Below are 56064 nucleotides of genomic sequence, written 5' to 3' on the forward strand. Positions count from 1 at the left end.
ACCAGGCTCACCTGACCCGCGCTTTCGCCCAGCGTTATGGCATCACGCCCGTGCGCTACCAGAAACAGGTTTCCCGCTAGCTAAACCGCAATCTCATACAATACTCGCACCCGCCTCGCCCCTACACTGGCCGCAAAGAACTGACCGGAAGAGTAAAATGTTAACTGGCGTGCTGTATGCCCTGATGGCCGGGCTGATGTGGGGGCTGATTTTTGTCGGCCCGATTATCGTGCCGGACTACCCGGCCGCGCTGCAGTCTACCGGGCGCTACCTTGCGCTGGGGCTGATTGCTATCCCGCTGGCATGGCTCGGGCGGCAGCGCCTGCGCCAGCTTAGCGGCAGGGACTGGTTTACCGCGCTGAAGCTCTCTACCGTCGGGAACCTGATCTATTACGTCTGCCTGGCAAGCGCGATTCAGCGCACCGGTGCGCCCATTTCTACGATGATTATTGGCACCCTGCCGGTAGTGATCCCCGTGTTTGCCAATCTGCTCTACAGCAAGCGCGACGGAAAACTGCCGTGGCGACGGCTCGCCCCGGCTCTGGTAGTCATCGCTATTGGGCTGGTGATGGTCAATACCGCCGAACTGCGCCGTGGGGAGGTTGATTTCAGCTGGTGGCGATACGCCAGCGGTATCGGTCTGGCCTTTATTTCCGTCGTCTGCTGGGCATGGTATGCGCTGCGCAACGCCCGCTGGCTGCGGGAAAATCCAGATAAAAATCCGATGATGTGGGCCACCGCGCAGGGGCTGTCCACGCTACCTTTCTCGCTGCTGGGATACGTTGCCGTCTGCCTGTTTATGGCCCGCAGCAGCGCCGATTTTGCCCTGCCGTTTGGCCCGCGCCCGGAGGTGTTCGTCACGCTGATGCTGGCTATCGCCCTGCTCTGCTCCTGGCTGGGCAACCTGTGCTGGAACATCGCCTGCCAGCGCCTGCCGACGGTGATTGTCGGACCGCTTATCGTTTTTGAAACGCTGGCCGGGCTGGCCTATACCTTTATGCTGCGCCACAGCTGGCCCCCCCTGCTCACGCTGCTGGGCATTCTTTGTCTGGTTATCGGCGTGGTGCTGGCGGTCCTCACTAAGCCACAGAAAGTACAGATAAAAGAGGTAGCAGCCGCAGGGGAATAACGGCGCTACCCAAAAATAGGCATAGCCTCAGCCTAAAGATGCATTTAATATGCATCTTATATTCTACAAGATGAGGTACCGACCATGGCCTTCCGCGACCAACCCCTAGGTGAACTGGCATTAACCATTCCCCGCGCCTCCGCGCTGTTCCGCAAGCTGGACCTGGATTTTTGCTGCGGTGGCAGGCAGACGCTTGAGCGTGCCGCTGCCCGTAAAGAGCTGGATCTGGCAGCCATAGAGGCCGAGCTGGCGACTCTGGCTGAAGAACCCATCGACAAGGAGTGGCGAACCGCGCCGCTGCCGGAAATCATCGACCATATTGTGGTTCGCTACCACGACAGGCACCGCGAACAGCTGCCGGAGCTGATTCTACAGGCGACTAAGGTTGAGCGCGTGCATGCGGATAAACCGAACGTGCCGAAGGGGCTGGCGAAATATCTCACCATGCTGCATCAGGAGCTGAGCAGCCATATGATGAAGGAAGAGCAGATCCTGTTCCCGATGATTAAACAGGGCATGGGCGCTCAGGCTAACGGTCCGATTAGCGTCATGGAAAGCGAGCATGATGAGGCGGGAGAGCTGCTGGAGGTCATCAGGCACACCACCAATAACGTTACCCCGCCGCCGGAAGCGTGCACCACCTGGAAAGCGATGTATAACGGGATTAACGAGCTGATTGACGATCTGATGAATCACATCAGCCTCGAAAACAACGTGCTGTTCCCTCGGGCTCTGGCTGGGGAGTAGGCCTTAAAAATGGGCAATCCACACGGACTGCCCATTTTTTTTAGCATTTTAGCGCCGCAATAAACGATGCGCTGTTGCCAGCAACCGTCCCTTCGAACAGCAACGCCGTCCCTACCAGCACCGCATCAAACCCTGACTCAATTGCCCTGCCTGCATCCTGCGGCTTACGCAGGGCACTGGCGCTGACCAGCAGATCCGGGTGACAGGCCCGTGCGGCGCGATAAAGATCAAGGCTGCGCCCCACCGTTCCGTCATCGGTTTCACGCTGGCGAATATCCCGGTTACAGACTGCCAGAACACAGCCCGGCGGTAACAGCCAGTCGTCCAGCTGTGCCCTGGAATCTGCTTCAATAAAGGGGGTCAGCCCAATCTCCAGTGCGGATAAGGCGAGCTGTGTCAGCTCCTGACGGCGGAGGATCTGGGCGCTCAGCAAAACGGCGCTGGCACCCGCCGCCTGGCTTTCGCCCAGCTGTGCTTTACGGGTAATAAAGTCTTTGCGCAGAACGGGCACGTCCGTCTGGCTCGCTATCCGCTCAAGCAGCGCCAGGTTTCCCTTATGCCACCTGCCGGTTGTAACCGACAGGCAAGCTGCACCTGCTGCCAGGTAATCCCGGGCGATGTTTAAAGCCTCTCTCCCCCGAAGCAAATCGCCATGCTCAGGCGACCACGGCTTGATCTCGGCGATTAACGGCGTGGCCGATGCGCGTAATGCAGGAATAAAAGTGCTCACGCCCGCTCCCGTAGCTGCCGACAAAAATGTTGCGTGCGTTGCAAAACGCCTAACCCTTCACCGGAATGTAAAATTCTGCGGGCCAGTGAGATGCCCTTTGATAACGAGTCCACCCTCCCGGCGACTAACAGTGCCGCTCCGGCGTTGAGCGCCACGGCTTCCAGGGCTTCAGCTTCATCGTCACCTGCCAGCACTCGTTGCAGGCGAGCGGCGTTTTCGGACGGGCTGCCACCTGCCAGCGCCCGCAGAGCCGCGGTGTAAGCCTCTTTTCCAGCCTGACCAAATGTGTCGTTCCACTGCCTGTCCCCTTTGTGCTGCACCCACCAACAAACGTTATGCCCTGTGGGCAGCAGTTCATCGGCGCCAACACCTGCGTGCACAAACAGTACGTTGTCCTGCGTCAGTTCATGAGTCGCGCAGGCCAGAACGTTCATCAGTTCAGGGTTACTGACGCCCGTCACCTGGCCCTTCAGCTCAAACGGACATAACAGGGGCCCAAGTCTGTTAATAAATTGCCCCACCAGCCGGAAAGAAAGCGGCTGGCAGGCGAGCGCCAGCTTACGACACAGTGCCGGGTAGCGTGCGACGGGGGCAAAACCAATCCCCAGGGTTTGGATCATCTCTTCAAGCACAGCATCGTTACCGGGAACCCGAATGCCTAACCGGTCCAGGACATCCTGCGAACCACTCCTGCTGCTGTAAGCCCGTGAGCCGCTTTTCAGCACCGGAACGCCCGCAGCCGCCGTCACAAAAGCGGCGGTCGTGGAGATATTGAAGGTGTTAACTCCGCCTCCTGTCCCGACAATATTTACGGCGGCAAGGGCCGAGGGTAAACGGGTTTTCGGGTAAGCCTGCTGGACGTAGTGCAAAAACGACAGCACCAGATTCATGGATAGCGGCTGCGACGACATCACGCTTAGCACGGCCACAATCATCTGCGGCGAATGTTCGCCGCAATCAACCTGATGCCAGAATGCAATCATCTCCTCCATGTCCAGCGGCTGGTGATGCATCAACGCCGCGAGGAATGCATCATGGTTTGCCATGAGACTCTCCTTTCTCTTAAAGCCCCGGTTTTAATTTACCGTCGACAAACCGGGTGATAACGCCCAGCGTGCTGAACTGCTCGACGTTCAGCTCTTCCGGCTGGATGACGATGTCGAAGTCGCTCTCAAGCCAGGCCACCAGTTTCAGCACGCCCAGACTGTCGATAATGCCGAAATCCACGAGGTTCATGTTTTCGTCAAACTCATCGGCTTTGATATCCGGCGCAAACTCTTCGCTCAGAAAACGCGCAACGATAGCCTTGATGTTCATTGTTTTTCTCCTTGTTTCTCGGGCCATACGGGGTGTCGGCCCTGATTGTCTTCCTGTGCGCCAAACCGTTTAATCACAGCATGGCGACTCAATTTACCGTTGGCATTTTTCGGCAGCGGCTGGCTTTGCAGATGGTAGCGACGCGGCAAAGCGTAGGCCGGCAGCTGCTGCATAAGGTGCTGGCGCAGCGCCAAAGCGCTGTGTTCACCCAGCCCCTGCGCCGCCAGCTCAAGCTGACGTTCGCCATTGCGCTCAGCGACAAATGCCACGCACTCTTCAAGCCAGCCACAGCGCAATGCATTCTGTTCAACGTCCTGTAAATCAACGCGGTAACCGTTCAGTTTGACGATATCGTCACAGCGCCCCAGGAAGTGGAATACGCCCTCCGCATCTTTGCGTACCCGGTCACGGGTGCGGAAAAAACGTTTACCTTCAAAGTGACGAAATGCCTGCTCCGTCAGCGCCGGGTCGCCATACCCTTCCATCAGCGTCGGGCAGTGCACCCATAATTCTCCGCCCTCTTCCGGCACAACAGCCTCAAGCTGTTCGTCCAGCAGCCGCCAGTCGGTATAGGCCAGCGGATAACCCAGCGGCACGGTTTCAGACTCAAGATTTTGCGGGCAGGGATAACAGAAGGTGTCGTTGGTTTCGCTGCTGCCATAGATGTTGTAAAACGCCGCGCTGGGAAATAGCTTTCGCAGACGTTCAAGCTGCGCGCCCGGCATCGGCTCACCGGCAAACAGCACCGCACGCATATCGGGATAAACGGCTTTGTCGTCTGCACCCAGCAGCAGGCGTAAAGATGTCGGCGTGGAATGCCAGAGTGTTGCCCGCTGCTGTCGGCAAATCTGCCCGATGCGCGGGCCGTTTGCGGCATCTTCTTCACGGGTCAGCAGCAACGTGGCGCCGCAGCGGAAGATGCTAAAAAGATCGAGGAAGGTCAGGTCGAACGCCAGCGGGGAGTGATTTAACAGACGGTCGTCACGCCCTGGCGCGAAGGTGTCGCGTACCCAACGGCTAAACGCTTCGATTTGTGCCGCGCCAATACGCACCGACTTTGGCAGCCCCGTCGAACCGGAGGTGTGTAAGATTGCCGCCAGCGGCTGGTTTATGGGTTGATGACTGTTGTTCTGATGCTCAGCTAAGTCATGAATATTGATCAGAGGTATGCCCAGAGCAGCCGCAGGCGGACGCAAGGTGGCTACGTTGTTTTCGTCGGTCACCAGCACCGCAGGCTTCAGCACTGCAAGCACAGCCTGTAAGCGTTCTGGGGGATAAGAAGCATCCAGGGGGGCATAACAACCGCCGCGGCTCAGCACAGCCAGTACGGCCTGCACGGCGGGAATGCTTTTTTTCATCACCAGCGCACACACCGGGTTTTCTACCGTTAGCGGTGGCAGAACCTCTGCCAGTTTCCTGACGCCGTTAGCCAGCTGCCGATAGTTATAAGCCTTGTCGTCACAACGAAGAGCAAGCGCTTCGGGATCCCGCGCATTCAGCACCCAGTCAGCAAGATGCCAGGGGAAGATATCGGCCATCATCATAACCCCAGCATTGCCGCAAGGCGGTTGCGTTGAATGTCCGAAGTGCCGGAATAAATCACCCCTCCTACCGCGTCGCGCAGCTGTTTCTCAATACCCATTTCAGCCATATAGCCGGAGCCGCCAAACAGGGTGACGGCATCTAAGGCCGTTGCGACATTGCTTTCGCTGATAATCAGCTTCGCCGCCGCAAGATCGGCGGCGGCATTTTTCCCGTGATGCAGCGATTCGGCCGCCCGCATCAGCCAGTAATGCGCCGTTTCCACTTGCAGATGCATATTGACCAGACGATGGGATATCGCCTGGTTCTTACCAATTGGTTCGCCAAACTGCATTCTGGTTTTTGCCTGTGCGAGGCACTGCGCCAGACGGCGTTTCATCTCCCCGACCTGGCAGGCGAATACGCAAAGCACCTCCCATTTCATCACGAAGTCCATAATGGCAAACCCCATCCCCGGCTTCCCTAACAGGTATTCATCGGGGATGTAGACGTCAGTGAGATACAGATCGCTCAGGGGTGAGGTTTTCAGCCCCATTTTGTGACCGGCTGGACCCACTAATACCCCCTCGCTTTGGGTATCAACGAGGAAGGTGCTAAAGCCGCCCAGCGTGCCGCGAGTGCGGTCAGTGCAGGCGTAAACCACAACGTAATCCGCAATCGGGCCGTTGGAGACAAAAATCTTGCTGCCATTTAGCCGCCAGCCCTCACCGTCACGCACCGCCGTGGTTTGCATCGCGAAGGCATCAGAACCGCTTTCTGCTTCGGTGATGGCGTGGGCCCCGATACGCTCACCGCTAATGAATTTCGCCAGGTGGCTGGCGCGTAACCTTGCCGAACCAAAGCGTTCAACGGGCAGGCAGGTGCTGCACAGATGCGTACACAGCGCAAAACCCAGGCCGCCATCATGGCAAAGCTCGCCAAAATGCACGAGAAAGCGGGCCGCCTGCACAGCGTCCAGCCCTAATCCTCCGGCGGCAGAACTGTTAAGCAGGCCGGTCAAGCCGCACTCTTTGAGGATTGCCCAGCGATCGTGGCTAAAACTCCCTTTTATATCGTCTGCCTGCCATCCTTTATTGATTGACGACTCCCAGTAATCGATGCCTGCCAACAAAGCGTCAAAGAGATCCTCTGTCATTGATGTATTCATCCGTAAGCTCTTACTCCTGCGGAGGGAGGTGGGGTTCCCTCGGGTACTGAGAAAAGATCAGGCTGCCGTTTAAGCCGCCGAATCCCAAAGAATTGCTCATCACCGTTTGCACGCTGACCGGCAGCGGCTGCTGGCAGCCGGGCAGGCGGAAATTCATTTCCGGCATGGGCGTCTGGCAGGTGCTCATTGGGGGGACGCGCTGTTCGAGCAGTATCTTCACGGAGAGCACGGCCTCCAGCGCTCCTGCGCTTCCCAGCAAATGGCCGGTGCCACTTTTGGTTGAACTGACAACGATGCTATTTGCCTCCTCGCCGAACACCTGCTGCATTGCCAGCAGCTCATTGCGGTCGTTAGCTGGCGTTCCTGTGCCGTGACAATTGATGTAGCCAGGCGTTTCCCCCTGCGCTTCGGCCAGCGCCTGGCGCATGGCGCGTACCAGCCCGTCTGGAATAGGGGCCGTGAGATGGTGGCCATCCGCGGCAAGCCCACAGCCCCGAAACAGTGCCAGGGGCGCTGCTCCACGAGCTAACGCGTGATCCAGGTCTTCGAGCACCATCATGGCCGCCCCGTCCCCCATCACCATGCCTTTGCGCTGGACATCAAAGGGCCGACAGGCATCAGAGGCAATCGCACGCAGCGAATTAAAACCTGCAAAATCTGCCTCCCGGATTTGATCGCACCCGCCTACCAGCATCAGCGGCACATCCCCCTGGCGGACGCGCTCAAAAGCGTGGCTGAACGCTGCCACGCTGCTGATGCAGGCGCAGGAGAATGCGCTCACCGGCCCGCCAATCTGCAGCAAAGATGTGAGCAATTGCGTTGCGCCCGACAGCGCCGCGTACCGGGCATCTTTTTTTTGCCCGCTAAGGGCAAAGCTGTCCATTGTGCCGCCGCTGGTGGTCGCTATGCACAGCCCCATTTGCGCGCTGTCGCCAGGGGTAAGATTTGCCTGTTGTAGTGCTTCTTGCGCAGCCAGCCAGCCATAACCTGCGCAGGGATTCCGGCGATAGGTGTCTTCGTCTATCGGCCAGCGTGCTGCCAGCGTGGTGTGCCAAAGCCGCTGAGGATCAAGGGTATAGACCTGCTGTGTGCGATAAGGCGCGGCGTTGAAATGTTTGGGGCTTGCCGGTAGCGCGCCACCGGCTAACAAATGTTGCCAAAGAGCAGGCAGGCCAGTGGCATCTCTGGTGAGTGCACCAAGCCCGGTTACGGCAACCGTTTTAGCGCTCATGATTTCCCCCTGCCGTCTGCGCAAAGCGCAGATGAATCATCCCGCCGCCCTTTTCCGTGAAGGTATGCAGCAGCCAGTGTTCGATATTGTCCGGGCGAGCCCCTGCCAGGGATGCAAGTTGACAGACGGTTGCCGCGCCCATCAGCTGTGGGAGAGGGCTGGTCGGGTAACGCTCGTGTGGGGATGAATAGCCTTCACAAACCTGCTGCATCAGCTGCTGAGCAACAGGATGTAAAGTACTGCTGGCATGAATTGCACATTCGTTGTGCGGAATATGAAAGCGCTGCAGGGCTTGCTGGCATTGTGAGAGAACCTTCTTCTGGTCGCCAGACAAAGGCACTACGCAGGACAGTTCAGCTAATATCGGCGCACCGCGCCCGTGCGCGCTACGCTGGGTTTCGAGCATCACAATGCTCAGGCTGTCGCTGAAATAAGATCTGGCGTCCAGATGCTGCACATGTGCCTGCAGTAACGGGGAGTATTGTTCATAACCAACGACCAGAACCCGCTCGCAACGCCTCGCCTGCAACCAGTCACAGGCCATGATCAGCGCATCCAGTGAGGCGAGTTCCCCGGAAACCGCCGCCGCCGCGGGTCCATGTAATTTGAAAGCAATACTGACGGCAGAAAGGGGGAAGCTATGGGTTGCTTTAGCAAACTCAATGGCATCAATACCGCGCGGGCCTTTCTCCCGCAGGGTTGCCAGAATTTCCTGAGTCACCCCCATGCATCCGTAATAAGCCCCGGAAACCAGCCCCGTCTCGTTACCGAACGCCTCTGTCGGGGAGAGTAATGCACGCTCGAACATTTCTTCGCATAAGCCGCATAGCAGCGCAGAAAGAGGGGTTTGACGTTTTAGCGTCGTCGCCAGCTGAACGTCAGAAAAAGTCATTACCGGCCTATTTGCATCTCCTTCTTCGCGCAAGAACTTATGTTCCGGCTGCATGGTTGCCGTACCGGTAATCACTAATTTTTCCATCATGACCCCAACCGTTAATTTTAAATCGCGGCAACGTTAATATCGATGACAAGCAGAGCGGCCAGTATAATGATAATAAACATCACCATGTATTCATTTGTATACCCAACTATCACAAAGAGTCAGAATTAAAGACTTAATGCGGCGGAGCGTATTACTTATACCAATAAAACAAAATGCGAATAATATATATCCGCACAAGTCCCCCCCTGGCCATCCTAAATATCCCGTAAATAAATCACGAAAAATAACAAACAATCACAAAGGGTTTACATTTAGCACAGTTAGCGCTGAGGATGTTTATTGGAAACCAACAGGAAATGACAAAAACAACATGCAAAACAATAGAATACCGGCAACCCCATACAAAGGGGTGATATTTTTTACTATATATCATCACTGAGCATTCATTGCTTTAGCTACGGCGGCGCTTTCTAATAACCCTACCTGTTCAGGAATAAGGACGTTTATATGAATGACCTCTCGCAGCCAGCAATAAAATTGCCCATTGCGCCGCAAAAGTATGTTGATGAAAACATTGCCGTGTTTCGCGGCGTGGTTAAGAAATATAATATGGATGGTTATCAGTTCACCGCAATAAAAGATGCAAACTGCGCTATTCCTCGCGGCGAGATAACCTATGTTTATGGCCCTTCGGGCAGCGGAAAAACCACCTTCCTGAATATGCTCAGTATGCTCGATAAACCCGATGCGGGAGAGATAAGCCTGTTAGGCAAAGATGTGCTGACGATGAGCGATAACGAAGCTGCCGATTTTCGCTCACGGCATATAGGGTTTATCTTCCAGTCATTCAATCTTATACCGGTGCTTTCGGTCAGGGAAAATGTTGAATTTCCTCTACTGCGCCATGGGTTATCCCGCAAAGAGCGCCGCGAAAAGGCGGAGCACTACCTGGAAGCCGTGGGACTCAAAGATTATCTTGGCCGCCGCTTAGGGGCTATCAGCGGCGGGCAGCGTCAGCGTGTGGCGATTGCCCGTGCGCTGGTGACAACGCCTTCATTAGTTATTGCTGATGAACCAACAGCAAATCTGGACTCCGCAACGTCGGATGAAATTATGAACCTGATGCTGGAGATGCGTCGCAAATTTGATACCAGCTTCGTTATCTGTACCCACAACGAAAATCTACTCAGGGACACCGGGCGCTTAATCCATATCGTGGACGGCGAACTGCAGGATATTGGAGGTCTGCAATGATCTGGTCAATTGCACTGCGTAATTTACTTAAAAATGGTCGCCGCTCGGTAATCACCATCATGTCTATCGGCATTGGTGGGTTAGCGATGATGCTTTTTGGCGGTTTTGTCACCTCTATTTATTTTGGCGTGCAGACCAGCATGATTCAGGAGCAGGGTCAGCTGCAAATATACCAGCAGGGATATTTAAAATATGGTGCCGCTGATCCTGATAACTACACGATAGGCAACTACCAGGCCGTTACCGATTTGTTGTTAAAAGACCCGGAGTTGAAGCAGCAAATTTCAGTTATTACCCCGCAAATTTATCTTGCCGGTATTGCCGGTGTGGTTGCTACCGATAACAGTAAAACCTTTATTGGCCGCGGTATTCGCCCGGCCGACCTGGACAAAATGCGCAACTGGGATGGCTGGCATGTCAACGTCAGTACTCCCCCTACCGGGCTTGATCAGGACGAACGCGATGGCGCAGTCGTCGGCATTGGCATGGCGCGTTTACTGGGGTTATGTAAGCCCCTCAATATTACGAAATGCGAAGACCCGCCGACATTAACCAAAGTTATTTCCGACGAACAGGTAGATATGAGCGGCCTGCTCTCCGCTGAGGACACCGCGCAGCTTAGCCAGCAGGCAAATAATGATAAAGGCCCGCAGGTTAATCTGCTTGCAGCCACATCTGAAGGCGTGCCGAATATCGTCAGCGTGCATGTCAAAAAAGCACAGTCCCAGGCGCAACGTTCGCTGGATGATGCCTTTGTCATGCTAAATTTCGATTTGGCACGCGAACTGCTGTATGACAACGAACCACGCGCCACTACGCTGTTAATTCAGTTAAACAATCCTGACCTGGTTGAACAGGTCAGGCAGCGTATTCAGCAGAAGCTGAATGCCAGCGGTATGAAACTGGAAGTCTTCCGCTTTAACGAAGTCGACCCCTCCTTCGACCGTATCTTCGCCATGTTTACGTTCATCTTTGGCGTGGTCTCCGTTTTCCTCGGCATCGTTATCATTTTCACCATCGCCAACACCATTAATCTGACGGTGATGGAGCGCGTAGGGGAGATCGGTACGATTCGCGCAATGGGCTTCCGCCGCAGCTTCATTATGCGGATGTTTATCTCTGAAAGTGCGCTGATGGGCCTGTTTGGCACGCTCTTCGCCCTGATTCTGACCCTGGTTATTAGCACGATTATCAACAGTATGCATCTGGGCTGGACTCCGCCGAGCAACGCCACCCCCATCACTATCGATCTGATGATCCTCAAAAATCCAAAACTGGTGCTTGGCATCATGGGATTCCTGTTCGTGCTTTCCGTGCTGGCTGCCATTCTGCCGACCTTCAAAGCATCCCGCATGAACATTATTTCAGCCATACATCATGTCTGACGACCGGAGGCTCCTGATGCAAACAACATGGTTATTGCCGCTGCGTATGCTCTGTCTGCTGGGGGCGTTCTGCGCCCTGCCGGCACAGGCCGATCGGGCTTTCGATATCCTGGCGCGTTCAGATGCGATCCGTAATCCACAAGAGTCATTCGTGGTGAATGTTTCGCTCAAGCAATACGAAGCCAACAAGCTCACTGATGAAAATCAGGTCACGACGCATTCACGGCAGAATAAAAACGGCCAGTTTTTGACGATTGTGCATATCGACAAGCCGACGAATGACCGTGGCAAGCTATTGCTGCGTAACGACAATATTCTCTGGTTTTACGATCCGAAATCCAAAGCATCGGTTCGCATGTCGCCACGCCAGCGCCTGCTGGGCAATGCATCCAATGGCGATGTCATCACCTCCAACTTCACGCTGGATTACCATGCCGTGCTCAAAGGCGAGGAAACAATCACCGATGGTGAACGGCAGCAGCGGCCGGCCTGGAAGCTGGAGCTGAGTTCAATCAGTGAGTTTGCGCCCTACAAGCGCGTCGAACTGTGGGTAGATAAAGAGAACGATCGTCCGCTGAAAGGTAAGTTTTACGGCAACAGCGGCAAGCTCTTAAAAGTTGCCTGGTACCGCAACTGGCAGACGGTTTTTGAGCGCGTACGCCCAACTGAAGTGGTGATTGGCGACGGTTTTAATCCTAATAAAGTCACGCTGATGCAGATGAGCCAGTACCGCCAGAAAGACCTGCCGCTGTCATGGTTTAACAAAGAGTGGCTGTCACACTTTACCTCTCAGGGGGAAAGGTGAAACACGCAAGTCTGCCACTCTATCTCGCGGCCTCTCTTTGCAGCCCGGCGCTACAGGCAGAGGATTTGGTTCCTGATTTACCTGACTCTGCGCAGGACTCCCTCTCCCCGGCGGCGGCACCGCCGCTGGGGCGTTTTAGCCTCGAGTTAAAAGGCCAGGGAATAGCTGACTGGCGCAAGCATGATTCGGGGGTGGCTTCCGGGCGTGTTTCCGCACGCCTGACCGGTGCGCAGGAGCTGACCGAAGCGTTAGGTATTGAGGTGGACACCCGCCTGCGCAGCCAGGTCAACAGCCGGGAAAGTTACCAGATTGAACAGGATTCTCGCCTGGATGTGCAGTCACTGGCTTTTACCTGGAGCGCCATCCCCTCATGGCGCTGGATAGCCGGGCGAACCAATATCCGCAACGGTGTTGCCAGCGGATTTAACCCTACGGACTGGTTCAAAGAAAACAGCCAGGTGATTATCGAAAGTCTGGACACCGCGGACAGGCGGGAAGATCGCCTGGGCGTGGTGGCGATAGAAGGCGTCTGGCTAACTGCGCAGAGCATTCTTAGCTTCGGCTACCGGCCCGATTTACATGCTAAGCCGCAAACCGCTGCGGGCAACGCCGAGGTTGTTGGGCTGGGGCTGGATCGCACCAATAATCAGGATGCGCTGTTCGTGAAATACGCCCCTTCACCGGCGTCATGGGACAATGTGTCCCTCACTCTTAGCTCGCTGTATCTGCGCGATCGGCCCGGCCTTGGTGCGGAGCTGAGCATGGCGATGAGTGACAATGTGGTGTTGTACAGTGAATGGTTTGGTCAACAACGCCAAAGCCTTGCTGATGAAGCCATGACACCCGATCGCGATAATCAGCGCTGGTATAACCAGCTGGCGCTGGGGGGAACCTGGTCTGCCCCGGAAGTCATGGTCAACGATGAAGATCTGGCGCTCAGCCTGGAGTATCACTTCAACGAAGCGGGCCTCAAGCAGCATCAGCTTGATGCCTGGAGCAAAGCCATCCGGTCAGGAAATCCACAGGCAGGCAGCATAGCCGCCCTTGCCAACGTGAAGCAGGAGCCTCTGGCCACCCATCAGGCATTTACGCGGCTGGCATGGAATGACTTCTGGGCCGACAACGATCTCTCTTTGATAACCACCGTGACGCCGATGGATGGCAGCGGCTTTACCCAGCTGGCTCTCAGCATTCCTGCGACCACAGAATTACGTCTCGATCTCAAGGGATATCACTACTTCGGTGCAACCGACACCCTCTATGGTAGCAGCGGTTACAAAGACGGCGTGATGATCTCCTTTATCTACACACTTTGATTACCAGGGGGCACAGTGGAAACATTATTGATTGATGATGATATTGAGTTTTCCGAGCTGCTTCGCCAGCATATGGCGCTCTACAGCATCAACCTGACGCTAAGTCATACCCCTTCTCAGGCGCTGGCATTGCTTGACCAACAGCGTTTCGACGTCATTTTACTGGATATTATGCTGCCGGAAATGAACGGGTTTGAGCTGTGCCAACTGATACGCAATCAGTCACATTTAAATCAGTATTCACCGTTGATTATGCTCACGGCGCGCAATGAGACGGTCAACATGATAGTCGGACTGGAAACCGGGGCCGATGATTATGTCGCCAAACCTTTTGAACCTCGCGAACTCATCGCCCGAATTTATGCCGTTCAGCGCCGTATTCGTATCACCAGTACGTCTCTGGAAGGCAAAGAAAAAAGCGTGGTGCTGGGTCGCCATATCCTGTCGGTCAACTCCTCTCAGGTGCGGGTAACTGTTAACGAACAGATGTTAAATCTGACGTCAAGCGAGGTTGATCTTCTGGCGCGCCTGATAGAAACGCCCGGTGAAATATGCCTGCGCGCCGAACTTGAAAGCCACCTTTCCTCCACTCAGGGGCATAATTACCGCAGCCTGGACGCATTAATTTATCGGATTCGCGGCAAGATTCGTGGAATTACCGGGGACGAAGAGTTCATTATTACCATTCGTGCGCACGGATATATGCTGAACGGCGTGCCCAACCAGGAAATAATCACAAAGGATTGTAGTAATGATTAAATGGCTTTCGTCTCGCACTGTCTTTTCGATGCTGCTATTAAATACCGTTATCTCAACCTGCGTGCTGGTTGTCGTGCTGGTATTTTCATTACAGCGCGTGGCCGACGAGCATCCGCGCCGTTACCTTTCTAAAACGCTTTTCGCCAATTTGGTTGCCGATAAAACCCCAGAGCAGCTGGCTAATATGCAGGTGGATGGCATCCCACTGAAAGTGATCCCCGCAGCCGAAATGTATAGCGATGCGAATAAAGACTATTTGCAGCTTTTAACCATGGCGCAGCGTGATGCCGATGGCATCGCCATGATAGCCAATGGCGATCATTACATTGCTGCGGCTTATAACAGTGATGAATTTATCGTGCTGCCGCAGTTTGGCCGTTCACTGTCCTCGCAGGCGCTGCATCTTATTGGCGGTGTGGTTATCGCGGTTATTCTGGTGCTGCTGATTAACTTCTACACCATTCACCTGCTGACGCGGCCGTTTATCGAATTAAGACGTGGTGTGCGGCACGCGGATAAAGGCGATCTTAATTATCGAATTCCCCTCGACCGTACCTACGGCGAATACCGCACCCTTGCCGATAGCTTTAACAATATGCTCGCGCGTTTATGCCACATTCACGAAGCTCGTCGTCATATGCTTCTGGCTATCCCGCATGAAGTGCGTACGCCGCTGGCTCGTTTGAAAGTTCGCAAAGATCTCATCACCGATGAGGCGCTACGCCTGGGGATCCTCAACGATATTGTCAATGTTGAACGTATTCTGGATGCGATTCTCTATACCGAAAAAAATCAGTCAGGCGAGGGCGATATCCCCTTGCACCGCATCGCGCTGGTGCGCTTTTTCAATGAAATTGCCGAAGAATATCGCCACGGCAAGAGTGAGATTTTAGTCAGCATAAATACCCAGCGCCCATGCTTTTACAGCCACCCGGTCATGATGGCCGTGTTAATGCGCAATCTTATTGGTAATGCGGTGTTCTATGGACAGTCGCGCCCGGTAACGATAAGCGTGAGCGAAGTGGATGAAGCGTTAGTGATTGAAGTCTCAGACCAGGGAATCGGCATTGCCGCTGACCAGCTGCCGTTTATGACAGAACCGTTCTGGCGCGCGGACCCATCGCGTCAACGTGAATCCGGGGGGTATGGGCTTGGCCTGTATATCTGTAAAACCATTGTCGATGGTCTGCATGGTGAGCTGACGATCGACAGCGTTGAGGGGCAAGGCACCACCATTCGAATTTCGTTGCTTAACGCTTTTACTAAGCCTGAATTTCAGGGGGAATAATGCATTCTGATACCCAATGTCTTACTGCTACGCCCTTTTTAGATTTTGATTCGCCCATCGTGCAGGCTTTCGTGGCACAGGCTTTACCGGAAGAGGCCGACGATAAACGCAGCCAGGCTATCGCGTTATATTATGCCGTGCGCGATAGCATTCTTTACGATGTCTATGACGCCCCGATGGACGCCGAGGGTTTGCGCGCCAGCAGCGTTTTGCTTTCTGGTAGCGGCATGTGCATTCACAAATCTGTGGTTTACTGCGCCGCACTGCGGATGATTGGCGTGCCCGCCAGGCTGTGGTTTGCGGATGTACGAAATCACCTCAGCTCTGCCCGCCTGCGGGAATATGTCGGCGGGGACACTTTCCATTTCCACTGCCTGGTCGAAATGAATCTGGACGGGGAAAACTGGATCAAAGCAACGCCGGTTTTTAACCGCCAGCTATGTTTGCTGTATAAAATGGCGCCGCTGGATTTTGACGGCTTCCAGGACAGCATCCACCACCCTTTCGATCGCTCCGGCAATAAATACATGGAGTTCGTCAGGCAGCACGGCAGCTTTGACGATTTGCCTTATGAGTGGCTGATGCACGGACTGCGTGAACAACATCCTAAAATGTTCAACGCTGAACGGCAGAACTTTCGCCAAAATTCGCTTATCCGGGACGCGTGGAGTGAATAAGCGTGCCCCGACCAGCCGGTCGGGGCACTGATTTACTGCGCCAGATACTGCCGTAAACGTCTGGCAGCAAGCTCTGCGGAATGCAGACACCCTTCCATGGTATGCCCCTCCAGATAATCGCCCGCTATCTCCAGCCCGCCGATGGTCTCCACGCCGGCAAGCAGCGTTGATTTAACCCGGGAAAAATAGGGCGCATAGGCGCATATACCGCCCATATGGCGAGTTACGCAGGCTTTGACCCTGTTACCGGTGATGGGTAAATAACGGGAGAACTCCGCCTCTGCCAGTGAGATTAGCTCGTCGTCCGGCAAATGCAGCACTTTGCGCGCCTCGGCCCCTGACAGGGTAAAGCGCACCTGTTCCGGGTGATAAAGACGGTTTGCAGAACAGTGGCCCAGAACGGAACCGGGATCGAACATGATCGAATTGATGCCGTCACGGAACACCGGCTTATCGTAACTGGCGTTGATCATCGCCAGCGGGAAATAGCGAATTTCTTCGCAGGCCTGCTGTGCCGCCGCGGGTAGATCCACCAGCCGTTTAAAAACGTGGGCAGGAACGGCGGAAATAACCGCGTCCGTTGCTATTGTTTGTACGCCTTCCCCGGTGTCAATCTCAAGGCCGGTAACTTTCCCGTCAGCGATCGCAATGCGCTTCACGCTTTCGCCAAAACGAATCTGCTTATTGCGCGCCAGTGCCTGATGAAAACGTTGTATGCCGCCCCGAACGGCAAAATGCCGCCCTTTGCCGAACCCGGAAGTGAACAGCATCAGCAGCGAAGGATAAACTTCGCCGGGTTCGGCCGCGCCCATGATTATCGTAAACATGCGTATTGGCCCGGCCAGTAGCGAAGGAGCAAAGTGCCCGGCCACGGGTTTATGATCCCAACGCTTTTCGACCTCTTCGATTAAGCCATTACTGTGGTTAAGCTCATCCGCATGTTTACGCGAATAGCTCAGAAAGTTTTTCAGCTGTAGAGAGCCGCGAATACCAAGCCGCAAACCAAGGCGTAAGTCACCTTTTAGGGTGCGGCTTTTATCCATTTTTAGCAGCTGGTTGTTCAGCACCAGATGAAAATCAGGATGCTGGGGGTCAAACTCGCCGATCCCAAACGAAGTGAGCAAGGCGTTGAAGCGAGTCCATTGCGATGAGAAGTTTTTGCCACCGACTTCAAACAGAATATCGCCCTCCATCCTGCCAGCCGCCCGCCCCCCGACTCCTTCTGACGCTTCATGGATAACACATTCAATTCCCCGCTCTGCCAGGTAATGCGCGGCCCCCAGCCCGGAGACCCCCGCGCCAATAATATGTACGGTTTTCATACTCCTTTTTCCCTTAGCTCCATTTTATTTCTGGCACGCCGGACCCGGCCGGAATGCATTTCACATCGGGCAAAACGCTGCCCGACGGCCCACAGATCGGCGCCGCGGGTAAAATGGCGGCCCATATCTTTATCCTGCCCGCTGTCGCTGGTCATCAGAAAGCTGCTGCCGGAATGTAACGGCAGCGTTTGCCTGAGGCTGACCCCCAGCAGGATGTCGCGCAGCCGGACTGACCCGGCATGATTCAGGCTGCGCTGCAGCTGCATAAAAGCTTCCAGCAAATAGAGAGGATGCATCTGTCCATAGCTGTCTGCCAGCCAGTTGTTCGGATGAGGAGGTAAAGCGTGACACTTGATTTCGCCCTGCGGTGAAACGCAGGGCGCTTCAATCATCACGTTCTCGTCCCGGACTTTATTAACCTGTGCTTTGGCGACCGGCTGCCCGGTTTGCAGAGGTAAATACGTCAGCGAGGTTGCGGGCAGCGGTGTAAAGACCCAATGCAGCACGGCGTGAACTTCCTGATGCTGGCTAATTGTGATGTCACATGCCCATCCTTCCCCCTGCGGCCGGCAACGCCCGCTGAGCACGACCGCGTCGTCAAACAGACAGTACTTACTGAAACTGGCATCCAGGGCAGCTGCTAACCATTGCCCATCGGGTAGCATTTCGAGAGCGAGCTGATGCCCCCCCTCCAGCAAAAGCAGCCCGGGAATATGGTCATGAGGGTGATCGAAGAAAAAGGGGTGCTGCCGGTCGAGGGTTAATTGCGCACTCGCTGTTCCTTGCGTCATGCGAACATCGTTAATCACGCGGTTTTCAGGTATCTGACGTAACATTGCCGTGTTGCTCATCATTCACTCCTTTTTAAATACCGGATGTAATTCTCCAGCGCCGCTTCCGGACATTCCTGTTGTGCCTGCGCCTGTGCTATCACTTCACATGCCCGACTGCCGATAATGGCAATATCCGCACCCTGTCGATAAGCCTGCGCAACATCTGACGGGCTTTTCAGGCCGAAGCCTAAAGCGACTGGCAGGCTGGTAAGTGTTTTCAGGCGGGCAATTTCGCGGTGTATTTGTGACGAATCGGAAGCGCTGCCTCCGGAGCGGCCAAAACGTGAAACCAGATAAATAAAACCGCCAGATTGCGCCAGAACCCGTAAACGAACCGGCTCAGGGCTGCTGAGATATAAAGTCCCCACCACTGGCAAACCTGACTCCAGCGCCGTGGCGTAAAACGCCTCCCTGGCGCGGGGTGGTAAACCGTGGGGTAGCACCGCCGCGGCACCGGCCTGTTTTAGCGCCCGCAGCACCGGGGCATTCCCTTCCCGGGCAAAAACATGGCTGTAATCCACCAGGGCAACGATATGCAGGGAGGACGAGAACTCCCTGATTAACGGCAGCAGATCCTGCCAGACCGTGCCCCGCGCCAGCGCCTTGCTGTGCGCGTTACGGACAACTTCGCCATCGGTGAACGCATTGGGAAAAGGGGCGCACAACTCAACGATCTCAACGCCGTTACGTACGCAGCAGGCCAATAAACGCCGGGTTTGTTCCAGTCCGCCATATCCCGCCATCAGCAGCAGGCATAGCGCCGGTGAATCTAACGGGGCCAGGGGGCGTAGTGACTCAGACATCAGCTTCTTCTCCTGCCCGCAGCGACTTGACCAGCCCGTACAGCGGGGTGCCAATGTACCCATCCTTGCGGGCGGCGCTGTCGATATCCAGTGCTTCAATACCTGCCATTTGTGCCAGGGAGCCAATAGAGGCTGCATGAATCCCTCCCGCAAGCCACAGCCTGCGTCCGGCAAGCTGCTCAACCATATTTTCTACCACCCTGACGGGTAGCGCCTGGCCAGTGCTGCCGATCTGCCGCTTATCGACAAATCTATCAATCAGATAAATATCCACTCCCGCGTCATCATAGGCGGTTAACCAGCGTAGCTCGGGACATTCCCCAGCATCGTTGACATGTAACGTCTTGATAATGCTTAAACCTTGCTGTCTGAGGCGCGCAACGTCCGTTGGGGAGGTAAATCCGTGTAGCTGCACCCATTTCACCCCACAGCGCTGCATCATTTCCCCAGGCGCAGGCCAGGATGGGCGGACGCAAACGACGACAGGCTTCGGCCCCCGGCAGGCCGCCGCCAGCTGGCACAACCGCGCATCGGGAAGTGAGCGAGGATGGTTTTCGATACCGCTCCACAACCCGACATAGCTGACCTGACAGTGATTGAGAATTTCTATTTCATCTAAGCGGGTCGCACCGCATATTTTTAATTCCATTCACCCTCCTTCCCTTTGCCCGCAGAAATAATAATCACTGGCGGCAAAGGCCATAATAGTCTTAACTTATTACTCAGAAAGCATACGCCTGCGACCTCCGTTGCAGTAACTTATTATCTGTATTTAGCGAATGAAAGATTACATTAAATCACACGAAAACGGCGCAATCTCCTGTCGGTCAAATCTCACACTCCAACAGCAATAATACTTTGTGATAAATAATAATAAATTATCGTTCTCTGGGTAATTATAAAATCATGCTGTTTGCATTTACATATTTAGCCATTTGTTCCGCACTGTAGATGTTGTTATTTTCAAGTTGCGCATCACCATCCAAAGTTTGGGTGGCATCTATTCTTAATTAAAAGGGATGATTGTCATGAATGGAAATAAAAAGCTGTTTGCCTCGATTTTGGCTACGGCAATGCTTATCGCATCACCTGGCTTCGCGGCAGAAAAAGGGGCAACCCCGCTGCCAGAGGCAAAAACATGTCACGACGTGCTGCTAGGCATTCAAAATCGTTACAACGGCTACGACAGCTGGCGAATGATTAAAATGACCATAACCGATGAAAATGAGAATGTTAAAACGCGTACTATCACCGCCACTCATTATAACAAAGGGATTAACCGCGTTTTGCGCAGCCGCGTATTAGAACCACAAGAGCTGAAAGATTCCGAAGCCTACGCGCTGGACTATTTCGTAGAGGGTAAATCCGATAAAGTCTGGCGCTATTTGCCTGACAGCAAAAAAGTACTGGATGTTCAGTCAAAAGATTTAAGCAGCCGCCTGTACGGTTCAGATATGAATATCGGTGAAATGTTAATTCGTCTGGCCCGAGATTACGACTGTAAAACGCTGGGTGAAGGTGTTTATCAGGGCCTGAGCGTTTATAAACTGTATGTGAGCCCCAATAATGAAGAGGAAATCATTCGTCTGGGCCTGCGGGACGGTGAAGTGTGGGTTGAGAAGGCAACCTTCCTGCCGGTTTACAGCGTCTTCAACGCTGATGCCCCTAACGAACAGCGCGTATTTGAAACCTATAACCAGCGCTGGGTAGATGGGGTGTTTGTTCCTGATCTATATAAAATTGCCACCCTGAAAGATGGCCGCACCGTGTCGCATTCTGTATTCCAGGTATACGGTGAACGCTATAACCTCGGCTTACCGGAAAGCTGGTATGACGTTAAAGATTTGGGCAACCTAAAATCAAGCTGGAGAGTGTATCGCTCGCCAGGCTTCCCCCTCAAAACACTGCCATAAAATTATTGCTATGGGCCATCACCCCACCCACGGCACGGACAGGCCGTGGGTTGTCCGCTCATTAATGATTAAGGATTGATAAAGCAATGTGGATAATTAATTTTATCGACCGCTCCATGACCGTGTTTCTCACCTGGGTATTTCAGCATCGACTTAAAAGCGCCCTGTTGCTAATCCTCGTGGCGGGAAGTTTTATTGGCTATGGCGTGCCGCAATTACACACTGATGGCCGTATAGAAGCGTTTATGTATCAGGACGATCCATCGCTTCTGAAATACCACGAATTACGCAAACAATTTGGCCAGGATAACAGAATTGTCGTTACCGTTACCGGCGATGATGTTTTCACCACTCCTTTCATTACAAAACTGTCGGCGCTCCATATAGCATTACAAAATCAGGTGCCTTACATCTCTGAAATATTCAGCCTGCATAATATTCCGTTCATTGAGTATGAAAAGGGAGGCGTCTATCTCGAAGAGTTAATGCGCAACGTGCTCCATGAAGGCAAAGATCCCCATATCCTTAAAGAGCGGGTTCTCTCTACGCCGCTGTATCAAAATTTTGTTATCGATAGGTCAGGTAAAACAGCCGCTATTATTATCGAGCCTTTCCGCTACGCCCCCAATAAACAAGACTGCGTGGCAGACCCGGCTAACGGTAAAACCTGCCCTTTTGCCACGCAGAAAAATATTAAACGTGAATTCCTCAGCTCAGCAGAATATGACGAGATGACGCTGAAGGTCGCTGAGATTACCCGCGACTTTTCTGGCCCAGGTTTTGTGATTCATACGGCGGGTGCGCCGATAGTCAGTTCCGAAATCGTACGTATTATTTCGCAGGATATGCCTCGATTTACGCTCGCCTGTATTCTGATTGCGTTAATTTCTATCGGCGTTATCTTCCGCAGCGTCATTATTGCTGCCGGGGCGCTGCTGGCTTTTATTTGTAGCATTCTGACCATGCTTGCGCTCATGGGGCTCTGCGGGGTCGCGATGACGCCGCCTACGCAGTTTTTAATCCCCATGGGATTGACGATGATGCTTTGTGTCTACGTCCACTTCATGCTTGCCAGCACCAACGCCTGTAAACCCGGGGTGCCGCGCATGTCGCTATTCAGCCACGCCATGAAGCACACCCATCACCCGATTTTATTCAGCATTCTGACCAGTGCCGATGGCCTGTTAGGTTTTTTAAGCTCAGATCTGGCGCCCATCGCCGCCCTCGGTATCTTTGGCATGGTGGTCACGCTCACCAGCTATTTCTTCGCCCTTTTCTGGGGAACTCAGGCCATTGCTGCTCTGCCTGAACGCTACACCAGCCATGAACGAACGCTTACGGCACGAACAAGCCGCGGCGTCATTGCCATCGGCAGCGTCGGGATTAACCATCCTCGCAAAACGGTGCTGGTCTTCGCTTTGGCTCTTGGTGGCGCCATTTGTTTACTCCCCAGCCTGCGTTTTTCCCATAACTCACTCAAATGGCTGGAGCCACATAATGTGGTGCGCCAGGCAACGGAATTTATCGACAGTCGCTTTAACGGCACGGTTAACCTTGAGCTGATCGTCACGCCGGCAAAAGGTTATGACTTCCGCAGCGAGCCTGTACTCAGAGCCGCCCAGCGCGCCGTTGAACGGGTCTACAAAGAAGTCGATATCCCCATCGGTCGGCATACCAGTCTGATTTCATTTATGGACGAGACAAATATGGCCATTCACGATGGGGACCCGGCACAACGCGTCATACCGCGCCAGCAGCAGATTTGGGAACAATTTTTCCTGCTGGAAGGTGAAGGTAACTCGACCATCATGCGTTATGTCAGCATCGACTATAGCCTGGGACGAATTACCTTCCTGGTGCCGTGGCTTGAAGCCATGCGCTACAGCGGTGTTTCAGAACAGGTGGCGATGATTTTCACCGAAGAGCTGGGGCAGCTTGGCAGCGTGAATGTCACCGGCCTGATTAATCTGCTGGCGAATACGTCGAAAGCGGTGCTGGACAACATGGTCAGCAGCTATCTGGTTACGCTCTCAATTATCGCTGTTCTGATGTGTTATTGCCTGCGCAGCTTCCAGTTAGGGTTGATCAGCATGATCGCTAACGTGCTGCCCTATGTGATGGTGCTTGGGATCATGGCGCTATTTGATATCCCGATGGACACATTCACCATACTTATCGGCGGGATACTGACAGGACTTATCGTCGATGAAACCCTGCATATGTTCTACACGTTCCGCTACTACTTATCTCTCTACCCTCAGCCGCAGGATGCGCTGCGCGCCACGCTCAAAGAGGTGGGCAACGCTCTGTTGATGACGTCAGTAGTGGTTACGCTCAGCTTCTCCGTGTTCCTGTTATCTTCGATGAGCAATATTCGCAGCTTTGGCAGCCTGATGATGGCCGGCGTGATCGTCGCCTTGCTGAGCGACATAATAATGATGCCTGCCCTGATGATGCTGTTGCCACAGCGTTTATACCAGGGAATAGTCGGGGGGCGTAATGAGCAACAGCTGGCGTGAGCACCCTAACTCACTGCGATCTTTTCTCGCAGGAATGCCCGTCGAGGCGCAAACAGCTTCACTGCCGCTCTCCACTATTGCCAGTGATTACGCGCGGCGCTTCGCCGGGCCACCAGCGTATGGCCGAACGCTCGCGGAGCCTGCGGTGCGTTACGAAGCAGATGGCTGCCCGTTGCCGGTTGTTATCGGTTGTTATGGTGATGAACCACGAGTCCGCCAAAAGCTTCCGAATCTGCCTGATAAGTTTACCGCTGCGGGCGTGCAGCAGCTGCTGACGCACGTTTTGCCAGCCAGACATATTGCCAATGATGAACTGCCCCCTTCCGGAAGCAACCTTCAGTGCCTGAGCGATCTGCCCATCCTCACCCACACCCCGAGGGATGCTGGCGCGTATATCACTCAAGGATTTCTCTACGCCGAAATGGGCGATATAACGGCATTTTCTGCTCACCGCCTATGGCTACTGGGGGAACGGCAGCTTGCCGTTTCCATTCTTTCCGGCCGCCAGCTGGCCGTAGCGCATCAGCAAAGCCTTGCTCGCGGTAAAGCTTTACCCCTCAGCATCAACATTGGCATTCCTCCGGCAGCGGCTATTGCGGCCTCGCTGAGTGGCAAAACTTTGCCCCCGTCAGTCAGCAAATTATCGCTGGCAGGTGCGCTGGCAGGCAGCCCAGTTCGTCTGGCTGATTGCAACAGCGTTGAAGCACGCTACCTCGCTGACAGCGAGATTGTGCTGGAAGGGACTTTGGGGCCGGACAGGGCAGATGAACGAGCCGTTGCCGATTACAGCATGCCAGAGTTTGTCGGCTATTCGGGTAAGGCGGGAAACAATCTGGTCGTTTTCAACCTTGAGAGTATGCGGGTCCGGCAAAATGCTTTTTACCCGGCGCTGATTGGCCCCGGGCGCGAACAATCTGTTCAGTTAGGTCTCGCAGGCGCGCTCAATGCCTTACTGGCTCTGCCGAAGACGTTAACCCGTGGCGTTGCTGATTTGCGTTACTCCCATGCCGGGGGCGGTATGCTGCTGCTGTACGTTGCACTGTTACCAGGCTGCAATTCAGATGAACACCTGCAGTCGCTGAGTAAAGCGCTGATTGAAGTGAACCCTTTTACAAAAATGGTGATTTTTGTCGACCGCGATATCAATTTACAGGCTGATGAGGATGTTTTGTGGGCGCTGGTGACACGTTGCAGGCTGGAACAAGACACGCATTTCCTGGCCCATTTCAGGGCGTTACAGATGGATCCTTCACAATCCGGCAAGCGCTGGCGTGACGGCCTGGCAGGAGCAGCACAGCGGATATGGATAAACGCCACCATACCCGCTGGTTTGCAGGATAGTTTCCGACGATCCTATAACGAGCTGGTATAGCCTACGACGGCGTAACCTCGGCTGCGCACGGTGCGGATAAAATCGCCCTGTGCTCCAGCCGAACGGATTTTATTGCGTAGCCGGTAAACCAAAGCCACTATTCCGCGCGAATAAATGGCATTACTGCCGTTGCAGCGTTGCAGTAGCTCTTCGCGGCTCAGTACTTCACTTGGGGTTTTGCTTAGGGCGAGCAGGATTTCAAATTCCATTGAGGTGACATCGAGCAGTCTCTCATTGACGAAGGCCTGAGCACGGGGAATATCTATGCGCAGCGTGTCGTTGTCTATTTTGAACAAAATCTCCTGGCTGCCTTTGACAGGGACAGAATGCGCGGTTTTGACTTCATTAAAACGGCGCCGCACGGCATTAATACGGGCTATTAATTCACGGGGTTCAAAAGGCTTACCAACATAATCATCCGCCCCGGTTTCAAGCCCCACAACGAGATCCACGAGTTCAGTGCGTGCGGAAAGCATAATTACCGGGATATCGCATAGCGATGGCCCCTGGTTACGAATCGTTCTGCACAACTCCAGGCCATTAATACGCGGTAACATGACATCCAGTAAAACCAAATCGTATCTTTGTGACTGAAGTCGTTCTAGTCCTTCCTCTGGCGAATGTGCGAAATCCAGATCTATTGCATACATTTGCAAAACTGGTTTCATCGTCTTACACAGTTCGACATCATCATCAATCATCAGAACTAACATACTAAACTCTCCCTGTACCAACGTAGACGGTTTTTCCCTCTACCAATTATCCAGCCAAATTCTTCCTTATTTCACATCATATACTCGCCAACTCTCAAGTTACAGGAGGTAGCGCACGCTTTCGTACCAGGCTGCGTCAAGTAAGATCCTTAAGGATGACCGTTTTTTCCTGACGCTAACGCGAATAATTTAAAGTATATACCCAACACCCTTCAAGCGCGGGGCTAACCGCCCGGAAATTTCTTAATTTTTGACGTTAACGATCCGACTATTTAAGGCAGTATGGTGATGAAAGCATGAATATGATACGCAAAAAAATAAAACCTATCATTTTACTAAATATAATAACTAAGATTATCTTTACTTATATTCTTTCTCAGCCTCTCCTGCATCAGGAATAAAAACCAAACAATATAAACCCCTTATCAATAAATAAAATCCCGACAAATAACCCCTAAACAAGCCAGATCATTGATTAATCCTCAATATAAATTCACTAAAGCTGAGCCAGTAACCTGGGTAATACATCTGCGACATCTGATAAAAGATAATAATCTGCGTAGCGTTTTATAATTGGTGCCTCAGGATCGTGATTAATTGCCACGATCACTTTGCTGTTGGTAATGCCCGCCACATGCTGGATGGCACCAGAAATGCCACAGGCTAAATAAATCTGCGGAGCAATCTGTTTTCCCGTCTGCCCCACCTGCGCCTGTTCGGTAAAATATCCGGCATCAACCAGCGCGCGCGTCACCCCCAGCCCAGCGTCTAGTTTGTCGGCTATTGCCTCCAGAATATTCCATTGCCGGGCACCGACGCCTCTTCCCCCTCCCACAACTATTTTTGCCTGGGTTAGCGGTGGTCGCGTCAGCGTAATGGGCTGGCTGGTGCCTGCAATCGGCTGCGGCAAAATTATTTTCCAGCAGCATTTTTCGACGGCATAGGTTACCTGTGGCACCGGACAAACGGCTTGTTCAAAAGCCTGCCTGCGTAACGTCCATACTTGTTTGCCAGAGGCTTTCACCCTCTGTTCCGCCTGGCCTGAACAAATTGAACGCAGACACTGAAGCGGCGCGGTAATCGCCGTCACATCCGTCACTGGCGTGCAGTGTAAGTGCGCAGCAATTCTGGCCGCCAGCGGCCGAAGCGACCTCTCTTCCAGCAATAATATAAGATCAAACCCAGCCACGTATTGATGCAGTGAGGCCGCCAGATTTGGCATATCTTCTGAGGCCTGGCCGCCTTTTATCCACATTACTCGCTCAAATCCCGGCGACAGATCGATTTCATCAGGCGCGTCTTTATCACCTAAAATGAGCAGGCTGACCCGTGCTGGCCAGGCCAGCAGCGTTTCCTGTACCCCTCTTAAAGGCGTGCGCTGGATTTCCTCTTCCCGAACAATCATGACAGCGTTCATATTTTGCTCCCTTCAAGCTTCAGAATAGCGACCAGCTCTTCCACAGAATTCAACTGCGTTGCTTTACGCTGAACTGCCTGGGTGAATAACTGGACGGTTTCAGACTCCCCGGCCTGCGCTGGGGTATGGACAGCAAGCATGGTCAACGACTGGCGTCGGGCACGCAGAATGGCGGGCAAAGCGGCATAGCGGGGAGTTGCCAGACTCAGCTCGACGGCCAGCACGACCGGCAAACGCAGGGACAACCGGAGCTGATGATTTCTTTCGTAGCACATGACGTGCAGCACACCGTTGTCATGCTGAATCTCGCTGACCGGTTCAGCCTGCTGCCAGCCTAGTTTTTCAGCTACCATCCCCGTGACGATCCCTCCCTGCCAGTCAGAGGTTTGTTTGCCAAGCAGCACAATATCGACTTTTTCTTTGCGGGCGATGTCCTCCAGCTGGCAAGCCACACCCCATGCGGTAACCTCGGGCGTATCCCAGCCGATAACCCGGTCCGCACCTAACGCCAAAGCATGGCGTAATATTTCTTCCGGCGCAGGGCCTGCGCAAAAGACCACTATTTCTACATCCGATTCCTGTTCTTTGATGCGTAACGCCTGTTCCAGCGCCACGGCGCAGAACTCGTCGAGCTTCCCTTTGCGAAGCGTTGCCACAGAGCGCAGTTCATCCCATTCGGCAGCCTCGCAAATGCCAACCAAAATTTTCATTATTAACTCCGTTTACATATCCAGATAGCGTGGCCCGCTCCCCCCTTCAGGAGGAGTCCAGCGCAATTTTTGCAGGGGATCTTTGATGTCACAGGTTTTGCAGTGCAGGCAGTTTTGCCCGCTAATTTGAAAGTGCCGCTCGCCGCTGTTTTCAAGCCAGCTAAAGACCCCGGCCGGGCAGTAGTGCACGCTCATTTCCTGCTGCTGGGTGGTCAGCTTTGTGTGCTGTAAATGACACGGCTGATAGGAGCGGCCACTTAAATGGCTGAGATAGAGAGATGAAGGCTTATCAAAGCTGATGATATTGTCTGGCCTGAACGCCGGTGGTTCGCCACTGCTGGCAGCTAAGGTCTGTAAGTGATCCGCAGGGGCAGGCTGACGAAAATGAATAAGGTGGTTCAGACCAGGGTATTGGCTGCTCCACCAAAGGGCAGCGCCGACAAGGGTGCCATGCTGCTGAATGGCAGGGGTATAATCCCGCGCGGCGAATAATTCCTGCCAGAGCCACGACTCCCGCAATGCTTTTGAGAAGGTTTGCTCGAGCTGAGCGTCCTGTGCCCTGGACTGCAGCCAGGGATAGAGCACCTCTGCTGCCAGCATCGCACTTTTCATCGCCGTGTGGATGCCTTTCATTCGTTGCGGATTAAGCGTACCCGCAGCACAACCAATCAGCATTCCGCCAGGGAACGTCATTTTCGGCAGGGCGAACCAGCCGCCTTTGGCTAACGTCCGGGCGCCGAACTCCAGGCGCGTGCCACCTTCAAGCAGCTTGCGCAGGCGGGGATGGTGCTTGCTGCGTTGAAAACTGTCCGCAGCGCTAAAATAAGGATGCTTGTAGTCAAGATCGGCAATCAGCCCTATGGCGACCCGCTGTTCGGGTAAATGATAAACAAACATGCCGCCGTTAACCTCCTGGGAAGCTAATGGCCACCCGACAAAATGCTCAACGCGCCCGGGGTGATGGCGGACTGAGTCTAGCTGCCATATCTCTTTTAAGCCCAGAGCATAATGTTGTGGCCGGCAATGTTCAGCCAAAGAAAAACGTTCTGTGGCAAGACGCGCTAACGATCCTCTTGCGCCTTCGGCTAAAAGCGTTTGCCGCGCGCGTATTCTTATCCCGGGCATGAAATTCCCCCCGGGGCGCCCTTTTTCATCACGACCATAGTCACCGGTAACCACGCCGCACACCCGGCCTGCTTCGTCGTAATCGAACTGGCGAGCGGGAACCTGGGTCAGAATATCTCCCCCCAACCGGGTAACCTTTTCAGCCAGCCAGCGGCAAAACCCAGCCAGACTTATTAATCGCCCATCGTTATATTTGAATACCTCAGGAATGATGAAATCAGGCAGCGTCAGGGCGCGTTGACTATTTAAAAGCAGATGCAGATGCTGATCGTTTTTTGTCGTTTGTGGGGCATTAAAACTTTGCTCCCAATCGGGAAATAATTCATCCAACGCACGGGTATCCATTACTGCACCGGAAATAATATGCTCAGCTATCTGTTCGGCTTTTTCCAGAATACAAACGGAAAGCGTTTGCTGTTGCTGCTTCGCTAATTGTAATAGCCGTGCTGCGGCAGACAGACCGGCCACACCTGCACCAATTATTAATACATCAACATGCATAATCTGAGGCATAATATATTTTCCGGGCAGTAAAGGTTTACCTGATTATTAGTAACTGGAGCTGCTGCCATCACCTTTTAATTGATGTGATTCCGGGCCAATCAATGCAGGATAAAACACACACATCAGTTTCATGCGCGTGGTGCCCGCCAAAATGTGCTTATCATTTTTATTCAGGGAGTACATAACGCCAGGGTAGATTTCGTGGCGCTCACCCGTCACCAGATCTTTAACCCAACCCTCGCCCTCAATGCAGTAGCAGGTTTCCAGATGGTTGGTGTATTCAAGGATAGATTCGGTGCCAGCTTCAATAATCGTTTCGGTGAGCGAATAGCCTACTCCGTCTTTTTCAAGTAATAAACGGCGGCTTTTCCCTGCCCCCCATGCAATATCGCGGTCGGTATTAATCACATCATCTATTGAACGAACAATCATTTTCCTGCCCTCTTGGTTTATTAACATAAATTTTCAGGTCAATTACTTGAACACCTAACATTTATATCAGAACCAAAAATAAATAAGTCTTTATATTTATAGCGTTAAAATCATAAAGTCACATTTTATTTTTCAAAATAAAAAATTCAGTTTTTTTATCATGTCAGAACAGCTAACCATTACATTTATGAAACATATGATTTACTAGGGGCGTATTGCGAGAATATTAAGAACACACTTAGAGTAGCATAACGGTCATTTATTAGGTTAAATAATCAGGTATTTTGTTAATAACTACGAGTAAAGAATCATTATTCAGTGTATTTCGAGGAGGAATGGCTAATCGTAATTTCACATTGGCAGAAAATGCCAGCGTTCAGCTGGGCACGGCAGAAAAAAGGCGGGTGAATAATCACTCCGCCTCTTCTGTTCTCACTTCTGGAACCGGCATCGCCGAAGCCAGAGGCTGCCGAAAACTTTATTACCGCATTTTGGCCAGGCGTTTCCTGCCGATGAACAACCAGCCCGCTCCCAGCAGGATAAACCACAGCGGCGTCACCATCAGCGCCTGACGGGTATCCGTTTCCAGCGTCAGCAGCACAATCACAAACACGAAGAACGCCATGCAAACCCAGCACATCAGCTTGCCGAGCGGCATTTTGTAGATGGATTTTTTGTGCAGCTCCGGACGCTGCTTACGGTACACGAGGTACGAGCACAGAATAATCGTCCAGACGAACATAAACAGAATCGCCGATACTGTGGTAATCATCGTGAAAGCTGCGATGACGTTCGGATTCACGTACAGCATCACCACACCGCCCAGCAGGCAGATGCAGGAGAAGGTTAACCCTTTAGCCGGAACGGCACGCTTAGACAGCTTAGCGAACGCCTGCGGGGCCATCTTGTCCTGCGCCAGACCGAACAGCATGCGGCTGGTAGAGAACACGCCGCTGTTGGCCGAGGATGCCGCCGACGTCAGCACCACGAAGTTGATGATGCTCGCGGCGGCAGGCAGGCCCACCAGCACAAACAGCTCAACGAACGGGCTTTTATCCGCCACCACGGAACGCCACGGCGTGACCGACATAATGACGATCAGCGCAAACACGTAGAACATGATGATGCGGACTGGAATCGAGTTAATGGCGCGCGGCAGAGATTTCTCCGGGTCTTTGGTTTCCGCAGCTGTTGTGCCCACCAGCTCAATCCCCACGAAGGCGAAGACCGCTATCTGGAAGCCGGCAAAGAAGCCGCTGAGGCCTTTCGGGAACCAGCCGCCGTCATTCCACAGATTGTTGAAGGAGGCCTCAACGCCCGATGGCGAATGGAAGTGCGTCAGGATCATCACCAGGCCGATGACAATCAGCCCCACGATGGCGACGATTTTGATCATCGCAAACCAGAACTCCATCTCCCCGAACATCTTCACCGTGGCCAGGTTCAGGCTCAGCAGCAGGATGACAACGGCCAGCGAGGCCACCCAGTCGGACAGTCCCGGGAACCAGAACTGCGCGTAGGAAGTTATCGCCACCACATCGGCCATGCCCGTCACTACCCAGCAGAACCAGTACGTCCAGCCGGTGAAATACCCGGCCCACGGGCCTAGCAGGTCGGCGGCAAAATCGCTGAAGGATTTATATTCGAGATTGGAGAGCAGCAGCTCCCCCATCGCCCGCATCACGAAGAACAGCATGAAGCCGATGATCATGTAGACGAAGATGATGGACGGCCCCGCGAGGCTGATGGTTTTACCGGAGCCCATAAACAGGCCGGTGCCGATAGCGCCGCCGATGGCGATTAGCTGAATATGGCGGTTCGTTAGATTTCGCCGTAGCGACTGCTCGGCCGGAGCCTGGGCGGCTTCAGCGACTTTTACCTGATCTACCATGTTGTGTTTTTCCTGTACCTGTCTGTTGTGTTCAGGCTCTTCTGGCCTTTACGTCAAAGTGTGTGATGTTGCTTGTAGAAAGCACTTGGATAGTAGGAGAGATTCGGCGGGATGAATACCTGCAAAAAACGATCTTGTTAATTTTTTGTTTTATTTGAGTGCGAAATCACTGTCGCATTGCGAAGTGCCTCACAAAAATACCCGGAACGTGGGCATATGCAAGATTAAATCACGGTTATTTGTTAAGAACCAAACTAAAACCCCGTCGAGCAGTAACGCCGTTCACTTAAGCCAATGAATTAGGGGAAACACCGGGATTTGGTTCCCGGAGGGACGCCAAACCCGGTGGTCGCCCCGGGTATCACGGTCTAAAACTAACGACATTAGCCGGGGCAATTTTTTTTATACAGCTTACAGAATTTCCAGCAGCTCTACTTCGAAGACCAGGGTGCTGAATGGCGGGATGGACGCGCCAGCGCCGCGCTCGCCGTAGGCCAGGTTGTGAGGGATAGTCAGTTCCCACTTCGAGCCAACCGGCATCAGGGTCAGGGCTTCAATCCAGCCTGCGATCACGCCGCTGACCGGGAATTCAGCCGGTTCGCCACGCTGAACGGAGCTGTCGAATACGGTGCCGTCGATGAGCTTACCGGTATAGTGCACGCGAACGTGATCTTTACGCGCAGGAATTGCGCCGGTGCCCTGAGTCAGAACGCGGAATTGCAGGCCGGATTCGGTGCTGCTCACGCCTTCTTTCTTGACGTTTTCTTCCAGGTATTTCTGACCTTCTACCGCCATCTCTTTCTGACGCTCCTGACGCACCGCATCGGCACGTTCGTGCACTTCACGCAGGGCACGGTGAACAACATCAACAGGAACAACCGGCGCGTTGCCTTCCAGCGCATCACGCAGACCCGCCACCAGCGCTTCTGGCAGCAGACCCTGCAGACCAGATTCGCTCAGCTGCTGACCGACCTGTAAACCAATACCGTAACTTGCTTGCGCTTCGACGCTGTCAAAAGAAGGGGTTGTCATGAATTTTCCTTTAAGGTTTTAAAAGCAGGCGTGCAGCATAGCAGCGTCATCTGGTCGGGTAAAATGTAAAAGGCCGGTGAGTGACAAATGCGAACGAAACGGGAACAATGGCCTGATGAGTGCTAAATTACGGTGAAGCGTCACGGAAACCGGGATCGTTCACTGCATCAAACAGTTAGCGTTCTATAATGGAGTTGGGAAATGGTCAGAGCACATTATGTGGACTTGAGGAGTGTTGCCGATGCGATTCGCTATTAAACCAATGCTCGTACGGATTTGGCACGCCCCTGAGCATTTCCGGCTGATGGATCCGCTTCCTCCCCTGCACCGCCGGGGCATTATTATTGCCGCCGCAGTCGTGGTGGTGGGCTTCTTACTCCCCACGGCGGATGAGCCTGACCGCCCGGTCACGCGCGATGCGCAGCTCTCGGTTGAATCCCAGACACCGATGCATGCCGAACTGGTCAACCCTCCGGCTAACGCTACCCCTGTTACCCCAGCAGAACCCGTACCAGCGCCGGTAGAACCGCAGGCCCACAGCCAGGCGCCCGTCCCCCACGCCAACAACGATATCGAGCAGCAGTGGCGCTCCTACCGCGTGGAGTCCGGCCAGACGATGGCGCAGCTGTTTCGCGACCATAACCTGCCGCCAGCAGATGTCTATGCCATGGCGCAGGTAGAAGGCGACGGCAAACCGCTGAGTACGCTACAGACCGGGCAGATGGTGAAGATTCGCCAGAACGCGAATGGCATAGTGACGGGGTTGACGATTGATTCAGGCAGCGGCGGAGAGATTCTGTTCACGCGTCAGCCTGACGGCAGCTTCCTGCGCGCACAATAAATTTATGGCGATGTTAAAATGCAAAACGCCGGCACTTGGCCGGCGTTTTAACGTCTGATTCAGCTTAAATTAAGCTTCAGCAACAACGTTTACAGTCAGTTTAGCGAACACTTCGCTGTGAACCTGGAAGTCCACTTCGTGTGCGCCAGTGGTACGCAGAACGCCGTTCGGTAAACGAACTTCGCTCTTAGCCACTTCAACGCCAGCTGCAGTTACAGCGTCAGCGATGTCGCGAGTACCGATGGAACCGAACAGTTTACCTTCGTCGCCTGATTTAGACGCGATAGTAACGGTTTCCAGTGCGTTGATCTTCGCAGCGCGAGCTTCAGCAGCAGCCAGAACGTCAGCCAGTTTAGCTTCCAGTTCTGCACGGCGTGCTTCGAAGAATTCAACGTTTTTCTTGGTAGCAGGAACAGCTTTACCCTGTGGTACCAGGAAGTTACGAGCATAACCCGCTTTAACGTTAACCTGATCACCCAGGCTACCCAGGTTTGCTACTTTATCAAGCAGAATAACTTGCATTACCTTATCCTCTCAAAGTCGTATTAATGGACCGTGACCGATTACTGATGACGATCAGTGTACGGCAGCAGAGACAGGTAGCGAGCGCGTTTGATAGCGCGAGCCAGCTGACGCTGATATTTTGCACGGGTACCGGTGATACGGCTTGGGACAATCTTACCGCTTTCGGTGATGTAGTTTTTCAGCGTAGCGATGTCTTTATAGTCAATCTCTTGAACGCCTTCCGCGGTGAAACGGCAGAACTTGCGACGACGGAAATAACGTGCCATATGGCTAGTCTCCAGAATCTATCAATTCAATCTGCTCGGCATGCAATACCACTTTGTTCAGCCCATTTTTTGCCTGATGGCAAGTGATGAAGCCCTGAACCGTAAGTACCGTGCCGACCGTTATACTGTGAGTAATGGCCTGGTGTGCGTGTCCGCTAATAATAACGGGCATTCTGCACCATGCCTGCCGGTTGAAACCGGCCTCCTCTTGCACAGAACGATGCTCAAGCACGAACTGGCAGTGAGGAATTCCTGACGGGCTGACCTTGCGCAGGGGCGTCTTGCACACTGTGCCAGACAAAACCAGGCGGTTTGCCGTCATCAGAAATTACTCTTCAGAATCCCCAGCATCTGCATCATCAGCGGTTTCAGACGCGAAATCGTCACGACGCTCACGGCGCTCGTCTTTCGCTTTAACCATTGGAGATGCTTCGGTAACCGCGTGCTTAACGCGCATAACCATGCTGCGGATAACGGCGTCGTTGAAGCGGAAGTTAGTTTCCAGCTCATCGATCGCTTCCTGCGGAGCTTCAACGTTCAGCAGAACGTAGTGAGCTTTGTGCAGTTTGTTGATCGGGTAAGCCAGCTGACGGCGGCCCCAGTCTTCCAGACGGTGGATCGTACCTTCTGCTGCAGTGATTGCACCAGTGTAACGTTCGATCATACCCGGAACCTGTTCGCTCTGGTCAGGATGGACCATAAAAACGATTTCGTAATGACGCATCGAATTGCTCCTTACGGATTATTCAGCCTCCTGTCAGGGTCAGCCGCGGCCCATGGAAGCAAGGAACGTGTTTATAAAGGCGGCTGAAAAATTGACGCGTAATCATACTTGCGGGGCCTGACAAACTCAAGGCCGAACGGAAATTAATTCTTTTGGCTGACGGACAAAAAACCCACGACGGACTAACACCGTGAATTTTATAAAGTTGAGCTGGATCACTAAAAATTTTTGACCAACACCATCAGAAATGGTCGCTTTTTATTCAACCACATCGGTTTACACTTAGTATCACAGGCCGCCACTAATCATTCACAGGAGCGACGACCACTGATAACACACCAGCTGTAGTGGAGCGCAAATATGAAAACCTTCGCTTATTTTCTTGCCGCGGCATTTTTGCTAAGCGCAAATGCGACGGCAGCGATCAAAATAGACAGCCGCATCGCCCGAAATATGGATGATGTGCAGAGCCTCGGCGTGATTTACATCAACCATAATTTTGCCACCGAGCAGGAAGCTGAAGAGGCGATACATCAGGATGCTGACCAGCACGGTGCGGCTTACTACCACACCATTTTAATGAGAGAGCCGGGTAGTAACGGCAATATGCGGGTCAGCGCAGATATTTACAGGTAACAGCAGGTACGAGTAAGCAGCACCGTCAGTCCCAGCGTTAACACCAGGAATACCACAACGACATAGAAAGCCAACGTATGATTTGCCCCCGTGACGGGGGCTTTTTTTATGCACGTTTTACTACGGACTCTGGGGCCGCTGGCTGCACTCCCTGACGCCTGTCGCTTTCATGAAATCGGACAATTATCTCTGACCATAGTAGGCGTTAGCGCCGTGTTTACGCTGGAAGTGCTTGTTCATCAGGTAGCTATCGACAGGTTTCAGCTGCGGATTGATGCCGCGTGCAATCCACGCCATACGCGCCACTTCCTCCATCACCACGGCATTGTGTACCGCCTCGTCAACATCTTTTCCCCAGGCAAAGGGGCCGTGCTGATAGACCACCATGCCCGGCGTGTGCAGCGGGTTAGCCCGGGCAAGCGTTTCGATGATCACTTTGCCGGTATTAAGCTCGTACTCGCCCTGTACCTCCTCTTCGGACAGCGCACGGGTACAGGGAATATCCCCGAAGAAGTAATCCGCATGCGTGGTTCCAAACGCGGGAATGGACAACCCTGCCTGCGCCCAGGCCGTGGCGTGCGTGGAATGGGTATGCACCACGCCGCCCAGCTCGGGGTATTTTTTATAAAGCGCAAGGTGCGTTGCCGTATCCGAGGAGGGACGATACCGCCCTTCAATGACCACGCCGTTCATATCAACCACCACCATGTCATCTGCCGACATTTGCTCATACGCCACGCCGCTTGGCTTAATCACCACGCGCTGGCGCTGGCGGTCGATACCGCTGACGTTTCCCCAGGTAAAGGTCACCAGCCCATGACGCGGCAGCGCCATGTTCGCCTCGAAGACCTGCTGTTTAAGCTGCCGCATAACCTTCCTCCAGCAATCCTGCCCGCGCCATGCGTTCAAGCACCCAGTCCCGGGCTTTAATGACCTCCACTACCGGGTCTTCCGCCGCTTCGCTCCACATTTCAATAAGATACGGGCCGCGATAGCCGCTGAGTTTTAACGTCTCAAAGCAGCGTTCAAACTCCACGACGCCCGAGCCAAAAGGCACATTTTTAAAAACGCCGGGGCGCGTGTCTTTAACGTGAACGGCGACGATATGCCCGCTTCCTGCCTGCAGCTCCATCTGCACGTCGTTATCCCACGCGGAGAGATTGCCGATATCCGGGTAAAGCTGGAACCACGGATTATTAAGATAGTGGGCATAGCCCATTGCCTTGCTGATGGAGTTCATCAGCGGGTAGTCCATGATTTCCATCGCCAGCGTCACCTGCGCGCGGCTCGCCATTTCAACCGCCAGGGTTAATCCTTCCCGGAAACGACGGCGGGTTTCGTCGTTAGCCTGCTGGTAATAGACGTCATAACCCGCCAACTGGATAACGCGAATGCCCACGTCCTGCGCCAGCTCAATGGCTTTGCGCATGATCTCCAGCCCCTGGTTACGCACCGCATCGTCTTCACTCCCCAGCGGATAGCGGCGGTGGGCGCTAAGGCACATCGACGGAACGCGAACCCCAGTTTCGGCCACGGCCTGCACCAGCGCCAGCCGCTGTTCACGGCTCCAGTCCAGGCGCGACAGCCGGTTATCCGTTTCATCCACCGACATTTCCACGAAATCAAACTCAAGCGTTGCCGCAAGAGCCAGCTTTTCCTGCCAGCACTCCCCGACGGGGAGCGCCTTTTCATAGATACCCAGCGGAACCTGTTTGTGCAACATAACCGCTCCTTATCCCCAAAGCTGGGCAATGGAACGTTTGAACTGTCGCGCCGCCGCAACGGGATCTGCGGCGTCACGAATGCTGCGCCCGGCTATAAAGACGTGAATCGGGATGCCCTGAAAGAGCGGCAAATCCTCCAGTGCCAGACCGCCGGTAACCGTGACTTTAAAGCCCATATCCGCCAGGCGTTTTATCGCCGTGATATCCGCTTCGCTCCAGGCTACGCCCGCAGCCTGAGCATCCCGGCTACGATGGTAGACCACCTGCTCAATCCCCGCTTTACGCCACTCCTGCGCCTGGTCCCACGTCCAGAAGCCGGTCAGCTCGATTTGCACATCGCCGTTAAATTCGCGGGCGACTTCCAGCGCGCCTTTTGCGGTGTTGATGTCCGCACAGCAGATGACGGTGACCCAGTCCGCACTGGCTTCAAAACACATACGAGAAAGGATTTTCCCCGCGTCGGCAATCTTGGCATCCGCCAGCACAATCTTGTGCGGGTAAAGCGCCTTTAGGTCACGTACCGCACGCACGCCCTCGCCCACGCAAAGAATGGTGCCGACTTCGATAATATCCACCTCTTCGGCGATCAGTCGCGTGGTGCGGTAGGCATCCGAAAGGGTTTGGTTATCCAGCGCGACCTGCAACATGGGTAATGAATGAGACATAAAAAACTCCTCAGGCAGCCGCAGCCGTGGCGCGGTCGATTAAGTCCAGCACTTCCTGCTCGGTTCGGCAGGCGCGTAAGCGATCAAAATTGGCTTCATCTTCAAACAGGTTGACGATCTGCATGATGCCCACCTCCTGATGGGTATGGGCATCTTCCGCAGCCAGGGTAATCAGGATGTCTACCGGATCGTTATCGTCATGGTTGAAGACCAGCGGTGTTTTCAGCGTCACCAGCGCAAAGCCGGTGCGCTTCACGCCTTCCTCCGGCCTTCCGTGGGGCATGGCAAGACCCGGTGCGATAACGAAGTAAGGGCCGAACTGCGCCACCCCCTCCAGAATGGCCTGGTAGTAACGTGGCTCCACAACCCCGGCATCCACCAGCAAATCGACGCCGATTTTTACCGCTTCCTGCCAGGTTTCAGCCTCCGCCTGCAGGCGGATAGCGTTATTCTGCGCCAGCGAATCACGTAATTTCATCATGGCTCCTTACTGCATATCCTTCGGAAAATGCGCCTGAATCACTTCCATTAGCTTCGGACCAAAGTCCGCGGCGCTCAGCATGTTGCGAACCCCGACCACGTACTTGTTGCCCGACACCGTGATTTCGCTGGCGACATGGGTGGAAGCGATAATGATGTCTGCGCCGCTCAGCTCGCTTTTATACTCCCCGACGGCGCAGCTGTTGACGCTGTGCTGCACGCCCTGTTCGGTCAGAAACTGATCGACTTTCATTTTCATAATCATGGAACTGCCCTGCCCACAGCCACAAACAGCAAGAATGCGTACGGTCATAATTCAATTCCTTTCGTTGACGGAAGTTTCTGTCAGGTGTTTTTCAGCGTCCTCTTCCTGGCGCAGCGTGCGCCCGGCAAAGAACATGTAAACCAGTGCGATAACCACAATGACGCCCATGAACCACAGGCCAAGGGTCAGCCCCTGCATAATGGGCGGTGCCAGAATCGACCAGTCGGCCATCCCCATCCAGGCGCTTAGCCCCGTAAGCTTCACCGCCCACACGCAGCCGAAAATTTCAATCATGCCCATCACCAGGCAGATTTTTAGCGCCGCGCGCCAGCCGCCGAAGTGGTTAGCAAATACGCCGATAGTGGCGTTAGAGAAGAACATGGGAATAAAGCCGGGGATGATCATGATGGAAGAGCCGATGGCGATCAGAATGCCTACCGCAATTAGCTGACCGATGGTGCCCCAGATAAAGCCCCAGACCACAGCGTTCGGCGCGAAGCTGTAGATTGCCGCACAGTCGATGGCCAGCACGGCCCCGGGAATTAAGCGCTGAGAGATACCGTTGAAGGCTTCCGAAAGCTCAGCCACGAACATCCTTACGCCCTGAACGATAATGAAAATAGCGACGGCAAACTGGAAGCCGGTTTGCAGGATGTAGATAGTCCAGTGGGTTTTGCCGGCCATTGCCTGCAGGGTGTCGAGACCAAACGAGCAGAGAATAGCGCCAAAGAACAGCGTCATCACGATGGCGGTAGAAACAATGTTGTCATGGAAGATATTCAGCCATCCCGGCAGGTTGAGATCCTCAACGCTCTCCTCCTTTTTGCCCAGATACGGCGCGATTTTATAGGCAATCCAGGAAGCAAACTGCTGCTGGTGACCGATAGAAAAACCGCTGTTTTCCGTCACCGCCTGAGTGGGTTTAAACATCATGTTGGACGTGATGCCCCAGTAGAGCGAAACCAGCACCGCGGTACAGATGATGGTGGTCCACATTGGGTAGCCGAGAATAAAGAAGAAGACGGCAATCAGCCCCGCCTGCTGGAACATGATATGCCCGGTGAGCATGATGGTACGAATGCCCGTCACCCGCCGCAGCAGGACGTAGAAGATATTCAGCGCAAGCGCCAGAAGGACGGCATAGCCCACCCAGCTGTAGGCATCCCCCATTCTTTCGACAGTGGCCATCATCGAAGCATAGGTGTCTGAAATAGCACCGTTAATCCCGTACACCTCCGACATCTTCGCGACTACCGGTTTAAAGGTGCCGGTCAGAATGCCTGATCCCGCCTGTAATAGCATAAAGCCGATAATGGTTTTGATGGTGCCTTTGATGATGACGCTGGCGCTTTTACGCAGCAGGAGATAACCCAGACAGGTGACGATCCCCAGCAGCAGCGGCGCGTTCGTCATGACCTGGTTAAAAAAGATGGTAAAGGCGTTGTAGAGGGTTTCCATAAAGCTCTCCGTAGGGTAGTGCTCCCTGTCCATGTACCCGAAAGTGACCGACAGGTGGAAGCGGTGTGCCCACACTTTATGAATCAAAAGCAATCACAACAAGATCAAATTTGATTATTTGTGAGATGTTTCGCAAATTATTTACCTTACGCTTATGAAGGTAATTATCCCTGACCACAAACCCCACTTAACTACCTTAAAATCAATAATATAAATAATATAGCCGTTATTTAACCTTTCAGATCGCCGTCGGCAACAGCCCAATAACCTGATACGCAGCATAGAAATAATGCTTCTCAAGGCTGATTTTTGATGCCAATATAAATCACATCAAATCATAAAATGATTACATTTGATTTTAAAACAGGTCAGGAGAAGGTTCATGAGTAAAGTAGCAACGATCACCCGCGAGTCCTGGATACTGAGCACTTTCCCGGAGTGGGGGAGCTGGCTGAACGAAGAAATTGAGCAGGAAGCGGTCGCGCCGGGAACATTTGCGATGTGGTGGCTGGGCTGCACCGGGATATGGCTGAAGTCCCAGGGACAGGCCAATATCTGCGTCGATTTCTGGTGCGGCACGGGTAAACAGAGCCACGGCAATCCGCTGATGAAAGCCGGACACCAGATGCAGCGTATGGCGGGCGTGAAAAAACTTCAGCCAAACCTGCGCACCACACCGTTCGTACTCGATCCTTTTGCCATTCGCACTGTTGATGCGGTACTGGCGACGCACGATCACAACGATCATATCGACGTGAACGTTGCGGCAGCAGTCATGCAGAACTGTCCTTCAGACGTGCCTTTTATCGGACCGCAAACCTGCGTGGATATCTGGATAAACTGGGGAGTGCCGCGTGAACGCTGCATCGTGGTAAAGCCGGGCGACGTGGTGAAGGTGAAAGATATTGAAATCCATGCGCTGGACGCCTTTGACCGCACGGCGCTGATTACCCTGGCGGCGGAAGAGAAAGCCGCTGGCGTTTTGCCGGATGGAATGGATGAACGCGCGGTGAACTACCTGTTCAAAACACCGGGCGGCAATCTCTATCACAGCGGTGACTCCCATTATTCCAACTACTATGCGAAGCACGGTAACGACCATCAGATTGACGTGGCGCTTGGCTCTTACGGCGAGAACCCGCGCGGCATCACGGATAAAATGACCAGCGCTGACATTCTGCGCATGGCCGAGTCGCTTAACACCAAAGTCGTGATCCCGTTCCACCATGATATCTGGTCGAATTTCCAGGCTGACCCGCAGGAGATTCGCGTGCTGTGGGAGATGAAAAAAGATCGGCTGAAATATGGTTTTAAACCCTTTATCTGGCAGGTGGGGGGCAAATTTACCTGGCCGCTTGATAAAGACCTGTTTGAGTACCACTACCCGCGCGGATTCGACGATTGCTTTACCATCGAACCGGATCTTCCTTTCAGGTCCTTCCTTTAAACTTAAGCCGGGCAGCTGCCCGGCTTTTTCAGCGTAAAACTTAGGTTTTTCACCCTTTTTCAAATATCATCTTTAAAAATCACATCTTATCGGGAATAAGCATGACCGAAGCACAGCGTCATCAGATTCTGCTTGAACTGCTGCAGCAAACTGGGTTCGTCACGGTCGAACAGGTTATGGAACGCCTGGCCATTTCACCCGCCACCGCGCGCCGCGACATCAACAAGCTGGATGAGAGCGGCAGATTGAAAAAGGTGCGTAACGGCGCGGAGGCGGTAAGCCAGCAGCGGCCTCGCTGGACGCCAATGAATATCCATCTGGCACAGAATCACGACGAGAAAAGCCGTATTGCCAGCGCCGCTTCGCAGCTGGTGAGTCCGGGGGAAAGCGTCGTCATCAACTGTGGATCTACCGCGTTTTTACTCGGGCAGGAAATTTGCGGCAAGCCGGTACAAATCATCACTAATTACCTGCCGCTGGCGAATTACCTCATCGACCAGGAGCATGACAGCGTGGTTATCATGGGGGGGCAATATAACAAGAGCCACTCGATTACCCTCGGCCCGCAGGACAGCGAAACCTCGCTGTACGCCGGCCACTGGATGTTTACCAGCGGCAAAGGGCTGACGGCGGAAGGGCTGTATAAAACGGATATGCTTACCGCAATGGCTGAGCAGAAAATGCTGGGGGTGGTGGGCAAACTGGCGGTACTGGTCGACAGCAGCAAAGTGGGGCAGCGGGCAGGTATGCTGTTCAGCCGCGCAGAGCAGATTGACCTGGTCATCACCGGCAGGCAGGCCTCGCCTGAAGTGGTTAAAAAGCTTCAGGATCAAGGCGTACGGGTCATTCTGGTTTAGCTAAAGATTGCTGATGAAAAAGCGGCTGGTCGCTTCCAGCGCGGTGGGGGTAATCCGGTGTTTTACGCCCGCTTCCCACAGGCAGGTCAGCTGCTGGTCCAGCCCCTGATGAATCAGCGCCTGCTGTAAGCGGAAAGTCTCTGCCGCTGGCACTACGTCATCCTCTTCACCATGCCACAGCAGCAGCGGGCGGTTGCCGATGCGCTCCAGCTGGCTGCTGATATCGTAATCCGCAAGCCGGGCGAGAGTGGTTTCCAGCTGGTCTGCTTTCGGCGGGAATAAGGTTTTCGCGAGCTGGGTGAAATAGCCCGATCCCATCAGGCAGGCCACGCTGCGCACTTCCTCATGGCGGGCCATTATGCCCAGTGCGGTCATGCCCCCCATCGATGCCCCGCCAACGGCGAGACGCCCTTCGGCAATCAGGCCCTGCTCCTCAAGCGCATCTCGCAACAGGGGATACTCGTCAATATTCGTTTTCAGAATTGGCCAGAACTGGCTCAGACGCGCTTCAACATCCCCGTTAAAACGAGCGCCGTGGGCCTGCGCATCCGGCATCACCACGCGTATTCCCGCCTGCGCCAGCGCTACGGCAAAATAGCTGTAAACCAGCTTCGAGGAGGTAAAGCCGTGATAAAACAGTACGGTGGGCAACGATTTTTGCCTCTGCCCGCCAGGAACAGCATGTAAAACCTCGATCCCCGCCAGCCGTTCCGTATACATTTCTATCATCATTCTCTCCCCGTCGTTCCGCTGTGAATGTCTGTTGTAAGCCACGGCGTAGCGGGTGGCAAGAAAATCACTCTTATGGATTATTGTAACGATGAGATCTCACCGACGATTTTCATTCGAAAGTAATTCAAAAGCGCGGGAGAGGTAACAGAAAGGGAACATTCCCTCTTCACAGCGCTTACCCGGAACTACACTATGGCTATCAGGAAACGAGAAAATACTATGCGACTGCTCTTCGCTTTGTTACTGGCAACGACGCTTAGCGCCTGTTCTGTCCTGCAGGGAACGCCCCAGCCAGCACCACCGGTTGCGGACCATCCCCAGGAGATACAGCGCTATCAAACCCAGGGGCTGACAAAGATTGGCACGGTCACCGCCATGGAGCGCGGCTCGCCGATGGATTCCGAAGCGGTGATTAAAGCAAAGGCGGCGGCGGCCAAAGCGGATTTTTATGTCATCGTCCTGAACGACGAGACGGTCGTACCGGGACAATGGTACGCGCAGGCGATTTTGTATCGAAAATGAGATCCTGATGCTGCTTGTTTATTGATATTTACACAGATTTTCGGCGATTTATTGTTTCACATGCACAATGGACCCCACGCCATACCGGCTCGCACGGGGTCCAGTTTACGCGAAGGAATGCCCTGCTGATGCCCGGGGTTTGTTAATAAGGAACTGACAATGAAACGATCGTTTGCCTTAACGTCATTACTGTTATCGGTGGGGATGATCACCACCGCAGCCCAGTCGGCAGAAGATGTCGCGGCAGACCGCGTGACCGGTCTGAATGAGATTGGCCTGATCTCCCTGAACAGCATCGCGGGCAGCGCGCAGGATGTGGAAAAGGTGATTGCGCTGAAGGCCGATGAGCAGGGCGCATCCTACTACCGCATTGTGACAATGCAGGAGAATCATCATGCTGACAGCTGGCGCGCACAGGCCATTCTCTATGCCTGAAAATAATGCTGACACATGCTAAAAGCCACCGCATCGGTGGCTTTTTTGTTTTACGCGGTCCGCCCCGTAGCCCGCAGCAGCACGTCCGTCAGCACGGCTTCCGGCAGCACCGACTCCCCACGTTCATCGAGCGCCATACGGCACCAGGCTTCGGCCAGCGGTGGCGAAAGATGGGGCAGCAGCTGGGCGCCGGTTGCCAGGTTCGCAAGCTGTTTCGCGATACTACGCCCCCACTCCTCCTGCGGCTTACGCAGGCGCTGCTGCAGCTGCCGCCAGCTGCGATCGAAATGGCGGTTCTGGCCCTTCACCTCATCAAACTCGGCGTGGAGCATCTCCAGCACGCCAGGCTGGCGCGTAATGACCCGCAGCACGTCCAGCCCCATAATGTTTCCTGAACCTTCCCAGATGCTGTTAACAGGCATCTCGCGGTAGATACGGGGCAGCTCGCTCTCTTCGCAATAGCCGATACCGCCCAGCACTTCCATCGCCTCTGCGACAAACGGGATCCCCGCCTTACAGACGCTGAATTTCGCCGCAGGGGTAAACAGGCGGCTGTAGGCCAGCTCCCGGGGGTCGTTCGGGGATTCCCAGGCCCGAGCCAGCCTGAAGAGAAATGCGGTTTGCCCCTCCAGCTGGAGAGCCATACGGCCCAGAACCTGACGCATGATCGGCTGGTCGATGAGATTCTTGCCAAACGCCTGCCGCTGATGGGCATGATAGAGAGCAACCGAGAGAGCACGCCGCATCAGGCCATGGCTGCCCAGCGCGCAGTCAAAGCGGGTATAGCCCCCCATTTTCAGGATGCAGCGTACGCCCTCCCCCTCTTCCCCGATTAGCCAGCCGACAGCATCGCAGAACTCTACTTCGCTGCTGGCGTTGGAGCGGTTGCCGAGTTTGTCCTTGAGACGCTCAAGCCTGACAAAATTGCGCTGTCCGTCCGGCATAAATCGCGGCACGAAGAAGCAGGATAGCCCGCCTTTGGCCTGGGCCAGCACCAGATGGGCATCGCTTTGCGGCACGGAGAAGAACCACTTGTGGCCTACCAGCCGATACATTTCGCCCGGCCCTGGTTTGTCTACTGCCTCTGCCTTCGTGGTGTTGCTGAGCACGTCCGAACCGCCCTGCTTTTCCGTCATCCCCATGCCAACCAGCAGCCCGCGCTTCTGGCTGCCGGGAAGAAGATGGGCATCGTAGCGGTCGCTTAGCAGGGGTTTTGTCCATGAATGAAACTCCTTCGGAAGATACTTTTGCAGGAGCGGAATGGCGCCAAACGTCATCGTTACCGGGCATAGCGTTCCCGCTTCCACCTGAGCATGCTGGACAAACCGGGCCGCACGCGCCACGAAAGAGCCGTGACGGGCGTCTTCCTGCCACGGAAAATTATGTACCCGGTTCGCGCACAGCCCCTGCATCAGCAGGTGCCAGGCCGGATGGAAACGCACGTCGTCAAGGCGTTCGCCGCTGGGGTCGTAGCGCAGCAGCTCCGGAGGATTGGCGTTTGCCAGCCTGCCGAGCTCTAACGACTCAGCGGAGCCCAGCTGTTGGCCAATGCTGGCAAGCAGCTCGGCGTCCCAGCCAGCCCCTTCACGGGCAACGGCCTCGCATAGCGAGATATCGGAAAGAAAGAGGTTACTGTTGTTGAGAGGGGTGGGTTGGTTAAAAACGGTATGAGTTTGCCAGCGCATCGCGTTCCCTCCTGTAATGGCATTGCCATTAATTATGGACGCATATGATGCTTATGCCCGGAGGGGGATCACAAAGCGGGGTGTTACCACCCCGCCCGTTTTTTAGCTGCGCTGACGCACCGCTTCGAACAGGCAGATGCCCGTTGCGACGGAGACGTTCAGTGAGGAGACGGAACCTGCCATTGGAATGCTGATCAGCTCGTCGCAGTGCTCGCGAGTCAGACGGCGCATACCTTCACCTTCCGCACCCATCACCAGCGCCATCGGGCCGGTCATTTTGCTCTGGTACAGGGTGTGGTCTGCTTCGCCAGCGGTGCCGACAATCCAGACGTTCTCTTCCTGCAGCATACGCATGGTACGAGCCAGGTTGGTCACGCGGATCAGCGGAACGTTCTCTGCTGCGCCACAGGCCACTTTTTTCGCCGTTGCGTTCAGCATGGCGGAACGGTCTTTCGGGACGATTACCGCATGCACGCCAGCGGCATCTGCGCTACGCAGGCAGGCACCGAGGTTATGGGGATCGGTAACGCCATCCAGGATCAGCAGGAAAGGCTTCTCGAGGCTGCCGATAAGCTCCGGCAGATCGTTTTCCTGATACTGACGCCCCGGCTTCACGCGGGCAATGATCCCCTGGTGTACCGCGCCTTCGGATTTCTCGTCGAGCCACTGGCGGTTTGTCACCTGTACCGGTACGCCCTGGGCTTCCAGCGCGTGGATCAGCGGCATCAGACGTTTGTCTTCACGGCCTTTAAGGATAAAAACTTCCTGAAAACGCTGCGGGGCGTTATCCAGAAGCGCCTGAACGGCGTGAATACCGTAAATCATTTCACTCATTGCTGTTACTCGTTTCAGACGCGATAGCGTCTGTGTTGTTCTGTAATCGTAGGGCGGATAAGCCTGTGTCATCCCCAAAACGGTGGATGACGCTTCGCTTATCCGCCCTACGTGGGGCTAGCTCGTCTGACCCGGCTGCTTTTTAGCAGCGCGCTTGGCTTTCGTGGCGGCGGCTATCTTACGGGTTTTGTCGGAAGGCGTTTTGGCTTTCTTCGCCTTCGGCTCGGCCGGCTTGTCAGCCTTCGCTTTCTTCGCTTTGGCTGGCCCTTTCTCTTTACGGAAAGCGCTGTCCGGCTCGAAGTTTACGCGTTTGCCGCCCTGACGCCGTTTTGGCCCGCCGCCGTTACCGCCCTTTTTGGCGCGGTCTTTCGCGGTTTTGCCTTCGCCACGCGGGGCGCGGGTGCTGGAAATCAGCGCGAAGTCTATTTTACGCTCGTCCATATGAACAGCTTCAACTCGCACTTCTACGCGATCGCCCAGACGGTAAGTCTGACCGCCTGATTCGCCAATCAGGCGCTGCCCGATCTGATCGAAGCGGTAGTAGTCGTTGTCCAGCGTCGAAACGTGCACCAGGCCGTCGATAAACAGATCGTCAAGACGGACAAAGAAGCCGAAGCCGGTCACGCTGGCGATGATACCGTTAAACGTCTGCCCAACCTGATCCTGCATGAAGTCACACTTCAGCCAGTCCGCTACGTCACGGGTGGCTTCATCCGCACGGCGTTCGGCCATGGAACAGTGCTGACCAAGCTGCAGCATCTCTTCCATGCTGTAATGCCAGCCGCCGGAGTCCGTGCTGTTGCCTTTGTGCCCCTGCTCTTTCGCCAGCAGATATTTAATGGCGCGGTGGAGCAGCAGGTCCGGGTAACGGCGAATCGGCGAGGTGAAGTGCGCATAGGACTGCAGCGCCAGGCCGAAGTGGCCACGGTTTTCCGGATCGTAAACCGCCTGCTTCATGGAGCGCAGCAGCATAGTTTGCAGCATTTCATGATCCGGGCGATCCGCGATGGACTGAAGCAAATCGGCGTAGTCGCGCGGTTCAGGCTTCTGCCCGCCCGGCAGCTCAAGGCCAAGCTCAGCCAGCACCGAACGGAACGCGGTGATCGCGTCGTTGCTCGGCCTGTCGTGATCGCGGAACAGCGACGGTTCGTTGGCCTTTTCCACAAAGCGGGCCGCGGAGATGTTCGCGAGGATCATGCACTCTTCAATCAGTTTGTGCGCGTCGTTACGCACGGTCTGTTCAACACGTTCGATACGGCGTTCGGCGTTGAAGATAAACTTCGCCTCTTCGCTTTCAAACGAGATGCCGCCGCGCTGGGCACGGGAGACGTCCAGCACTTTGTAGAGGTTATGCAGCTCTTCGATGTGCTTAACCAGCGGCGCGTATTGTTCACGCAGCTCCTGGTCTCCCTGAAGCATATGCCACACTTTGGTGTAGGTCAGACGCGCATGGGAGCTCATCACCGCTTCGTAGAACTTAGACCCGGTAAGGCGGCCCGTAGAAGAGATGGTCATCTCGCAGACCATACACAGACGGTCGACCTGCGGATTGAGCGAGCACAGGCCATTGGAGAGCACTTCCGGCAGCATTGGAACAACCTGCGACGGGAAATAGACGGACGTGCCACGATTGCGCGCTTCGTTGTCCAGCGCGGTTGGCGGACGAACGTAGTAGCTTACATCGGCGATGGCTACCCACAGGCGCCAGCCGCCGCCGCGTTTTTTCTCGCAGAATACGGCGTCATCGAAGTCGCGGGCGTCTTCACCATCAATGGTGACCAGCGGCAGGTCGCGTAAGTCCACGCGGCCAACTTTGGCCTCTTCCGGCACCTGCTCTTTCAGGGAAGCCACCTGGGCTTCAACTTCTGGCGGCCAGACATAAGGAATTTCATGGGTGCGCAGGGCCATATCGACGGCCATGCCGGTGCCCATATTATCGCCCAGGATCTCCACGATTTTGCCGACGGCTTTAGTACGACGGGTAGGACGCTGGGTAAGCTCAACCACCACCACAAAGCCCATACGCGCGCCCATCACACCTTCCGGTGGGATAAGAATGTCGAAGCTCAGGCGGCTGTCGTCCGGCACCACGAAACTGATGCCTGCATCGGTAAAGTAACGACCTACGATTTGCGCGGTTCTTGGCTCCAGCACGCGAACAATACGCGCTTCTCGGCGGCCTTTGCGGTCGGCACCCAGCGGCTGCGCCAGCACGATATCACCGTGCATGCACATTTTCATTTGTTCGGATGAAAGGTAGAGGTCGTCTTTACGGCCCTCTACGCGCAGGAAACCGAAGCCATCACGGTGGCCGATGACCTTGCCCTTCAGCAAATCAAGGCGCTCCGGCAGCGCATAGCACTGGCGGCGGGTGAAGACCAGCTGCCCGTCACGCTCCATGGCGCGCAGGCGGCGGCGTAAGGCTTCAATCTGCTCTTCGCCACTAATGTTCAGTTCTACAGCCAGTTCTTCACGGTTGGCTGGTTTTTCACGGTTGGTCAGGTGAGCGAGAATAAACTCCCGGCTTGGGATCGGGTTTTCGTATTTTTCGGCTTCTCGTTCCTGAAAAGGATCTTTTGACATTGCGGTTCCTCCGTTGTCATCCGCAGACAGAGTAGCGATCACTCCACCAGCAGTAATTTGTAGAGCGGTTGGTTTTGGTCCACCAGTTCGGCCAGCGTGTGTTTATCCAGCTCTGTCAGAAAGCTCTGCACCGCCTCGGCCAGCGCCTGTTTCAGGCGACATGCGGGGGTGATATGACAAAACTCACTGCTACAGTTCACCAAAGAAAGCGGTTCCAGCTCACGCACTACATCGCCCACGCGAATGGTATTCGCAGGCTTGCCGAGGCGAATGCCGCCGTTTTTGCCGCGCACTGCTGTTACATAGCCAGCACGACTGAGTTGATTGATGATTTTCACCATATGATTACGGGAGACGCCATATACGTCAGTCACTTCCGAAATGCTGGTCATCTTGCCTTCGGGCAAAGACGCCATGTAAATCAAAGCACGTAAACCGTAATCAGTAAAACTCGTTAACTGCACATCAACCTCTGGGGTGGGAGGGGAAACGCTCATCGCCCGTGTGGCGATATATTGATGATAAACCAGCCATATCTTTGGCGGCTAATTTATTTGTTCGGGGAAGGTAAAAAAAGCGGCGAGAGAAGTAGCAAAACGGGGTGTGAAGGCCACACCCCGTATCCAGATTACGCGTCGAACGGATCGCGCAGAATCATGGTTTCAGAACGGTCAGGACCGGTAGAGATGATATCTACAGGGACTTCCGTCAGTTCTTCAATACGTTTGATGTAGTTCAGTGCTGCCTGCGGCAGGCCGCTACGCTCTTTCACACCGAAAGTGGTCTCAGACCAGCCCGGCATGGTTTCGTAGATTGGCTCGATACCTTCCCAGTCATCCGCCGCCATTGGGGTGGTGGTGACTTCGCGGCCATCCGGCATGCGGTAACCGACGCAGAGTTTAACCTCTTTCAGGCCGTCCAGCACGTCCAGCTTGGTCAGGCAGAAGCCTGAAAGGGAGTTGATCTGCACGGCACGGCGCACGGCAACAATATCCAGCCAGCCGGTACGACGACGACGGCCAGTGGTTGCGCCGAACTCGTTACCTTGCTTGCACAGGAACTCGCCCACGTCATCAAACAGCTCTGTCGGGAACGGACCTGCACCTACACGAGTAGAGTAAGCTTTGATGATACCCAGCACGTAATCCACATAGCGCGGGCCGAGGCCTGAACCTGTTGCAACGCCACCTGCGGTGGTATTGGAGGAGGTCACGTACGGATAGGTACCGTGGTCGATGTCCAGCAGCGTGCCTTGAGCACCTTCGAACATGATGAAGTCGCCGCGCTTGCGCGCTTCGTCCAGCAGGTTGGACACGTCCACTACCATGCCGGTCAGGATGTCGGCGATAGCCATGACATCGTCCAGCACTTTCTGGTAGTCAACCGCTTCAACTTTGTAGAAGTTAACCAGCTGGAAGTTATGGTATTCCATCACTTCTTTCAGCTTGTCGGCAAAGGTGGCTTTGTCGAACAGGTCGCCAACGCGCAGGCCGCGACGGGCCACTTTGTCTTCATACGCAGGACCGATACCACGACCGGTAGTACCGATAGCCTTGGCACCGCGCGCTTTTTCGCGAGCAACGTCCAGAGCCACATGGTAGTCGAGGATCAGCGGACACGCTTCGGACAGCAGCAGACGCTCACGTACTGGAATACCGCGGTCTTCCAGGCCTTTCATCTCTTTCATCAGCGCAGCTGGAGACAGCACAACGCCGTTACCAATGATGCTGGTGACGTTTTCGCGAAGAATACCTGATGGAATAAGATGGAGGACGGTTTTTTCACCGTTGATTACGAGAGTATGGCCTGCGTTGTGACCGCCCTGGTAGCGTACAACATATTTAGCCCGTTCAGTCAGAAGATCGACGATCTTTCCTTTACCTTCGTCACCCCATTGGGTGCCCAGTACGACGACGTTGTTACCCATTTTTCAAAATCACCGTTTGCTTAAAAAAGGATTCTACCACCGGTTTCGACGATGATCAGCCCTTTTAGTCCACAAAATAGCAATCAGTAAGATTGAGGGGGTTTAGCTGCCCACATGACTCAACATGTAGTAGATAACGACGCCCGCAACCACAAGACCGCCGCCAAAACGACGCAGCGTATTATCAGGAAGCTGAATAAGAGCGGCGATCATTTTGCGCCACGTGCGCGGATAGAGCATGGGGCCCAGCCCTTCGAGAACCAAAACCAGCGCCAGCGCAATCCAGATTGTTGAGTTCATAGTTGTCCCTGAAACGGATAAAAAAAGAGCCGGTCAGACCGGCTCTTCTACTGTAAGGCTGTCGATATTAACGTGTGCTGTTAGCTGGCGTCTTCATGTAGCGGAAGAAATCGCTGTCCGGGCTGAGCACCATCACGTCCTGACCGGACTTGAAGCTCGCCTCGTAAGCGCGCAGGCTACGGATAAAGGCGTAGAAGTCTGGATCCTGGCTGAACGCATCGGCAAACAGCTTAGCGGCTTCGGCATCCCCTTCACCACGGCTGATACGGCCCTGACGTTCGGCTTCTGCCAGCGTACGAGTCACCTCGTAGTCCGCAGTTGCACGCAGCTTCTCAGCTTCTTCCTGACCCTGTGAACGGTGACGACGCGCTACCGCTTCACGCTCGGCGCGCATACGGTTGTAGATTGCGTCAGACACTTCCGCAGGCAGGTTGATCTGCTTGATACGCACGTCAACAACTTCGATACCCAGCGCGGCCATACTGTTCGGGTTAACAACCGGCACTTTACCGTTCGTTTCCTTCGTAATACGCGCAGCCGCAGAAGCGATTGCATCATCCGCTGCTGGGGTAGCAACTTCATCTTCGGTGCCCGCAGAACCGGAGTTCAGCGCATCGCGCACGTCCAGGGTCAGACGACCACGGGAGTCGGTCACGATGTCTTTCACATCCAGACGACCGATTTCAGAACGCAGACGGTCACTGAACTTACGTTTCAACAGCACTTCTGCCTGAGAAGTATCGCCGCCGCCCGTTGCCAGGTAGTAGCGGCTGAAGTCGCTGATGCGCCATTTGATGTAGGAATCAACGATCAGGTCTTTCTTCTCTTTGGTAACGAAGCGGTCTGCCTGGTTATCCATGGTCTGGATACGCGCATCAAGGGTTTTCACCGACTCGATAAACGGCACCTTAAAGTGCAGGCCCGGCTCGTAAACCACCGGCTTGTTCTCGTCATCACGCAGAACTTTGCCGAAGCGTAACGTTATCCCACGCTCGCCTTCGTGAACCACGAAGACCGAGGTGAACAGCACCACCAGCACGATGATGATTAAAGCAATGACTGACTTACGCATCGTTATTCACTCCCTACGCGCTGGTTATCAGTGCGCTGTGCGTCTGCACGGCGCTGATCCATGATATCGCCTCGGCTAGTCGAGGACGGGGTGCCAGTGCTGCTGCTGGAAGAGCTGGATGCCGGTGGCAGACGCAACAGGTTGTTGGCGCCACTGTTATCGCTCTTCTGGGCAGGCTGTGAACCCCCTTTCAGCATCTGGTCGAGTGGCAGAACCATCAGGTTGCCGCCCTTATCGTTAACCAGCACTTTGCGGGTATGGCTCAGCACTTTTTCCATGGTTTCGATATACAGACGCTCACGGGTGATTTCCGGCGCGGCCTTATACTCTGGCAGCATCTTCGCGAAGCGGGCAACTTCACCCTGCGCTTCTAACACGGTCTGTGTTTTGTAGGCGCGAGCTTCTTCGAGGATACGCTGTGCCTGACCGTTGGCACGCGGCTGAACTTCGTTGGTGTAAGCTTCAGCTTCACGGATGTACTGCTGTTCGTTTTCACGTGCGGCAATAGCATCATCGAAGGAGGCCTTCACTTCTTCCGGCGGACGTGCCGTCTGGAAGTTAACGTCCAGCAGGGTGATCCCCATGTTGTACGGACGAATGGTCTCTTCCAGCTCACGCTGGGTATCGGTACGAATAATGGTACGACCCTCGGTAAGGATCTTATCCATGGTGTACTTACCGATAACGCCACGCAGCGCGCTGTCCGTTGCCTGACGCAGGCTATCATCAGCGCTGGTCACGCTGTACAGATAGCGTTCTGGATCGGTCACCCGGTACTGCACGTTCATCTCAACGCGCACGACGTTTTCATCGGAAGTCAGCATGACGCCCGATGCGGCTAATTCACGTACGGACTCGACGTTAACGGCGCGAACGCTGTCAATGAAGGTCGGTTTCCAGTTCAGACCTGGCTCAACCAGATGGCTGAATTTACCAAAACGCGTCACAACGCCGCGCTCGGCTTCTTTAATGGTGTAGAACCCGGTAGCTGCCCAGATGATCACCGCAGCAACGGCCACGATGCCAATCACGCGCCCGCCAATCTGCGGACGTGGGGTCGGTGAAGAACCGCCGCCGGTGCCACCGCTTTTGCCGCCGCCCAGCCCACCCAGTTTTTTACTTAATTTTCGGAAGATATCATCCAGATCGGGTGGCCCCTTATCGCGCCCTCCCTTATTACCCCCAGAGTCGCCGCCAGGTTTGCTGCTTCCCCACGGGTCGCGGTCCTGTCCGTTATTACCGGGCTGATTCCACGCCATGTTTATGCTCCATATGTATTGTGCGGTGATATCCCCCGAGGGGGAAAAAGTCTTCAGGACAAACACACTCCGGTCAAACAATGTAATCCATTAGAGCCGGCTCTTGTTTACAAAGGCGACGCCAGTCAACGATAGGCATACGTACCTGCAAGCCCACGCTACCGTCATCCTCGGTCCACTCTTTTTCTATTGCCTGAAGCTGATAAAACCGGCTCCGAAGTCGCCCAGCCTGGGGGGGTAAGCACAACGTATGCTGTGCAATTTCACCAGATAAACGTTCTGTCAAAGCCTGGAAAAGCAGGGGAACACCGGCACCCGTCTGGGCAGAAAGCCAGACGCGTATCGGGACGTTCTCATCGTTTCTGTCGATACGTGGCTCAAATTCATCCAGCGCATCGATTTTGTTCATTACCAGCAGGGTTGGGATCTCATCGGCCTCGATCTCTTCTAAAACGGTATCTACGGCGGCGATGTTTTCCTGGATCCGAAGATCCGATGCGTCAATCACGTGTAACAGCAGCGTGGCCTGACGCGTCTCCTGCAAAGTAGCTTTAAACGCCGCCACCAGATCGTGCGGCAAATGGCGAATAAAGCCGACCGTATCCGCCAGCACGGTTTCCCCAACGTCTGCGATATCTATTCTGCGCAGGGTCGGATCCAGCGTGGCGAACAGCTGATCTGCGGCATAGACGTCAGCCGCGGTAATCTGGTTAAAAAGGGTGGATTTACCGGCGTTGGTGTAGCCCACCAGCGAGACCGTTGGCACATCGGCTTTTGCCCGCGACCGCCTGCCCTGTTCACGTTGTTTTTCGACTCGTTGTAAGCGTGAGAGGATCTGCATGATGCGGTTACGCAGCAGTCGACGGTCCGTTTCAAGCTGAGTTTCGCCAGGGCCGCGTAAACCAATCCCGCCTTTCTGACGTTCAAGGTGGGTCCAGCCGCGAACCAGTCGGGTTGCCAGATGGCGCAACTGTGCCAGCTCAACCTGCAGCTTACCTTCGTGGGTACGCGCACGTTGGGCAAAGATATCTAAAATCAGACCTGTTCTGTCGATAACCCGACATTCGCACAGGGCTTCAAGGTTACGTTCTTGTGCCGGGGACAACGCATGATCAAATAGCACGACCGAGGCCCCAGATGACTTAACTGCTTCGGCAATTTCTACCGCTTTGCCTTCACCAACAAAATACTTGGGATGCGGCGATTTGCGACTACCGGTAACCACCTGCAGCGCTTCGACTCCGGCTGAAGAGACCAGGGATTCAAACTCCGCCAGGTCTTCCATATCTTTGTCTTGCGAAAAGTAGATGTGTACCAGCACCGCCTGCTCACCAGCGTCATAACGGTCAAACAAGCGTATAACCTCTCAAAAAAATCAGCGGGGAACGCAGATTCTCTGGTCCCCCGACTTGGAAAACAGCAGGAAGCCTTATTCGGCGTCTTCGCTGTCTTGTTGCGGCGCAGCACCCTGCGCGCTGCCACCGTGGTGGTAATTGCTGCCAGAACCGCCAGTACCGGTGTTATTGCTATGATGAGATACCGGACGAGACGGAACAACAGTTGAAATCGCGTGCTTATAGACCATCTGGCTGACCGTGTTTTTCAACAGGATCACGAACTGATCAAAAGACTCAATCTGCCCTTGCAGCTTAATACCATTCACCAAATAAATAGAAACCGGAACACGTTCCCGACGCAAAGCGTTCAGAAACGGATCTTGTAAAGATTGCCCCTTAGCCATTCTATCTTTTCCTTATATGTTTGTTGTTTGTAACTCAAGAACCCTGAGGCTCTGAAAAACTGCGTAAAAATTTGCGCACGATGTCGATTCAATTGTACACATTCATTGATGCTTCGCACTAACAACCTGTAATACTTCATTGCGCGCCTGGTCTGGATTTTCGCTGTCTAACCAGTGAACTCCATCCCAACCTCGCAACCAGGTCATCTGGCGCTTAGCCAATTGTCTCG

The 56064-nt window shown here is 54.3% G+C and carries 59 protein-coding genes (2 of these 59 running past the window's edge); 19 read left to right on the forward strand and 40 right to left on the reverse strand.

What is annotated here, in order from left to right:
• The 3 genes from AAE045_RS02810 to ytfE all read left to right on the forward strand — a co-directional run.
• Positions 1 to 80, forward strand: partial view of an AraC family ligand binding domain-containing protein gene (locus AAE045_RS02810; RefSeq protein ID WP_455546369.1) — the end only. Its footprint begins 745 nt before the window's first position; 80 of the gene's 825 nt are visible here — the last part of the coding sequence; the start codon falls outside the window, past its left edge; the stop codon is at positions 78 to 80.
• 77 nt (positions 81 to 157) lie between these two features.
• Positions 158 to 1129, forward strand: a complete 972-nt coding sequence (locus tag AAE045_RS02815; protein WP_455546370.1) for a DMT family transporter — start codon at positions 158 to 160, stop codon at positions 1127 to 1129.
• Positions 1130 to 1213: 84 nt separating this feature from the next.
• Positions 1214 to 1876, forward strand: a complete 663-nt coding sequence (ytfE, locus tag AAE045_RS02820; RefSeq protein ID WP_455546371.1) for an iron-sulfur cluster repair protein YtfE — start codon at positions 1214 to 1216, stop codon at positions 1874 to 1876.
• Positions 1877 to 1916: 40 nt separating this feature from the next.
• Here the strand turns inward: ytfE and AAE045_RS02825 are convergent, their stop codons facing one another.
• The 7 genes from AAE045_RS02825 to AAE045_RS02855 are packed head-to-tail and all read right to left on the reverse strand — an operon-like array spanning position 1917 to position 8825.
• Positions 1917 to 2606 (reverse strand): hypothetical protein, encoded by a 690-nt coding sequence (locus AAE045_RS02825; RefSeq protein WP_455546372.1) that lies wholly within the window; start codon positions 2604 to 2606, stop codon positions 1917 to 1919.
• Positions 2603 to 3652, reverse strand: a complete 1050-nt coding sequence (gene trpD / locus AAE045_RS02830; protein ID WP_455546373.1) for an anthranilate phosphoribosyltransferase — start codon at positions 3650 to 3652, stop codon at positions 2603 to 2605. Before trpD ends, AAE045_RS02825 begins: the two co-directional genes overlap by 4 nt.
• 16 nt (positions 3653 to 3668) lie before the next feature.
• Positions 3669 to 3923 carry an acyl carrier protein gene (locus tag AAE045_RS02835; RefSeq protein WP_455546374.1) on the reverse strand — a complete coding sequence of 85 codons (255 nt, stop codon included), beginning with the start codon at positions 3921 to 3923 and terminating at the stop codon, positions 3669 to 3671.
• Positions 3920 to 5464 (reverse strand): AMP-binding protein, encoded by a 1545-nt coding sequence (locus AAE045_RS02840; RefSeq protein ID WP_455546375.1) that lies wholly within the window; start codon positions 5462 to 5464, stop codon positions 3920 to 3922. The genes AAE045_RS02835 and AAE045_RS02840 overlap by 4 nt, the downstream gene beginning before the upstream one ends.
• Complete coding sequence (locus tag AAE045_RS02845; RefSeq protein WP_455546376.1) at positions 5464 to 6612, reverse strand: acyl-CoA dehydrogenase family protein; 1149 nt, start codon at positions 6610 to 6612, stop codon at positions 5464 to 5466. The genes AAE045_RS02840 and AAE045_RS02845 overlap by 1 nt, the downstream gene beginning before the upstream one ends.
• Before the next feature lie 10 nt (positions 6613 to 6622).
• Entirely contained in the window at positions 6623 to 7843 is a 1221-nt protein-coding gene (locus AAE045_RS02850; RefSeq protein WP_455546377.1) for a beta-ketoacyl-[acyl-carrier-protein] synthase family protein, read from the reverse strand.
• Positions 7833 to 8825 (reverse strand): beta-ketoacyl synthase N-terminal-like domain-containing protein, encoded by a 993-nt coding sequence (locus AAE045_RS02855; RefSeq protein ID WP_455546378.1) that lies wholly within the window; start codon positions 8823 to 8825, stop codon positions 7833 to 7835. Before AAE045_RS02855 ends, AAE045_RS02850 begins: the two co-directional genes overlap by 11 nt.
• Positions 8826 to 9293: 468 nt before the next feature.
• Between AAE045_RS02855 and AAE045_RS02860 the strand changes: the two genes are divergently transcribed.
• From AAE045_RS02860 to AAE045_RS02890, 7 genes are read left to right on the forward strand one after another with little or no spacing between them, the layout of a single operon-like run.
• Positions 9294 to 10040 carry an ABC transporter ATP-binding protein gene (locus tag AAE045_RS02860; RefSeq protein WP_455546379.1) on the forward strand — a complete coding sequence of 249 codons (747 nt, stop codon included), beginning with the start codon at positions 9294 to 9296 and terminating at the stop codon, positions 10038 to 10040.
• Positions 10037 to 11425, forward strand: a complete 1389-nt coding sequence (locus AAE045_RS02865) for an ABC transporter permease (protein WP_455546380.1) — start codon at positions 10037 to 10039, stop codon at positions 11423 to 11425. The genes AAE045_RS02860 and AAE045_RS02865 overlap by 4 nt, the downstream gene beginning before the upstream one ends.
• A gap of 16 nt (positions 11426 to 11441) precedes the next feature.
• Entirely contained in the window at positions 11442 to 12230 is a 789-nt protein-coding gene (locus tag AAE045_RS02870) for an outer membrane lipoprotein-sorting protein (RefSeq protein WP_455546381.1), read from the forward strand.
• On the forward strand, positions 12227 to 13546 hold the full coding sequence (locus AAE045_RS02875; RefSeq protein WP_455546382.1) for a hypothetical protein: 1320 nt from the start codon (positions 12227 to 12229) through the stop codon (positions 13544 to 13546). Before AAE045_RS02870 ends, AAE045_RS02875 begins: the two co-directional genes overlap by 4 nt.
• A gap of 15 nt (positions 13547 to 13561) precedes the next feature.
• Positions 13562 to 14305: a response regulator transcription factor gene (locus AAE045_RS02880; protein WP_455546383.1), complete on the forward strand. Its 744-nt coding sequence runs from the start codon at positions 13562 to 13564 to the stop codon at positions 14303 to 14305.
• Positions 14298 to 15593, forward strand: coding sequence for a sensor histidine kinase (locus tag AAE045_RS02885; protein WP_455546384.1), 1296 nt, complete (start codon positions 14298 to 14300; stop codon positions 15591 to 15593). Before AAE045_RS02880 ends, AAE045_RS02885 begins: the two co-directional genes overlap by 8 nt.
• On the forward strand, positions 15593 to 16270 hold the full coding sequence (locus tag AAE045_RS02890) for a transglutaminase-like domain-containing protein (protein ID WP_455546385.1): 678 nt from the start codon (positions 15593 to 15595) through the stop codon (positions 16268 to 16270). The genes AAE045_RS02885 and AAE045_RS02890 overlap by 1 nt, the downstream gene beginning before the upstream one ends.
• A gap of 32 nt (positions 16271 to 16302) precedes the next feature.
• Here AAE045_RS02890 and AAE045_RS02895 read toward each other — a convergent pair whose 3' ends face one another.
• Genes AAE045_RS02895 through AAE045_RS02910 form a run of 4 tightly spaced genes read right to left on the reverse strand, consistent with a single transcriptional unit; the run spans position 16303 to position 19877 of the window.
• Complete coding sequence (locus AAE045_RS02895) at positions 16303 to 17592, reverse strand: protoporphyrinogen/coproporphyrinogen oxidase (protein WP_455546386.1); 1290 nt, start codon at positions 17590 to 17592, stop codon at positions 16303 to 16305.
• Positions 17589 to 18443, reverse strand: a complete 855-nt coding sequence (locus AAE045_RS02900; RefSeq protein WP_455546387.1) for an AfsA-related hotdog domain-containing protein — start codon at positions 18441 to 18443, stop codon at positions 17589 to 17591. Before AAE045_RS02900 ends, AAE045_RS02895 begins: the two co-directional genes overlap by 4 nt.
• Positions 18443 to 19228, reverse strand: a complete 786-nt coding sequence (trpA, locus tag AAE045_RS02905) for a tryptophan synthase subunit alpha (RefSeq protein ID WP_455546388.1) — start codon at positions 19226 to 19228, stop codon at positions 18443 to 18445. The genes AAE045_RS02900 and trpA overlap by 1 nt, the downstream gene beginning before the upstream one ends.
• On the reverse strand, positions 19221 to 19877 hold the full coding sequence (locus tag AAE045_RS02910; protein ID WP_455546389.1) for a phosphoribosylanthranilate isomerase: 657 nt from the start codon (positions 19875 to 19877) through the stop codon (positions 19221 to 19223). The genes trpA and AAE045_RS02910 overlap by 8 nt, the downstream gene beginning before the upstream one ends.
• A 379-nt stretch (positions 19878 to 20256) precedes the next feature.
• Here AAE045_RS02910 and AAE045_RS02915 point away from each other — a divergent pair, with 379 nt between their 5' ends.
• The 3 genes from AAE045_RS02915 to AAE045_RS02925 all read left to right on the forward strand — a co-directional run bounded on the left by AAE045_RS02915 (position 20257) and on the right by AAE045_RS02925 (position 25032).
• Positions 20257 to 21141 carry an outer membrane lipoprotein-sorting protein gene (locus AAE045_RS02915; protein WP_455546390.1) on the forward strand — a complete coding sequence of 295 codons (885 nt, stop codon included), beginning with the start codon at positions 20257 to 20259 and terminating at the stop codon, positions 21139 to 21141.
• A gap of 86 nt (positions 21142 to 21227) precedes the next feature.
• Positions 21228 to 23660, forward strand: a complete 2433-nt coding sequence (locus AAE045_RS02920; RefSeq protein ID WP_455546391.1) for an efflux RND transporter permease subunit — start codon at positions 21228 to 21230, stop codon at positions 23658 to 23660.
• Positions 23641 to 25032 carry a UbiD family decarboxylase gene (locus tag AAE045_RS02925; protein WP_455546392.1) on the forward strand — a complete coding sequence of 464 codons (1392 nt, stop codon included), beginning with the start codon at positions 23641 to 23643 and terminating at the stop codon, positions 25030 to 25032. The genes AAE045_RS02920 and AAE045_RS02925 overlap by 20 nt, the downstream gene beginning before the upstream one ends.
• On the opposite strand, the gene AAE045_RS02930 is transcribed toward AAE045_RS02925, so the two are convergent.
• The 7 genes from AAE045_RS02930 to fklB all read right to left on the reverse strand — a co-directional run bounded on the left by AAE045_RS02930 (position 25014) and on the right by fklB (position 32856).
• Positions 25014 to 25745, reverse strand: a complete 732-nt coding sequence (locus AAE045_RS02930) for a response regulator transcription factor (protein ID WP_455546393.1) — start codon at positions 25743 to 25745, stop codon at positions 25014 to 25016. The genes AAE045_RS02925 and AAE045_RS02930 overlap by 19 nt on opposite strands.
• Positions 25746 to 26241: 496 nt before the next feature.
• A complete protein-coding gene (locus tag AAE045_RS02935) occupies positions 26242 to 27162 on the reverse strand; it encodes an electron transfer flavoprotein subunit alpha/FixB family protein (RefSeq protein ID WP_455546394.1) in 921 nt (306 codons plus the stop codon).
• A complete protein-coding gene (locus tag AAE045_RS02940; protein WP_455546395.1) occupies positions 27159 to 27872 on the reverse strand; it encodes an electron transfer flavoprotein subunit beta/FixA family protein in 714 nt (237 codons plus the stop codon). Before AAE045_RS02940 ends, AAE045_RS02935 begins: the two co-directional genes overlap by 4 nt.
• 12 nt (positions 27873 to 27884) lie before the next feature.
• Positions 27885 to 29510, reverse strand: a complete 1626-nt coding sequence (locus AAE045_RS02945; protein WP_455546396.1) for a 4Fe-4S dicluster domain-containing protein — start codon at positions 29508 to 29510, stop codon at positions 27885 to 27887.
• Between the two features lie 36 nt (positions 29511 to 29546).
• Positions 29547 to 29933, reverse strand: coding sequence for an ectoine synthase (locus AAE045_RS02950; protein ID WP_455546397.1), 387 nt, complete (start codon positions 29931 to 29933; stop codon positions 29547 to 29549).
• Between the two features lie 481 nt (positions 29934 to 30414).
• A complete protein-coding gene (cycA, locus tag AAE045_RS02955) occupies positions 30415 to 31824 on the reverse strand; it encodes a D-serine/D-alanine/glycine transporter (RefSeq protein WP_455546398.1) in 1410 nt (469 codons plus the stop codon).
• Between the two features lie 411 nt (positions 31825 to 32235).
• Positions 32236 to 32856: an FKBP-type peptidyl-prolyl cis-trans isomerase gene (gene fklB, locus AAE045_RS02960; protein ID WP_202306572.1), complete on the reverse strand. Its 621-nt coding sequence runs from the start codon at positions 32854 to 32856 to the stop codon at positions 32236 to 32238.
• Between the two features lie 235 nt (positions 32857 to 33091).
• On the opposite strand from fklB, the gene AAE045_RS02965 reads away from it, so the two are divergent.
• A complete protein-coding gene (locus AAE045_RS02965) occupies positions 33092 to 33697 on the forward strand; it encodes a LysM-like peptidoglycan-binding domain-containing protein (protein WP_455546581.1) in 606 nt (201 codons plus the stop codon).
• 69 nt (positions 33698 to 33766) lie between these two features.
• Here AAE045_RS02965 and rplI read toward each other — a convergent pair whose 3' ends face one another.
• Genes rplI through rpsF form a run of 4 tightly spaced genes read right to left on the reverse strand, consistent with a single transcriptional unit; the run spans position 33767 to position 35212 of the window.
• The gene (gene rplI, locus AAE045_RS02970; protein WP_455425966.1) at positions 33767 to 34219 is read right to left on the reverse strand and encodes a bL9 family ribosomal protein; all 453 of its coding nucleotides are present in this window, start codon (positions 34217 to 34219) and stop codon (positions 33767 to 33769) included.
• A gap of 41 nt (positions 34220 to 34260) precedes the next feature.
• Positions 34261 to 34488, reverse strand: a complete 228-nt coding sequence (gene rpsR / locus AAE045_RS02975; protein WP_000135199.1) for a 30S ribosomal protein S18 — start codon at positions 34486 to 34488, stop codon at positions 34261 to 34263.
• Between the two features lie 4 nt (positions 34489 to 34492).
• Positions 34493 to 34810 carry a primosomal replication protein N gene (gene priB, locus AAE045_RS02980; protein ID WP_167609871.1) on the reverse strand — a complete coding sequence of 106 codons (318 nt, stop codon included), beginning with the start codon at positions 34808 to 34810 and terminating at the stop codon, positions 34493 to 34495.
• Between the two features lie 6 nt (positions 34811 to 34816).
• Entirely contained in the window at positions 34817 to 35212 is a 396-nt protein-coding gene (gene rpsF, locus AAE045_RS02985; protein ID WP_016517636.1) for a 30S ribosomal protein S6, read from the reverse strand.
• A gap of 360 nt (positions 35213 to 35572) precedes the next feature.
• On the opposite strand from rpsF, the gene yjfY reads away from it, so the two are divergent.
• The gene (yjfY, locus tag AAE045_RS02990; RefSeq protein WP_455546399.1) at positions 35573 to 35848 is read left to right on the forward strand and encodes a DUF1471 family protein YjfY; all 276 of its coding nucleotides are present in this window, start codon (positions 35573 to 35575) and stop codon (positions 35846 to 35848) included.
• Between the two features lie 183 nt (positions 35849 to 36031).
• Here the strand turns inward: yjfY and AAE045_RS02995 are convergent, their stop codons facing one another.
• From AAE045_RS02995 to ulaA, 6 genes are read right to left on the reverse strand one after another with little or no spacing between them, the layout of a single operon-like run.
• Positions 36032 to 36718 carry an L-ribulose-5-phosphate 4-epimerase gene (locus AAE045_RS02995; protein ID WP_455546400.1) on the reverse strand — a complete coding sequence of 229 codons (687 nt, stop codon included), beginning with the start codon at positions 36716 to 36718 and terminating at the stop codon, positions 36032 to 36034.
• Positions 36705 to 37571, reverse strand: coding sequence for an L-ribulose-5-phosphate 3-epimerase (locus tag AAE045_RS03000; RefSeq protein WP_455546401.1), 867 nt, complete (start codon positions 37569 to 37571; stop codon positions 36705 to 36707). The genes AAE045_RS02995 and AAE045_RS03000 overlap by 14 nt, the downstream gene beginning before the upstream one ends.
• 9 nt (positions 37572 to 37580) lie before the next feature.
• Positions 37581 to 38237, reverse strand: a complete 657-nt coding sequence (locus AAE045_RS03005; RefSeq protein WP_455546402.1) for a 3-keto-L-gulonate-6-phosphate decarboxylase UlaD — start codon at positions 38235 to 38237, stop codon at positions 37581 to 37583.
• A gap of 10 nt (positions 38238 to 38247) precedes the next feature.
• Positions 38248 to 38715 (reverse strand): PTS ascorbate transporter subunit IIA, encoded by a 468-nt coding sequence (gene ulaC, locus AAE045_RS03010; protein WP_455546403.1) that lies wholly within the window; start codon positions 38713 to 38715, stop codon positions 38248 to 38250.
• A 9-nt stretch (positions 38716 to 38724) separates the two neighbouring features.
• Positions 38725 to 39030 carry a PTS ascorbate transporter subunit IIB gene (gene ulaB / locus AAE045_RS03015; RefSeq protein ID WP_455546404.1) on the reverse strand — a complete coding sequence of 102 codons (306 nt, stop codon included), beginning with the start codon at positions 39028 to 39030 and terminating at the stop codon, positions 38725 to 38727.
• A 3-nt stretch (positions 39031 to 39033) separates the two neighbouring features.
• Positions 39034 to 40440, reverse strand: a complete 1407-nt coding sequence (ulaA, locus tag AAE045_RS03020) for a PTS ascorbate transporter subunit IIC (protein ID WP_455425973.1) — start codon at positions 40438 to 40440, stop codon at positions 39034 to 39036.
• Positions 40441 to 40822: 382 nt separating this feature from the next.
• Here ulaA and ulaG point away from each other — a divergent pair, with 382 nt between their 5' ends.
• Complete coding sequence (ulaG, locus tag AAE045_RS03025) at positions 40823 to 41887, forward strand: L-ascorbate 6-phosphate lactonase (RefSeq protein ID WP_455546405.1); 1065 nt, start codon at positions 40823 to 40825, stop codon at positions 41885 to 41887.
• A gap of 101 nt (positions 41888 to 41988) precedes the next feature.
• Positions 41989 to 42744 (forward strand): HTH-type transcriptional regulator UlaR, encoded by a 756-nt coding sequence (gene ulaR, locus AAE045_RS03030; RefSeq protein ID WP_455425975.1) that lies wholly within the window; start codon positions 41989 to 41991, stop codon positions 42742 to 42744.
• Here the strand turns inward: ulaR and yjfP are convergent, their stop codons facing one another.
• Positions 42745 to 43473: an esterase gene (gene yjfP, locus AAE045_RS03035; RefSeq protein WP_455546406.1), complete on the reverse strand. Its 729-nt coding sequence runs from the start codon at positions 43471 to 43473 to the stop codon at positions 42745 to 42747. It abuts the gene before it with no gap.
• Positions 43474 to 43668: 195 nt separating this feature from the next.
• Here yjfP and bsmA point away from each other — a divergent pair, with 195 nt between their 5' ends.
• Together bsmA and AAE045_RS03045 are read left to right on the forward strand one after the other, a co-directional pair.
• Positions 43669 to 43998: a biofilm peroxide resistance protein BsmA gene (bsmA, locus tag AAE045_RS03040; protein ID WP_455546407.1), complete on the forward strand. Its 330-nt coding sequence runs from the start codon at positions 43669 to 43671 to the stop codon at positions 43996 to 43998.
• A gap of 159 nt (positions 43999 to 44157) precedes the next feature.
• A complete protein-coding gene (locus tag AAE045_RS03045; RefSeq protein ID WP_455425977.1) occupies positions 44158 to 44433 on the forward strand; it encodes a YdgH/BhsA/McbA family protein in 276 nt (91 codons plus the stop codon).
• Positions 44434 to 44483: 50 nt separating this feature from the next.
• Here the strand turns inward: AAE045_RS03045 and AAE045_RS03050 are convergent, their stop codons facing one another.
• The 11 genes from AAE045_RS03050 to miaA form a co-directional block, all read right to left on the reverse strand.
• Positions 44484 to 46118 carry an isovaleryl-CoA dehydrogenase gene (locus tag AAE045_RS03050; protein WP_455546408.1) on the reverse strand — a complete coding sequence of 545 codons (1635 nt, stop codon included), beginning with the start codon at positions 46116 to 46118 and terminating at the stop codon, positions 44484 to 44486.
• 102 nt (positions 46119 to 46220) lie between these two features.
• Positions 46221 to 46952, reverse strand: a complete 732-nt coding sequence (rlmB, locus tag AAE045_RS03055; protein ID WP_455546409.1) for a 23S rRNA (guanosine(2251)-2'-O)-methyltransferase RlmB — start codon at positions 46950 to 46952, stop codon at positions 46221 to 46223.
• A gap of 117 nt (positions 46953 to 47069) precedes the next feature.
• Entirely contained in the window at positions 47070 to 49535 is a 2466-nt protein-coding gene (gene rnr / locus AAE045_RS03060; RefSeq protein WP_455425980.1) for a ribonuclease R, read from the reverse strand.
• Positions 49536 to 49573: 38 nt separating this feature from the next.
• The gene (gene nsrR, locus AAE045_RS03065) at positions 49574 to 49999 is read right to left on the reverse strand and encodes a nitric oxide-sensing transcriptional repressor NsrR (protein WP_455546410.1); all 426 of its coding nucleotides are present in this window, start codon (positions 49997 to 49999) and stop codon (positions 49574 to 49576) included.
• 164 nt (positions 50000 to 50163) lie between these two features.
• Positions 50164 to 51462 (reverse strand): adenylosuccinate synthase, encoded by a 1299-nt coding sequence (locus tag AAE045_RS03070; protein WP_455546411.1) that lies wholly within the window; start codon positions 51460 to 51462, stop codon positions 50164 to 50166.
• 102 nt (positions 51463 to 51564) lie between these two features.
• Positions 51565 to 51762, reverse strand: coding sequence for a DUF2065 domain-containing protein (locus AAE045_RS03075; RefSeq protein WP_455546412.1), 198 nt, complete (start codon positions 51760 to 51762; stop codon positions 51565 to 51567).
• Positions 51763 to 51829: 67 nt separating this feature from the next.
• Positions 51830 to 52834: a protease modulator HflC gene (gene hflC, locus AAE045_RS03080; RefSeq protein WP_455425983.1), complete on the reverse strand. Its 1005-nt coding sequence runs from the start codon at positions 52832 to 52834 to the stop codon at positions 51830 to 51832.
• A 2-nt stretch (positions 52835 to 52836) separates the two neighbouring features.
• On the reverse strand, positions 52837 to 54093 hold the full coding sequence (gene hflK, locus AAE045_RS03085) for an FtsH protease activity modulator HflK (protein WP_455546413.1): 1257 nt from the start codon (positions 54091 to 54093) through the stop codon (positions 52837 to 52839).
• A 73-nt stretch (positions 54094 to 54166) separates the two neighbouring features.
• The gene (gene hflX / locus AAE045_RS03090; protein ID WP_455425985.1) at positions 54167 to 55447 is read right to left on the reverse strand and encodes a GTPase HflX; all 1281 of its coding nucleotides are present in this window, start codon (positions 55445 to 55447) and stop codon (positions 54167 to 54169) included.
• A gap of 75 nt (positions 55448 to 55522) precedes the next feature.
• A complete protein-coding gene (gene hfq / locus AAE045_RS03095; protein ID WP_455546414.1) occupies positions 55523 to 55834 on the reverse strand; it encodes an RNA chaperone Hfq in 312 nt (103 codons plus the stop codon).
• 102 nt (positions 55835 to 55936) lie between these two features.
• Positions 55937 to 56064, reverse strand: the final stretch of a protein-coding gene (gene miaA, locus AAE045_RS03100) for a tRNA (adenosine(37)-N6)-dimethylallyltransferase MiaA (protein ID WP_455546415.1). It continues 820 nt past the right edge of the window; 128 of the gene's 948 nt are visible here — the last part of the coding sequence; its start codon lies off the right edge, out of view — the gene reads right to left on this strand; its stop codon occupies positions 55937 to 55939.

Origin of the sequence: Dryocola clanedunensis (assembly GCF_038405435.1) — a bacterium.
Taxonomy (GTDB): Bacteria; Pseudomonadota; Gammaproteobacteria; order Enterobacterales; family Enterobacteriaceae; genus Dryocola; species Dryocola clanedunensis_A.

Bases quoted from the DNA above. Each gene is read 5' to 3' on its own strand.
- AAE045_RS02835 (WP_455546374.1), bottom strand. From the start codon at position 3,923: ATGAACATCAAGGCTATCGTTGCGCGTTTTCTGAGCGAAGAGTTTGCG.
- trpD (WP_455546373.1), bottom strand. From the start codon at position 3,652: ATGGCAAACCATGATGCATTCCTCGCGGCGTTGATGCATCACCAGCCG.
- ulaR (WP_455425975.1), top strand. From the start codon at position 41,989: ATGACCGAAGCACAGCGTCATCAGATTCTGCTTGAACTGCTGCAGCAA.
- rpsR (WP_000135199.1), bottom strand. From the start codon at position 34,488: ATGGCACGTTATTTCCGTCGTCGCAAGTTCTGCCGTTTCACCGCGGAA.
- AAE045_RS02855 (WP_455546378.1), bottom strand. From the start codon at position 8,825: ATGATGGAAAAATTAGTGATTACCGGTACGGCAACCATGCAGCCGGAA.
- AAE045_RS02845 (WP_455546376.1), bottom strand. From the start codon at position 6,612: ATGAATACATCAATGACAGAGGATCTCTTTGACGCTTTGTTGGCAGGC.
- trpA (WP_455546388.1), bottom strand. From the start codon at position 19,228: ATGTCTGAGTCACTACGCCCCCTGGCCCCGTTAGATTCACCGGCGCTA.
- yjfY (WP_455546399.1), top strand. From the start codon at position 35,573: ATGAAAACCTTCGCTTATTTTCTTGCCGCGGCATTTTTGCTAAGCGCA.
- AAE045_RS02935 (WP_455546394.1), bottom strand. From the start codon at position 27,162: ATGAACGCTGTCATGATTGTTCGGGAAGAGGAAATCCAGCGCACGCCT.
- AAE045_RS02870 (WP_455546381.1), top strand. From the start codon at position 11,442: ATGCAAACAACATGGTTATTGCCGCTGCGTATGCTCTGTCTGCTGGGG.
- AAE045_RS03005 (WP_455546402.1), bottom strand. From the start codon at position 38,237: ATGTCTCATTCATTACCCATGTTGCAGGTCGCGCTGGATAACCAAACC.
- yjfP (WP_455546406.1), bottom strand. From the start codon at position 43,473: ATGATAGAAATGTATACGGAACGGCTGGCGGGGATCGAGGTTTTACAT.
- AAE045_RS02890 (WP_455546385.1), top strand. From the start codon at position 15,593: ATGCATTCTGATACCCAATGTCTTACTGCTACGCCCTTTTTAGATTTT.
- AAE045_RS03045 (WP_455425977.1), top strand. From the start codon at position 44,158: ATGAAACGATCGTTTGCCTTAACGTCATTACTGTTATCGGTGGGGATG.
- AAE045_RS02930 (WP_455546393.1), bottom strand. From the start codon at position 25,745: ATGTTAGTTCTGATGATTGATGATGATGTCGAACTGTGTAAGACGATG.
- hflK (WP_455546413.1), bottom strand. From the start codon at position 54,093: ATGGCGTGGAATCAGCCCGGTAATAACGGACAGGACCGCGACCCGTGG.
- AAE045_RS02885 (WP_455546384.1), top strand. From the start codon at position 14,298: ATGATTAAATGGCTTTCGTCTCGCACTGTCTTTTCGATGCTGCTATTA.
- ulaC (WP_455546403.1), bottom strand. From the start codon at position 38,715: ATGAAATTACGTGATTCGCTGGCGCAGAATAACGCTATCCGCCTGCAG.
- AAE045_RS02815 (WP_455546370.1), top strand. From the start codon at position 158: ATGTTAACTGGCGTGCTGTATGCCCTGATGGCCGGGCTGATGTGGGGG.
- ytfE (WP_455546371.1), top strand. From the start codon at position 1,214: ATGGCCTTCCGCGACCAACCCCTAGGTGAACTGGCATTAACCATTCCC.
- hfq (WP_455546414.1), bottom strand. From the start codon at position 55,834: ATGGCTAAGGGGCAATCTTTACAAGATCCGTTTCTGAACGCTTTGCGT.
- AAE045_RS03050 (WP_455546408.1), bottom strand. From the start codon at position 46,118: ATGCGCTGGCAAACTCATACCGTTTTTAACCAACCCACCCCTCTCAAC.
- AAE045_RS02940 (WP_455546395.1), bottom strand. From the start codon at position 27,872: ATGAAAATTTTGGTTGGCATTTGCGAGGCTGCCGAATGGGATGAACTG.
- bsmA (WP_455546407.1), top strand. From the start codon at position 43,669: ATGGCTATCAGGAAACGAGAAAATACTATGCGACTGCTCTTCGCTTTG.
- AAE045_RS02920 (WP_455546391.1), top strand. From the start codon at position 21,228: ATGTGGATAATTAATTTTATCGACCGCTCCATGACCGTGTTTCTCACC.
- rnr (WP_455425980.1), bottom strand. From the start codon at position 49,535: ATGTCAAAAGATCCTTTTCAGGAACGAGAAGCCGAAAAATACGAAAAC.
- AAE045_RS02900 (WP_455546387.1), bottom strand. From the start codon at position 18,443: ATGAGCAACACGGCAATGTTACGTCAGATACCTGAAAACCGCGTGATT.
- rplI (WP_455425966.1), bottom strand. From the start codon at position 34,219: ATGCAAGTTATTCTGCTTGATAAAGTAGCAAACCTGGGTAGCCTGGGT.
- cycA (WP_455546398.1), bottom strand. From the start codon at position 31,824: ATGGTAGATCAGGTAAAAGTCGCTGAAGCCGCCCAGGCTCCGGCCGAG.
- AAE045_RS02915 (WP_455546390.1), top strand. From the start codon at position 20,257: ATGAATGGAAATAAAAAGCTGTTTGCCTCGATTTTGGCTACGGCAATG.
- rlmB (WP_455546409.1), bottom strand. From the start codon at position 46,952: ATGAGTGAAATGATTTACGGTATTCACGCCGTTCAGGCGCTTCTGGAT.
- fklB (WP_202306572.1), bottom strand. From the start codon at position 32,856: ATGACAACCCCTTCTTTTGACAGCGTCGAAGCGCAAGCAAGTTACGGT.
- ulaG (WP_455546405.1), top strand. From the start codon at position 40,823: ATGAGTAAAGTAGCAACGATCACCCGCGAGTCCTGGATACTGAGCACT.
- AAE045_RS02865 (WP_455546380.1), top strand. From the start codon at position 10,037: ATGATCTGGTCAATTGCACTGCGTAATTTACTTAAAAATGGTCGCCGC.
- AAE045_RS02910 (WP_455546389.1), bottom strand. From the start codon at position 19,877: ATGGAATTAAAAATATGCGGTGCGACCCGCTTAGATGAAATAGAAATT.
- AAE045_RS02895 (WP_455546386.1), bottom strand. From the start codon at position 17,592: ATGAAAACCGTACATATTATTGGCGCGGGGGTCTCCGGGCTGGGGGCC.
- priB (WP_167609871.1), bottom strand. From the start codon at position 34,810: ATGACGGCAAACCGCCTGGTTTTGTCTGGCACAGTGTGCAAGACGCCC.
- AAE045_RS02850 (WP_455546377.1), bottom strand. From the start codon at position 7,843: ATGAGCGCTAAAACGGTTGCCGTAACCGGGCTTGGTGCACTCACCAGA.
- hflC (WP_455425983.1), bottom strand. From the start codon at position 52,834: ATGCGTAAGTCAGTCATTGCTTTAATCATCATCGTGCTGGTGGTGCTG.
- AAE045_RS03000 (WP_455546401.1), bottom strand. From the start codon at position 37,571: ATGTTGCACAAACAGGTTCCGCTGGGTATCTATGAAAAGGCGCTCCCC.
- AAE045_RS03070 (WP_455546411.1), bottom strand. From the start codon at position 51,462: ATGGGTAACAACGTCGTCGTACTGGGCACCCAATGGGGTGACGAAGGT.
- AAE045_RS02995 (WP_455546400.1), bottom strand. From the start codon at position 36,718: ATGCGGCAGCTTAAACAGCAGGTCTTCGAGGCGAACATGGCGCTGCCG.
- AAE045_RS02860 (WP_455546379.1), top strand. From the start codon at position 9,294: ATGAATGACCTCTCGCAGCCAGCAATAAAATTGCCCATTGCGCCGCAA.
- AAE045_RS02950 (WP_455546397.1), bottom strand. From the start codon at position 29,933: ATGATTGTTCGTTCAATAGATGATGTGATTAATACCGACCGCGATATT.
- AAE045_RS02925 (WP_455546392.1), top strand. From the start codon at position 23,641: ATGAGCAACAGCTGGCGTGAGCACCCTAACTCACTGCGATCTTTTCTC.
- AAE045_RS02840 (WP_455546375.1), bottom strand. From the start codon at position 5,464: ATGATGGCCGATATCTTCCCCTGGCATCTTGCTGACTGGGTGCTGAAT.
- AAE045_RS03075 (WP_455546412.1), bottom strand. From the start codon at position 51,762: ATGAACTCAACAATCTGGATTGCGCTGGCGCTGGTTTTGGTTCTCGAA.
- AAE045_RS02945 (WP_455546396.1), bottom strand. From the start codon at position 29,510: ATGCCTCAGATTATGCATGTTGATGTATTAATAATTGGTGCAGGTGTG.
- rpsF (WP_016517636.1), bottom strand. From the start codon at position 35,212: ATGCGTCATTACGAAATCGTTTTTATGGTCCATCCTGACCAGAGCGAA.
- ulaB (WP_455546404.1), bottom strand. From the start codon at position 39,030: ATGACCGTACGCATTCTTGCTGTTTGTGGCTGTGGGCAGGGCAGTTCC.
- ulaA (WP_455425973.1), bottom strand. From the start codon at position 40,440: ATGGAAACCCTCTACAACGCCTTTACCATCTTTTTTAACCAGGTCATG.